This is a genomic window from Brevundimonas sp. A19_0 (assembly GCF_017744255.1).
In the GTDB taxonomy this organism is placed as follows: Bacteria; Pseudomonadota; Alphaproteobacteria; order Caulobacterales; family Caulobacteraceae; genus Brevundimonas.
On the sequence record NZ_JAGHQP010000008.1, the window covers coordinates 1 to 54957 of the forward strand.

The 54957-nt window shown below is 69.6% G+C and carries 55 protein-coding genes and 1 tRNA gene (1 of these 56 only partly in view); 36 read left to right on the forward strand and 20 right to left on the reverse strand.

Features of this window, described 5'->3' with window-relative positions; genetic code table 11:
• The first annotated feature begins 38 nt into the window (after positions 1 to 38).
• Both J7346_RS08890 and J7346_RS08895 read left to right on the forward strand, forming a co-directional pair.
• Positions 39 to 977, forward strand: coding sequence for a methyltransferase (locus J7346_RS08890; protein WP_348521486.1), 939 nt, complete (start codon positions 39 to 41; stop codon positions 975 to 977).
• Positions 974 to 2089, forward strand: coding sequence for an alpha/beta hydrolase (locus tag J7346_RS08895; RefSeq protein WP_209119562.1), 1116 nt, complete (start codon positions 974 to 976; stop codon positions 2087 to 2089). Before J7346_RS08890 ends, J7346_RS08895 begins: the two co-directional genes overlap by 4 nt.
• Here J7346_RS08895 and J7346_RS08900 read toward each other — a convergent pair.
• The 6 genes from J7346_RS08900 to htpX all read right to left on the reverse strand — a co-directional run bounded on the left by J7346_RS08900 (position 2086) and on the right by htpX (position 8882).
• Positions 2086 to 3225, reverse strand: a complete 1140-nt coding sequence (locus J7346_RS08900; RefSeq protein WP_209119563.1) for a serine hydrolase domain-containing protein — start codon at positions 3223 to 3225, stop codon at positions 2086 to 2088. The genes J7346_RS08895 and J7346_RS08900 overlap by 4 nt on opposite strands.
• Positions 3222 to 4481 carry a TIGR03862 family flavoprotein gene (locus J7346_RS08905; RefSeq protein ID WP_209119564.1) on the reverse strand — a complete coding sequence of 420 codons (1260 nt, stop codon included), beginning with the start codon at positions 4479 to 4481 and terminating at the stop codon, positions 3222 to 3224. Before J7346_RS08905 ends, J7346_RS08900 begins: the two co-directional genes overlap by 4 nt.
• Before the next feature lie 956 nt (positions 4482 to 5437).
• Positions 5438 to 5968 (reverse strand): hypothetical protein, encoded by a 531-nt coding sequence (locus J7346_RS08910; RefSeq protein WP_209119565.1) that lies wholly within the window; start codon positions 5966 to 5968, stop codon positions 5438 to 5440.
• Positions 5969 to 6001: 33 nt separating this feature from the next.
• Entirely contained in the window at positions 6002 to 6448 is a 447-nt protein-coding gene (locus J7346_RS08915; protein WP_209119566.1) for a hypothetical protein, read from the reverse strand.
• Positions 6449 to 6581: 133 nt separating this feature from the next.
• A complete protein-coding gene (locus tag J7346_RS08920) occupies positions 6582 to 7817 on the reverse strand; it encodes an argininosuccinate synthase (RefSeq protein ID WP_209119567.1) in 1236 nt (411 codons plus the stop codon).
• A gap of 114 nt (positions 7818 to 7931) precedes the next feature.
• Positions 7932 to 8882, reverse strand: coding sequence for a zinc metalloprotease HtpX (htpX, locus tag J7346_RS08925; RefSeq protein ID WP_209119568.1), 951 nt, complete (start codon positions 8880 to 8882; stop codon positions 7932 to 7934).
• Between the two features lie 107 nt (positions 8883 to 8989).
• On the opposite strand from htpX, the gene J7346_RS08930 reads away from it, so the two are divergent.
• Together J7346_RS08930 and J7346_RS08935 are read left to right on the forward strand one after the other, a co-directional pair.
• The gene (locus J7346_RS08930; RefSeq protein ID WP_348521482.1) at positions 8990 to 9223 is read left to right on the forward strand and encodes a DUF1674 domain-containing protein; all 234 of its coding nucleotides are present in this window, start codon (positions 8990 to 8992) and stop codon (positions 9221 to 9223) included.
• Positions 9224 to 9324: 101 nt separating this feature from the next.
• The gene (locus J7346_RS08935; protein ID WP_209119570.1) at positions 9325 to 9978 is read left to right on the forward strand and encodes a hypothetical protein; all 654 of its coding nucleotides are present in this window, start codon (positions 9325 to 9327) and stop codon (positions 9976 to 9978) included.
• On the opposite strand, the gene pyrF is transcribed toward J7346_RS08935, so the two are convergent.
• Positions 9975 to 10700 (reverse strand): orotidine-5'-phosphate decarboxylase, encoded by a 726-nt coding sequence (gene pyrF / locus J7346_RS08940; protein WP_209119571.1) that lies wholly within the window; start codon positions 10698 to 10700, stop codon positions 9975 to 9977. The two genes, J7346_RS08935 and pyrF, sit on opposite strands and share 4 nt — an antisense overlap.
• Before the next feature lie 95 nt (positions 10701 to 10795).
• Here pyrF and J7346_RS08945 point away from each other — a divergent pair, with 95 nt between their 5' ends.
• Positions 10796 to 11494, forward strand: coding sequence for a MarC family protein (locus J7346_RS08945; RefSeq protein ID WP_209119572.1), 699 nt, complete (start codon positions 10796 to 10798; stop codon positions 11492 to 11494).
• 123 nt (positions 11495 to 11617) lie between these two features.
• Here the strand turns inward: J7346_RS08945 and J7346_RS08950 are convergent, their stop codons facing one another.
• Entirely contained in the window at positions 11618 to 12418 is an 801-nt protein-coding gene (locus tag J7346_RS08950) for an SDR family oxidoreductase (RefSeq protein WP_209119573.1), read from the reverse strand.
• Positions 12415 to 12879, reverse strand: coding sequence for an Rrf2 family transcriptional regulator (locus tag J7346_RS08955; protein ID WP_209119574.1), 465 nt, complete (start codon positions 12877 to 12879; stop codon positions 12415 to 12417). The genes J7346_RS08950 and J7346_RS08955 overlap by 4 nt, the downstream gene beginning before the upstream one ends.
• A 164-nt stretch (positions 12880 to 13043) precedes the next feature.
• Here J7346_RS08955 and J7346_RS08960 point away from each other — a divergent pair, with 164 nt between their 5' ends.
• Positions 13044 to 15026, forward strand: a complete 1983-nt coding sequence (locus tag J7346_RS08960; protein WP_209119575.1) for a potassium transporter Kup — start codon at positions 13044 to 13046, stop codon at positions 15024 to 15026.
• Between the two features lie 3 nt (positions 15027 to 15029).
• The gene (locus tag J7346_RS08965) at positions 15030 to 16313 is read left to right on the forward strand and encodes an RsmB/NOP family class I SAM-dependent RNA methyltransferase (RefSeq protein WP_209119576.1); all 1284 of its coding nucleotides are present in this window, start codon (positions 15030 to 15032) and stop codon (positions 16311 to 16313) included.
• On the opposite strand, the gene J7346_RS08970 is transcribed toward J7346_RS08965, so the two are convergent.
• Entirely contained in the window at positions 16310 to 17329 is a 1020-nt protein-coding gene (locus tag J7346_RS08970; RefSeq protein WP_209119577.1) for an adenosine kinase, read from the reverse strand. The genes J7346_RS08965 and J7346_RS08970 overlap by 4 nt on opposite strands.
• Positions 17330 to 17357: 28 nt before the next feature.
• Between J7346_RS08970 and J7346_RS08975 the strand changes: the two genes are divergently transcribed.
• Positions 17358 to 18296: a transporter gene (locus tag J7346_RS08975; RefSeq protein ID WP_245157758.1), complete on the forward strand. Its 939-nt coding sequence runs from the start codon at positions 17358 to 17360 to the stop codon at positions 18294 to 18296.
• Here J7346_RS08975 and nth read toward each other — a convergent pair.
• Positions 18286 to 19008 (reverse strand): endonuclease III, encoded by a 723-nt coding sequence (nth, locus tag J7346_RS08980; RefSeq protein ID WP_209119578.1) that lies wholly within the window; start codon positions 19006 to 19008, stop codon positions 18286 to 18288. The two genes, J7346_RS08975 and nth, sit on opposite strands and share 11 nt — an antisense overlap.
• Before the next feature lie 165 nt (positions 19009 to 19173).
• Between nth and J7346_RS08985 the strand changes: the two genes are divergently transcribed.
• From J7346_RS08985 to J7346_RS09005, 5 genes are all read left to right on the forward strand, one after another.
• Positions 19174 to 20295: an HlyD family secretion protein gene (locus J7346_RS08985; RefSeq protein ID WP_209119579.1), complete on the forward strand. Its 1122-nt coding sequence runs from the start codon at positions 19174 to 19176 to the stop codon at positions 20293 to 20295.
• Entirely contained in the window at positions 20292 to 21893 is a 1602-nt protein-coding gene (locus J7346_RS08990) for a DHA2 family efflux MFS transporter permease subunit (protein ID WP_209119580.1), read from the forward strand. Before J7346_RS08985 ends, J7346_RS08990 begins: the two co-directional genes overlap by 4 nt.
• Complete coding sequence (locus J7346_RS08995; protein ID WP_209119581.1) at positions 21893 to 22492, forward strand: TetR/AcrR family transcriptional regulator; 600 nt, start codon at positions 21893 to 21895, stop codon at positions 22490 to 22492. The genes J7346_RS08990 and J7346_RS08995 overlap by 1 nt, the downstream gene beginning before the upstream one ends.
• A gap of 89 nt (positions 22493 to 22581) precedes the next feature.
• Positions 22582 to 23334, forward strand: coding sequence for a creatininase family protein (locus J7346_RS09000; RefSeq protein ID WP_209119582.1), 753 nt, complete (start codon positions 22582 to 22584; stop codon positions 23332 to 23334).
• Positions 23335 to 23355: 21 nt separating this feature from the next.
• Positions 23356 to 23859, forward strand: coding sequence for a phasin family protein (locus J7346_RS09005; RefSeq protein ID WP_245157759.1), 504 nt, complete (start codon positions 23356 to 23358; stop codon positions 23857 to 23859).
• On the opposite strand, the gene J7346_RS09010 is transcribed toward J7346_RS09005, so the two are convergent.
• Genes J7346_RS09010 through tsaD form a run of 3 tightly spaced genes read right to left on the reverse strand, consistent with a single transcriptional unit; the run spans position 23856 to position 26415 of the window.
• The gene (locus tag J7346_RS09010) at positions 23856 to 24248 is read right to left on the reverse strand and encodes a Rieske (2Fe-2S) protein (RefSeq protein ID WP_209119583.1); all 393 of its coding nucleotides are present in this window, start codon (positions 24246 to 24248) and stop codon (positions 23856 to 23858) included. The genes J7346_RS09005 and J7346_RS09010 overlap by 4 nt on opposite strands.
• On the reverse strand, positions 24245 to 25246 hold the full coding sequence (locus J7346_RS09015; RefSeq protein WP_209119659.1) for an NAD(P)H-dependent glycerol-3-phosphate dehydrogenase: 1002 nt from the start codon (positions 25244 to 25246) through the stop codon (positions 24245 to 24247). The genes J7346_RS09010 and J7346_RS09015 overlap by 4 nt, the downstream gene beginning before the upstream one ends.
• Before the next feature lie 23 nt (positions 25247 to 25269).
• Positions 25270 to 26415, reverse strand: a complete 1146-nt coding sequence (tsaD, locus tag J7346_RS09020; protein WP_245157767.1) for a tRNA (adenosine(37)-N6)-threonylcarbamoyltransferase complex transferase subunit TsaD — start codon at positions 26413 to 26415, stop codon at positions 25270 to 25272.
• 81 nt (positions 26416 to 26496) lie between these two features.
• Between tsaD and hemC the strand changes: the two genes are divergently transcribed.
• The 6 genes from hemC (at position 26497) to trmB (ending at position 30921) form a co-directional block, all read left to right on the forward strand.
• Complete coding sequence (hemC, locus tag J7346_RS09025) at positions 26497 to 27441, forward strand: hydroxymethylbilane synthase (RefSeq protein ID WP_209119584.1); 945 nt, start codon at positions 26497 to 26499, stop codon at positions 27439 to 27441.
• A 4-nt stretch (positions 27442 to 27445) separates the two neighbouring features.
• Positions 27446 to 28126, forward strand: a complete 681-nt coding sequence (locus J7346_RS09030) for a uroporphyrinogen-III synthase (RefSeq protein ID WP_245157760.1) — start codon at positions 27446 to 27448, stop codon at positions 28124 to 28126.
• 41 nt (positions 28127 to 28167) lie between these two features.
• Positions 28168 to 28243, forward strand: a tRNA-Thr gene (locus J7346_RS09035).
• A gap of 9 nt (positions 28244 to 28252) precedes the next feature.
• On the forward strand, positions 28253 to 28816 hold the full coding sequence (locus tag J7346_RS09040) for a biotin transporter BioY (RefSeq protein WP_209119586.1): 564 nt from the start codon (positions 28253 to 28255) through the stop codon (positions 28814 to 28816).
• Between the two features lie 60 nt (positions 28817 to 28876).
• Positions 28877 to 30067 (forward strand): methionine adenosyltransferase, encoded by a 1191-nt coding sequence (gene metK, locus J7346_RS09045; protein WP_209119587.1) that lies wholly within the window; start codon positions 28877 to 28879, stop codon positions 30065 to 30067.
• A gap of 149 nt (positions 30068 to 30216) precedes the next feature.
• Entirely contained in the window at positions 30217 to 30921 is a 705-nt protein-coding gene (gene trmB / locus J7346_RS09050) for a tRNA (guanosine(46)-N7)-methyltransferase TrmB (RefSeq protein WP_209119588.1), read from the forward strand.
• Here trmB and J7346_RS09055 read toward each other — a convergent pair.
• Positions 30882 to 31427, reverse strand: a complete 546-nt coding sequence (locus J7346_RS09055; RefSeq protein ID WP_209119589.1) for a protein-tyrosine phosphatase family protein — start codon at positions 31425 to 31427, stop codon at positions 30882 to 30884. The genes trmB and J7346_RS09055 overlap by 40 nt on opposite strands.
• A gap of 147 nt (positions 31428 to 31574) precedes the next feature.
• On the opposite strand from J7346_RS09055, the gene rimP reads away from it, so the two are divergent.
• The 14 genes from rimP to J7346_RS15025 all read left to right on the forward strand — a co-directional run bounded on the left by rimP (position 31575) and on the right by J7346_RS15025 (position 47166).
• A complete protein-coding gene (gene rimP, locus J7346_RS09060) occupies positions 31575 to 32132 on the forward strand; it encodes a ribosome maturation factor RimP (RefSeq protein WP_209119590.1) in 558 nt (185 codons plus the stop codon).
• 3 nt (positions 32133 to 32135) lie between these two features.
• Positions 32136 to 33899: a transcription termination factor NusA gene (gene nusA / locus J7346_RS09065; protein ID WP_209119591.1), complete on the forward strand. Its 1764-nt coding sequence runs from the start codon at positions 32136 to 32138 to the stop codon at positions 33897 to 33899.
• 18 nt (positions 33900 to 33917) lie between these two features.
• Positions 33918 to 34634 carry an RNA-binding protein gene (locus tag J7346_RS09070; protein ID WP_209119592.1) on the forward strand — a complete coding sequence of 239 codons (717 nt, stop codon included), beginning with the start codon at positions 33918 to 33920 and terminating at the stop codon, positions 34632 to 34634.
• An 80-nt stretch (positions 34635 to 34714) separates the two neighbouring features.
• Complete coding sequence (infB, locus tag J7346_RS09075; RefSeq protein ID WP_209119593.1) at positions 34715 to 37675, forward strand: translation initiation factor IF-2; 2961 nt, start codon at positions 34715 to 34717, stop codon at positions 37673 to 37675.
• Between the two features lie 35 nt (positions 37676 to 37710).
• Positions 37711 to 38229 carry a hypothetical protein gene (locus tag J7346_RS09080; RefSeq protein ID WP_209119594.1) on the forward strand — a complete coding sequence of 173 codons (519 nt, stop codon included), beginning with the start codon at positions 37711 to 37713 and terminating at the stop codon, positions 38227 to 38229.
• 72 nt (positions 38230 to 38301) lie between these two features.
• Positions 38302 to 38841: a hypothetical protein gene (locus tag J7346_RS09085; protein ID WP_209119595.1), complete on the forward strand. Its 540-nt coding sequence runs from the start codon at positions 38302 to 38304 to the stop codon at positions 38839 to 38841.
• 25 nt (positions 38842 to 38866) lie between these two features.
• Entirely contained in the window at positions 38867 to 39559 is a 693-nt protein-coding gene (locus J7346_RS09090; RefSeq protein ID WP_209119596.1) for a DUF2459 domain-containing protein, read from the forward strand.
• Positions 39560 to 39632: 73 nt separating this feature from the next.
• Positions 39633 to 40076: a 30S ribosome-binding factor RbfA gene (rbfA, locus tag J7346_RS09095; protein WP_209119597.1), complete on the forward strand. Its 444-nt coding sequence runs from the start codon at positions 39633 to 39635 to the stop codon at positions 40074 to 40076.
• On the forward strand, positions 40076 to 41038 hold the full coding sequence (gene truB / locus J7346_RS09100) for a tRNA pseudouridine(55) synthase TruB (RefSeq protein WP_209119598.1): 963 nt from the start codon (positions 40076 to 40078) through the stop codon (positions 41036 to 41038). Before rbfA ends, truB begins: the two co-directional genes overlap by 1 nt.
• Before the next feature lie 19 nt (positions 41039 to 41057).
• A complete protein-coding gene (gene rpsO, locus J7346_RS09105) occupies positions 41058 to 41327 on the forward strand; it encodes a 30S ribosomal protein S15 (protein WP_209119599.1) in 270 nt (89 codons plus the stop codon).
• Positions 41328 to 41546: 219 nt separating this feature from the next.
• Complete coding sequence (gene pnp / locus J7346_RS09110; protein WP_209119600.1) at positions 41547 to 43784, forward strand: polyribonucleotide nucleotidyltransferase; 2238 nt, start codon at positions 41547 to 41549, stop codon at positions 43782 to 43784.
• A gap of 120 nt (positions 43785 to 43904) precedes the next feature.
• Positions 43905 to 45635: a murein biosynthesis integral membrane protein MurJ gene (gene murJ, locus J7346_RS09115; protein ID WP_209119601.1), complete on the forward strand. Its 1731-nt coding sequence runs from the start codon at positions 43905 to 43907 to the stop codon at positions 45633 to 45635.
• A 45-nt stretch (positions 45636 to 45680) separates the two neighbouring features.
• Complete coding sequence (gene trpS, locus J7346_RS09120) at positions 45681 to 46715, forward strand: tryptophan--tRNA ligase (RefSeq protein ID WP_209119602.1); 1035 nt, start codon at positions 45681 to 45683, stop codon at positions 46713 to 46715.
• 1 nt (position 46716) lies between these two features.
• A complete protein-coding gene (locus tag J7346_RS15025; RefSeq protein WP_209119603.1) occupies positions 46717 to 47166 on the forward strand; it encodes an OsmC family protein in 450 nt (149 codons plus the stop codon).
• Here the strand turns inward: J7346_RS15025 and J7346_RS09130 are convergent.
• From J7346_RS09130 to J7346_RS09150, 5 genes are all read right to left on the reverse strand, one after another.
• On the reverse strand, positions 47163 to 47912 hold the full coding sequence (locus J7346_RS09130) for a dienelactone hydrolase family protein (RefSeq protein WP_209119604.1): 750 nt from the start codon (positions 47910 to 47912) through the stop codon (positions 47163 to 47165). The genes J7346_RS15025 and J7346_RS09130 overlap by 4 nt on opposite strands.
• A 6-nt stretch (positions 47913 to 47918) precedes the next feature.
• Positions 47919 to 49520 carry a bifunctional phosphoribosylaminoimidazolecarboxamide formyltransferase/IMP cyclohydrolase gene (purH, locus tag J7346_RS09135; RefSeq protein ID WP_209119605.1) on the reverse strand — a complete coding sequence of 534 codons (1602 nt, stop codon included), beginning with the start codon at positions 49518 to 49520 and terminating at the stop codon, positions 47919 to 47921.
• Between the two features lie 111 nt (positions 49521 to 49631).
• Positions 49632 to 50510: a metallophosphoesterase gene (locus J7346_RS09140; protein WP_209119606.1), complete on the reverse strand. Its 879-nt coding sequence runs from the start codon at positions 50508 to 50510 to the stop codon at positions 49632 to 49634.
• Entirely contained in the window at positions 50510 to 51463 is a 954-nt protein-coding gene (locus J7346_RS09145; protein ID WP_209119607.1) for a diacylglycerol kinase family protein, read from the reverse strand. Before J7346_RS09145 ends, J7346_RS09140 begins: the two co-directional genes overlap by 1 nt.
• A gap of 56 nt (positions 51464 to 51519) precedes the next feature.
• Positions 51520 to 51855 (reverse strand): hypothetical protein, encoded by a 336-nt coding sequence (locus J7346_RS09150; RefSeq protein WP_245157761.1) that lies wholly within the window; start codon positions 51853 to 51855, stop codon positions 51520 to 51522.
• A 186-nt stretch (positions 51856 to 52041) separates the two neighbouring features.
• Between J7346_RS09150 and J7346_RS09155 the strand changes: the two genes are divergently transcribed.
• The 3 genes from J7346_RS09155 to J7346_RS09165 all read left to right on the forward strand — a co-directional run.
• The gene (locus J7346_RS09155) at positions 52042 to 52398 is read left to right on the forward strand and encodes a YMGG-like glycine zipper-containing protein (RefSeq protein ID WP_209119608.1); all 357 of its coding nucleotides are present in this window, start codon (positions 52042 to 52044) and stop codon (positions 52396 to 52398) included.
• A gap of 91 nt (positions 52399 to 52489) precedes the next feature.
• A complete protein-coding gene (locus tag J7346_RS09160) occupies positions 52490 to 52957 on the forward strand; it encodes an OmpA family protein (RefSeq protein WP_209119609.1) in 468 nt (155 codons plus the stop codon).
• Between the two features lie 114 nt (positions 52958 to 53071).
• Positions 53072 to 54957 carry the 5' portion of a thioredoxin family protein gene (locus tag J7346_RS09165; RefSeq protein WP_348521483.1) on the forward strand. It continues 280 nt past the right edge of the window, so only the first 1886 of its 2166 coding nucleotides appear in the window; its start codon is at positions 53072 to 53074; its stop codon lies beyond the right edge, outside the window.

Sequence of the window (54957 nt, forward strand, 5' to 3'; positions counted from 1 at the left end):
CCCGTGACCGCACCCGAGAAGTGTCCCTGGAACGCGACATGTCCGATCCGACCCCGCCCGCCCTCCGGCCTTCTGCCGACGGCCTGACCCGGCCATCGCGCCGCGGCTTGCTCGTGGGCGCCGGTCTGGCGGCTCTGGTTGCGGCCTGCGATCGCGGCAGGAAGGCCCCCGAGCCGACGCCGGAGACCCCGCCCGAGCCCGAAGGCCCCCCGGAGGGCAGCCTGGCCTGGGCGATTGCGGGCAACTGGCGCGGCGAGGAACGGGCGCGCGACGAATGGCGCCATCCGTTCGAGACCCTGCGCTTCTTTGATCTTCAGCCGAAGATGACCGTGGTCGAGTTCTGGCCCGGCAGCGGCTGGTACACCGAGATTCTGGCGCCCTATCTGGCCCGCAACGGCGGGAAATATATAGCGGTGAACTTCCAGGCGGGGCTGGGGAACGATCCGGCCCAGGCCAAGATGGTCACAGCCTATGAGCAGCGCTACCAGGCCAATCCGCGCCTGTACGGCGAGATCACCTATGCCGATTTCGGCCCGACCAGCGGCCCGGTGGCCGAGGCCAATTCGGCGGATCTGGTCCTGTTCATGAGCCGGCTGCACTCGTGGATGGCGGCCGGTATCGCCGAGAAAGCGTTTGCCGACGCCTTTTCCGTGCTGAAGCCCGGCGGGATTCTGGGCATCGAACAGCACCGGCTGTCGCCCGAGAAGGATCAGGATCCGATCGCGGCCAGCGGCTATGTGCAGGAGGCCTATGTCCGCCAGCTGGCGGCCGAGGCCGGCTTCATCTTCGTGGCCTCGTCGGAAATCAACGCGAATGAAAGGGATGATCGCGATCATCCGTTCGGCGTCGACACCCTGGCGCCGGTCCGACTGACGGCCCCGCAGGGCGAACCCCCCAACCCCGATTTCGACCGTACCGAATACGACGAGATCGGCGAGAGCGATCGCATGACGCTCAAATTCAGGAAACCCGAGTGAATCGAGTCGCTGCCTACGCTGCCAATGCCCCGCTGATGGGCGTGCCCGGGGCCTCGGCCCCGCCGCATGGCGAGGGTGAGTGGTTCCGGGGTGCCGGCGGCCTGCGGCTGCGGGCCGCCTTCTGGACGCCGTCCAGTCTGGTCGCGGCCAAACCCCGCGGCACGGTCGTGCTCAGCCCGGGCCGCACCGAGCCGATCGAGAAGTATTTCGAGGTCATCGGCAACATTCTGGCGCGCGGCTTTTGTGTGCTTGCCCACGACTGGCGGGGTCAGGGCCTGTCGGCGCGTCTGCTGCCCGACCGGCTGAAGGGGCATGCCCGCGCGGTCGAGGAGTTCCTCGACGACTATGCCCGCCTGCTCGACGCCTTTGAGGCGCGGGCGCCCAAGCCCTGGATCATGGTCGGCCATTCCATGGGCGGGGCCCTCAATCTGATGAGCCTGGAGCTGGGCGAGAGCCGGTTCTCGGGGGCGGTGCTGAGCGCCCCCATGCTCAAGATCAAGACCGGCAAGCGGTCGATGTGGTCGGTCAAGCTGGCGGTGCGCTGGAACCTGCGCCACGGCAAGGCCGGCGACTATGTGCTGGACGATCCGGACGATCCCTTCGAGCACACCTTCGAGAACGACGCCCTGACCTCGGACGAGACCCGATACGAACTGTGGCGCCAGCAGCTGTACGCCTGCCCGCATCTGGCGGTCGGGGGACCGACCTGGGGCTGGCTGGGCTTCGCGCTGGATCTGGGCGAGCGGGCGCTCAAGCCCAAGGCCCTGAAGTCCGTGCGGATTCCGGTGGCCATCGTCCAGCCGGGCGAGGACGACCGGGTCTGGAAACAGACCAACCGCTGGGCCTCCAAGCGCCTCGGCCGGGGCCGCTATGTCGAGGTGCCGGGCGCGAAGCACGAAGTGCTGATGGAGACCGACCCCCTGCGTGCCGTCTTCCTCGAGGAGTTCGACGCCATGGCCGACTATGTGTCGCCGCTGCAGGACCTGTCGCCCGTCGCGCAGACCGGGACGGAGACCGCGCCGGTTGCCGCAAGCGCCCCGGCGGAAGACCCGCTGGCCGTGCCGGACGCCCCCGATCTGGCGCCGACCGGCACCGAGCCGCGCTCCAGCTAGAGCGCCGCGTAGAGGGCGTTGATCAGGGCCGTGGCGCGGGGATCCCCGATCAGGTGGGGCGACTGACGCGTCATGACATAGGCCGCCGTCACGCCGGTCTCCGGATCGGCCAGCGCACACGACCCGCCCCAGCCGCAGTGGCCGACGGTGTCCGGGTTGGGCCCGAAGATGCCAAGCCCCTGATTGCGCGTGAAGCCCGCCGCCCAGGACATGTCGAACGGCAGCACACGATCCGGTCCGGAGATGCGTTCACGCGTCATGGCCGCGCGGGTCGCCCCGGACAGCGCCTTGCCCGCCACCCCTTCGGGCAGGGCCAGCGCCAGCATCCGCGCCAGCGCCCCGGCGGTCGCATGGATGTTGGCCGAGGGGATTTCCATGCGGCGCCAGTCGGCCGAGCCCCGCCCGGCCGGGGCCGAGCCGCGATCCAGAAAGGCCGCCGTCTTGATGGCGTCGATCGGCCCGAGGTCCGGGGCCGAGGTGGGCTTCTTCATCTGGGCCACGCGGCCGTGCTCGGCATCCGGCAGGCCCAGCCACAGGTCGAGGCCGGCCGGACCGGCAAAGTCCTCCTTGAGCGCCTGGCCCATGCTGCGGCCGTCAGCGCGGCGGAAGACCTCGCCGGCCAGATAGCCGATGGTGATGGGGTGATAGCCCGAGGCCGTACCCGGTTCCCACAGGGGCGCCTGCTGGCACAGGGCCTCCAGCACCTTTTCCGGTTCGAACCAGACGGTCGGGTCGATGGCGGGCGAGAAGCCGGACAGGCCTGCCTGATGGCTCATCAGCTGGCCGAGGGTGATGGCGGACTTGCCGGCCTGACCGAAGTCGGGCCAGACCTCGGCCACCGGCGCCTCGTAGTCCAGCAGGCCGCGCTCGACGGCCCAGCCGATCATCAGCGCCATGACGGCCTTGCCGGTCGAGAACACGGGGACGAGGGTGTCGTCGGCAAAGGGGCGGGTGCGCGCCGTATCGGCATGGCCGGCCCAGAGGTCCAGAAGGACCTCTCCCCCCTGACAGACGGTGAAGCGGGCGCCGATTTCGTCGAGGCCCTCGGGTCCGTCGGTAAAGTTGCGCCGGAAGGCGGCCTTCACCCCGTCAAAGCGGGCGGGGCAGGTGCCGTGGATGTCAGGAGCGTCGGTCATGGTGCCTCCCTAGCGGGCACAGCTCCGGCGATCCAGCCCAGGACGCCGTCCGCGGCGACCACACCCGAGGCCATGACGGCCTGCAGCAGATAGCCGCCGGTCGGGGCCTCCCAATCCAGCAGCTCGCCCGCCACGAACAGGCCCGGGTGGCCCTCGACCATCAGCGCCGGTGTCAGGGCCGCAGGATCGATCCCGCCCGCGCTGGAAATCGCCCGCTCCAGCCCCTGCAGCCGGGTGACGGTCAGGGGGATGGCTTTCAGCCGTGCCGCGAGGGCGAGGTCATCGGCGTCGGGTGGCAGGGGCGGCGCCTCGCGCAGCAGACCCGCCTCGACCGGCCTGAGCCTTGCGGCCCGGCGCAGGCGATTGGCCCGCGACTGGCTGGACGGCACCCGCGCCAGACGGGCCGCGAGGCTCTCGACCGTCTCGGACGGGCGAAGGTCGATGTGGAGCGTGGCGCGACCGTCCCGGTCCAGCGCCCGGCGAAGATCGGGGCCGAGGGCATAGACGGCGCCACCTTCAAGCCCCTCTCGCGTCACCATGGCCTCGCCGCGGACCGTGCGATCCCCGACCGTCAGGGCCACGGCCTTGAGGGGCTGACCGGCATGGCGGGCGGAAAAATCCGGGGACCATTCCAGCACCGTGCCGACATTGGCGGGACGGAACGGGCGGGCGGCGATCCCCTGTCCGGCCAGCAGGTCCAGGGCCTGTCCGTCAGAGCCCAGCCGGGGCCAGCTGGCGCCGCCGGTGGCGACGATAATGGCGCGGGCGGGCACGGGTCGACGTCCGATCTCGCCCTCGAACACCGGCTGGCCGGCCTCGAAGCCGGTCCAACGCGAGCCGGTGTGAAGCGACACGCCCTGATCCCGAAGACGCTGCAACCAGGCCCTGAGCAGGGGCGACGCCTTCATGGCCCGGGGGAAGACGCGACCGCTGGAGCCGACGAAGGTCCCGGCGCCCAGACCGTCGGCCCAGTCGCGCAAGGCCTGCGTATCGAAACGGCCCAGCCAGTCCCTCACCTGGGAGGCCCGGTCGCCGTACCGGGCGGGGAACCGGTCCAGCGGCTCGCTGTGGGTCAGATTGAGGCCGCCACGTCCCGCCATCAGGAATTTGCGCGCCGGCGAGGGCATGCGCTCATGGACCGCGACCGCCAGACCCGCCGCCGACAGGCGCTCGGCCGCCATCAGGCCGGCCGGACCCGCGCCGATGACGACGACGAGGCCCGCGGGGTCAGGCTGGAAAGGCGGCGGTGCGGTCATGAAGGGGTGTCTAGAGCAACCGTCCGGGTCGGGCGAGAATACACCGTCTGAATCGTCTGAATGGTCTGAAATCGACTTGTTCATCACCTCCCCGCTTGCGGGGAGGTGGCGCGGCGCGCCAGCGCCGTGACGGAGGGGGCGGAGGTGCGGGTGAGGATTGTGCGCGCTCCTGTGTTCTGACGGCGGCGCTGCCCCCTCCACCCTGCTTCGCCAAGGCTTCGCAGGGTCCCCCTCCCCCGGTGGGGGAGGAATAGTCGCGGATGTGCGGAAGCGCCCGTCCGTGTTGGCGGCGGGTTGGAGGGCAGGCGGAGCGCCGGGCCTTCGCCCGGATGAGAACAAGAAATACCGTTTCGACGAAGTCTGACGCTCCGCGCGGTGGTTTTCCGGAAGCTTGCGTCGGGTGGCGGTGTTATCGCCTTACCGCAGCGCCTCCGGCGGGCGGGCTGGACCTGCGTTCAGTCCCGGAACGGCCGAGTATCCCCCTCGACCCTTGCCCTCATCACGCACCCGGAGGCGGTGATCGAGGGTGTTTGAAATGGCCTACCGCTCGCGACGCGGTGGCTCGCTGCTTGAGGCCCCTCCAACCCCGCTCCATCGCTCCCGCCGCTCACAAGGTCGCAGGCCTTACGAGCCCTCCGTGCGACAGGACCCGGGGAGGTTCGCACAGGCCCGGGGTGGGGCGAGGAAGTCGGGACGGGAAACGGTGGGAGTTTTGAAAAAACGGGAAAATTTCCGCACGGCCATGATGGCCGAGGCGTTTGACCCAGCGGTCCTTCTCCCCTTGCGGGAGAAGGTGGCAGGCGAAGCCTGACGGATGAGGGGTCTCTCAGTCGGGTGACGAGCGGTCGGCTTCAGTCGGCTCGATGGCCTTCCGATCTCGGCGCGACCCCTCATCCGCCCCCTTCTCAGGGGGCACCTTCTCCCACAAGGGGAGAAGGAGGGAGTATACCGGCGGCTCAGTCGTCGGAGGACGGCTCGTCCGCCTCGTCTTCCATGGAATCCATGGCCTGACCGAGGGCGTAGTCGGCCATCAGGCCATAGGTGGCCTGATGTTCGGGGTCGTCGCTGGCCCAGGCGCCATTGGTCATCATGCCGTTGCCGACGGCGACCGCCTCGGCAATGCCCATGCCGCCGGCCAGATCGGCCTCGGCCAGCGCTTCGGCGACCACCGCCTCGACGTCGACCTCGGCGAGGGCGTCGGCCACGATGTCGGGGATGGCGACCGCGACCGACTGGGTGAAGGCCATCACGTCCGGCTGGTACTCGGCCCACAGCCCCATGATGGCCGCCTCCTTCTGGCGGTCGGTCAGGGTGTCGTCCTCTTCGATGGCCTCGGCCCGCTCGGCGAATTCGTCCATGCGGACCTCGAACGCTTCGGCGGCCGCATCGAGGGCGGCCTCGGCGGCGTCGGGATCAGAAGACTGGGCAAAGGCGGCCGAGACCGGCAGCAGGGCCAGGGCGGCGGCGAGGGACAGGGCGCGGATCATGGTCGATCTCCCGGAAGGAACGGAGGGAGGGGGTTATTCCCCCTCGCCTCCCATTTCGGCGGCGATTTCGCCGGACAGCAGCCCCTGGACCAGCATGTCGGAGAACATGCCCTCGATCATGGCGGCGGCCATTTCAGCGTCTTCGGCCGTGCCGCCCTCGTCCAGGGTCTGCTGGCGAACAAAGCCGCTCAGCAGGGTGACGAACTTGTCGATCTCGGGTTGTTTGCGGTCGATGGCCGCCTGCATGCGGGCCTGACGGTCCTCTTCGCTGAGGCTGCTGTCGGCACGGATCGTCTCGACCTCGGCGACCAGGGCTTCGAGCGTGACTTCAAAGGCCTCTGCCGCGGCCTCGACATCGGCCTCGGTGATCGGGTCCTGGGCGACGACGGCAGCGGCGACCGGCGCGGCCGAGGCCGGCAGGGCGAAAGCAGAAAGCCCGAGGGCGGAGACGGCAACGGCGGACAGGATCAGGCGACGCATGGGGAGAGCCTCTGGGCTTGAAAGAAGGTTGCCCAAACCTCTGCCCAACACCGCGCTCCTTCAAGTGAAATCGCGGTAAGGCTGCGCCCCGCCCCGACTCAAACCCGATTCAGACCGGAATCCAGGCCGGAATTCAGGCCCCGCCCGTCCGGCGATTGCGGCGCTCCAGCACCCGCAGGCGCAGGGCGTTCAGCTTGATGAAGCCCGCCGCGTCGCGGTGATCATAGGCCTGGACGCCCTCCTCGAAGGTCACCAGATCCTGATCGTAAAGGCTGAACGGGCTCTCGCGGCCGATGACGGTGGCATTGCCCTTGTACAGCTTGACCCGGACGGTGCCGGTGACCTGTTCCTGGCTCTTGTCGATGGCCGCCTGCAGCATCTCGCGCTCGGGCGCGAACCAGAAGCCGTTGTAGATCATCTGGGCATAGCGGACGGCCAGCTCGTCCTTCAGATGCATGGCCCCGCGGTCGAGCGTGATGGACTCGATCCCGCGGTGGGCGGCCAGCAGGATGGTGCCGCCCGGCGTTTCATAGATGCCGCGCGACTTCATGCCGACGAACCGGCCCTCGACCAGATCCAGACGGCCGATGCCGTTGTCGCGGCCCAGATCGTTCAGGCGGGCCAGCAGGGTGGCGGGCGACAGGGACTCGCCGTCGATCGAGACTGCGTCGCCGCGTTCGAAGCCGATGGTGATGACGGTCGGCTGATCTGGCGCATCCTCGGGCGAGATGGTGCGCTGATAGACGAATTCGGGCGCCTCGACCGCCGGATCTTCCAGCACCTTGCCCTCGGACGAGCTGTGCAGAAGGTTGGCGTCGACCGAGAAGGGCGCCTCGCCGCGCTTGTCCTTGGCGATCGGGATCTGATGCTTTTCGGCAAAGTCGAGCAGGGCCTCGCGGGACTTGAAGTCCCACTCCCGCCAGGGGGCGATCACGCGGATATCGGGCTCCAGCGCATAATAGCCCAGCTCGAAGCGGACCTGGTCATTGCCCTTGCCGGTGGCGCCGTGACAGACGGCGTCGGCGCCGACCTGACGGGCGATCTCGATCTGGCGCTTGGCGATCAGCGGCCGGGCAATCGAGGTGCCCAGCAGATACTGGCCTTCATAGAGGGCGTTGGCGCGGAACATGGGGAAGACGAAGTCCCGGACGAACTCCTCGCGCAGATCGTCGATGAAGATGTTTTCGGGCTTGATGCCCATGCGCAGGGCCTTCTCCCGCGCGGGCTCGAGTTCCTCGCCCTGGCCCAGGTCGGCGGTGAAGGTGACCACCTCGGCGCCGTATTCGGTCTGCAGCCACTTCAGGATGATCGAGGTGTCGAGCCCGCCGGAATAGGCGAGGACGACCTTTTTGGGCTTGGGCTCGGACATGGGGCTATCTCGAAACAGGGGTCAGGCGGCGGGGGAGGGGCCGCGTGGAAAAACGCTGGCCGCGCTTAAAGAACCAGATGACCGTCAGTGCAAGCCCTGCCGGAATGCCGGCGGTCAGCCCCAGGGGCCGCGGGCCGGTGCGCGGGTCGGCGTGGCAGGCACGGTCGTGCCGGAAGCCGGGGCCGCGAAGACCTCGGCCCGGCGCGGCCTCGCCCCCATGGAGCTCGCCAGCGCCATCAGGGCCTTGACCCGGTTGCCGGTGGCCGGGTGGGTCGAGAACAGGCTGTCGGCGCCCTTGCCCGCCAGCGGGTTGATGATGAACAGCTGACCCGAGGCCGGATTGCGCTCGGCCACCGGATTGTGGATGCGCCGGGCGTGGGCCTCGATCTTCTGCAGGGCCGAGGCCAGGGCGTGGGGATCGCCGGCGATGTCGGCGCCCACGCGGTCGGCCTCATATTCGCGGGCACGGCTGATCGCCATCTGCACCAGACCGGCGGCCAGCGGCGCCAGCAGCATCAGGGCCAGGGTGCCGATCAACCCGCCGGGGCGCTCGCGGTCACCGCCGAAGAACAGGGCGAAATTGGCCAGCGCCGAGATCGCCCCGGCCACGGTGGCGGTGACCGTCATGGTCAGGGTGTCGCGGTTCTTCACATGGGCCAGTTCGTGCGCCATCACGCCGCGCACCTCGTCGCGCGTCAGCAGGTCGAGCAGGCCCGAGGTGGCACAGACGGCGGCATTCTCCGGATTGCGGCCGGTGGCAAAGGCATTGGGCTGGTCGTTCGGAATGATGGCCACCACCGGCCGGGGCAGGCCGGCGGCCTCGGCCATGGCCAGAACATCCGCCACATAGGCGCGCACCACCGCATTGGGATGATGCTCGTCGACCGGCTGGGCCCGGTACATGCGCATGACGATCTTGTCGGCGTTCCAGTAGCTGAACAGGTTGAGCGCCGCCGCGAGGACCAGGGCGATGACCATGCCGGTCACGCCGCCGATCAGATAGCCGATGCCGACGAACAGGGCGGCGAGGGCCGCCAGCAGGATGAAGGTCTTGGCGTGGTTCATCACCGGAGGAAGACTCTGACAGTTGCCGGACGAGGAGGCGGGCTGGTCGGGTCGCGACCGTCTTCCTATGTGTCTCCGGGCCCGAGATGCCTCAAGAGGACACGCCTGTGACCGAATCGCCCACCCCGCCGGCCGAAGCCCCGCAGCACAACGCCGACGTGCCGGGTGCGACACCGGACCGCCCCCTGAGCGAGGTCGAACGGCGCGCCCTCAAGGAAGCCGCCGCCCGCCGCGCGGCCAGCGAGGCCGCCGAGGCCACGGAGGAGATCGGCGGACCGCGCGGGCCCGAGCCGACCCGCTATGGTGACTGGGAGCGCAAGGGTCTGGCCGTCGACTTCTGAGGGAATCCGTCGCCTCGCGGGGGAATACCGAACGATCCGGCCCATATGGCGTTAACCTTTTCAGCGAAACCCGCCGCTCCGGCGATCTCGAGGACAAGGCGATGTCGATTTCCCCTTCCCGCCCCGGCCTGCGTCTGGCCTGTGGCCTCGCGGCCCTGACGGCGTGTGCGACGCTGGCCGCCCCGACCGTGGCCCAGACCTGGGGCGGTGACGCCTATGGCCAGAGCTACAGCCGCAGCTATTCGCAGAACAGCTACTCCCAGAGCCGCTATTCACAGGGTTACGCCCGCAGCGAGGGCCGGGTGGTGATCGCCTATGATGCCCCCTCGCCTTACGACTACGGCTACAGCTATGGCCGGTCCGGGGTCAGCGGGCCCGTCTATGAGGGCGAGACGCGCGTCTATGCCGCGACGGGTGCCGCCGCGACCGGGCGTTCCGGCTACGGCTATGACGACCGCTATGGCTATGACCACGGCGGACGCGGTGAGGTCTGGTACCAGCCGCCGCGCCAGCATGACCGCTATGCCTGGCGCGATCGCAGGCGCCATGACGGATACGGCGACCGCCATGACCGCGGCTACGACCGGGGCGGGCGCTATGGCTACAGCGTCTATCAGGGCTACCGCGACGAATACGGCTATCAGGACGACCGGCCGCGCTCGGCCCGGCACCGGGGTTATGAGCGCCGCGACCACCGGTACGATCGCCGCCGTCACGATTGCGGCTGTGCGGACGTCTATCTCTACGACCGCTAGGCGATCTCGAGCATCTCGGAGGCGATCCGGGCGGCGGCCATGGCCGGACTGTCGGCTGCGACCACCGGACGGGCCACCACAAGATGGCTGGCCCCGGCCCTGAGGGCCTCGGCAGGCGTGGCGACGCGCTGCTGATCGCCCTTGTCCGCGCCTGCGGGGCGCACACCGGGGGTCACCACCAAGAATTCATCCCGGCCCGCCGCGCGGGCCAGTTCGCGGACGCGCGCCGCTTCCAGCGGGCTGGCAACCACGCCGTCCATGCCGATGTCGAGCGCCTGCTGCACCCGCTGTTCGACCAGTTCCGAGGCCGTGCGGCCATAGCCGATCTCGACCAGATCGGCGTCCGACAGGCTGGTCATGACGGTCACGGCCAGCAGGCGGGTGTCGGACCCTGCGGAATCGCGGCCCCGGATCGCCGCCTTCATCACCTGCGGCTCGGCATGGACGGTCAGCAGGTCGCAGCCGCCCTCGGCCACCGCGCGGGCCGCGCCCTCCACCTGGGCGCCGATGTCGTGCAGTTTCCAGTCCTGAAAGACCATCTTGCCCCGGGCGCGCAGTTTGTGGGCGAAGGCCACGCCGCCCGGCCGGGCCAGCAGGGTCAGGCCGACCTTGTAGGCCAGAACCCCGTCGGCGATCCGCTCCACCAGCGCCTCGGCCGCCTCGATCGAGGGCAGATCCAGGCCGACGATCAGGCGCGGATCAGCCAGAACAGGAGAGGTCATCGACGGCATCCTTGCAAGCGGCTATGGGTGGTCGCGGACGCGCCGGGGCGCGCGGCACCATCACCATACGGGTCTGAAACAGGGGGCATTCAGTCATGGGCGCGGTCGATCTTGGCGTCAACCTGTTCGTGGCCCTGTTCGCCCTGGTCGATCCGATCGGCAACATCCCGATTTTCGCCGCCGCCACGGCGGGCGCGACGCTCAGCCAGCGGATGTCGGTGTCGGCCCTCATCTGCCTGTTCATCGTCGCCTTTCTGGTCTTCTTCTTCTTCACCGGTTTGGCGCTGCTGGAGTTCTTCGGCATTTCGCTGGCCGCCTTCCGCATCGCGGGCGGCATCCTGCTGCTGCTGCTGGGTCTGGACATGGCCCGCGAGGACTTCCTCAAGATCTTTGCCGACGCCGACGCCCAGTCGGATCTGGCCGATGTGCGGGGCTATGCGCGGCGGCGCTTCCAGCGGCTGATCGTGCCGTTCGCCATGCCGCTGCTGATCGGGCCGGGTGCCATCTCGACCATCATCATCCAGGCGGGCGAAGCGACCAAGATCGGACCCGCCGGCCAGGCCGCAGGCCTTGTCGCCATCGCCGGCGCCGGCATCGCGACCTTCGTCTGCTTTGCCATGACGGGACCCATCAGCCGCCTGCTGGGCGAGGTGGGCATGGCGATCGTGGTGCGGGTGCTGGGCCTGATCCTGTGCGCTCTGGCCATCCAGTTCATTCTGGCGGGCCTCGGCGAGGCCATCCCCGGCATGTTCTCGGGCGATGTCACCACGCCCTATCCGTCAGGCGGCCACTAGACCGAAATCGGTTGGGTTGGACGCATGTCCGACCGGGCTCAGATTTCGGTCCAGTATTACTCTGGAGCCTGATTCACGGCATCGGCGGAACCGCGAGGCGGTTCCGCCTCAACCGATCAGGCTCTAGATCCGTTTCAGCCGTTTCGCGTGGCCGCCGACCATGGACAGGGCCATGCGGTCGGGCAGATGTTTGGCCAGGCCGGCCATGAGGTTGTTCATGATCCCCGGCGTGACCTGCGGGCGGTTGGCCTCGCAGGCCTGCCAGCCGACGCGGGCCACATGGTCGGCCGTCTGCCACATCCAGGCGGGATAGGCCGAGGAGACCTCCTCGCGGGTGCCGTTCACATCGTGGAATTCGGTCAGGGTGTAGCCAGGACAGAGGGCGGTCACGTGCACGCCCGTGCCCTGCATCTCCAGCCACAGCCCCTGTGAGGCCTTGATCAGGAAGCTCTTGATCGGCCCGTAGAGGGTGTCGCCGCCGGTCGCGGGCATCCGCCCGGCCAGCGAGGCGACGTTCAGCACCCGGCCAAAGCCACGCTCGACCATGCCCGGCACCAGCGCGCGGCTGAGCGCCACCGGCGCGGTCAGCATCACCCGGATCATGGCCTGCTGGGCGTCGGGATCGGTATGCAGAAACCCCTCGGTGCGGCTGAAGCCGGCATTGTTGATCAGGCCATCGACCGTGAGCCCCAGGTCCGCGATCCGGTCGACGAGATCGGTCACCGCGCCGTCCCCGGCCAGATCGGCGAGGAGCACCCGGGCGTCGCAGCCGGTTGCCGCCGCCAGATCGGCCGCCAGCGCATCCATGGGGGCCTGTCGCCGTGCGGTCAGGATCAGGTCCCAGCCCTCACGCGCATAGACGGTGGCGAGCGCCCGGCCGATGCCGGCCGAGGCGCCGGTGACCAGCACCCGCCGCCGGGTCATGCGCCGGTCGCGGCCGGCAGGGCGAAACCGGCCAGCGAGGGCGGATTGTCCGCCAGCAGGTCAGCGATGGTGATGCGCGACAGGGCGGCGCCCGCCGCCTGATCCGCCGCGATCAGTGCCCGGGCCACCTGACGGGGAATGTGTTCGCCGACCGGGCATCCCTTGGCCCCGGCGGGCGGTGAGCCGAGATGGGCGCAGCCATGGACGGCCTTCAGCACCTCGTCCAGCCGGATGGTTTCGGGCTTGCGCACCAGCCAGGCGCCGCCACTGGCGCCCGAGCGGGTTTCGATCAGGCCGGCCCGGGCGAGCATGCCGGTGACGCGGCGGATCACCACCGGATTGGTCGGCACCGAGGCGGCCAGGATCGCGCTGGGCACCGCCTGGGCAGGACCATAGGCGCCCTTGTGGGCCAGATAGGCCAGGGCGTGGGCCGCGACGGGGAATCTTTGACTGTCGGACATGAGGTTCGGGTTCCGTATCCGGATTTAGGCGTTTGTCGGAGGAATCACAAACCATGGCGGCAGGGGCCGTCCCGGGAGGCACGATTGAACCGTCCGTCGAAAGGGTCTAAAGCCCCGCGGCTTCACGGAAGGGACCGTCCTCCCACGGCTCCCGGAGACCTGGCATGATCGGGGATACCCCCAGGGCCGATGCCGCCGCGTCCAGCGAGGCAGCAGGCTCCACAGCGTCAGACGCCTGCCCGCCCGGAACCTCGCCGGGCGACGGGCACGCAGGTCACGGACTCTCGGGCAAGGGCAAGCTGGGCCTTATGATCGGCGCCATCGGCGTCGTGTTCGGCGATATCGGCACCAGCCCGCTCTACGCCATGCGTGAGGCCCTGCATCACAGCCGCTCGGGCGGTGCCGCCGAGCTGGCGGTGCTGGGCGTCGTCTCGCTGGTCTTCTGGGCCCTGATCCTGGTCGTGACGTTGAAGTACGTCGTCTTCCTGATGCGGGCGGACAACAAGGGCGAAGGCGGGACCCTGTCGCTGATGGCGCTGGCCCAGCATGCCATCGGCAAGCGCTCGGCCGTGGTCTTCCTGCTGGGCGTCTGCGGCGCCGCGCTCTTCTATGGCGACGGGGTGATCACCCCGGCGATTTCGGTGGTGTCCGCCATCGAGGGCCTGCGCGACGCGCCGGGCATGGGCGATACCTTTGCGCCGTTCGTGGTGCCGATCGCGGCCGGCATCCTGATTGCCCTGTTCATGATCCAGTCGCGCGGCACGGCCAGCGTGGCAAAGTTCTTCGGACCGCTGACTCTGGTCTGGTTCCTGATCCTGGCGGGGCTGGGCCTCTATCACATCTTCGACGACCTTTCGATCCTGCGGGCCCTGTCGCCGCACTATGGCGTGATCTTCCTGATCGATAACGGCTTTCTGGGCTTTGTCATCCTCGGCAGCGTCTTCCTGGCCGTGACCGGGGCCGAGGCCCTCTATGCCGACATGGGCCATTTCGGAAAGTCGCCCATCCGGGCGGGCTGGCTGTGGGTGGTGCTGCCGTGCCTGACGCTCAACTATCTGGGCCAGGGCGGACTGGTACTGTCGAACCGGGCGGCCGCCGAGAACCCGTTCTGGATGATGGTACCGGAAATGGCCTACTGGCCCGTGCTGGTCATGGCGACCATCGCCACCATCATCGCCAGTCAGGCGGTAATCACCGGCGCCTTCTCGGTCACCCAACAGGCGGTCCAGCTGGGCCTGCTGCCGCGCATCGACATCCGCAACACCTCCGAGAGCCAGGCCGGCCAGATCTATGTGCCGGCGATCAACATGCTTCTGATGGTGGGGGTTCTGGCCCTGCTGGTGACCTTCCAGACCTCGACCAGTCTGGCCGCGGCCTACGGGATCGCGGTGACCGGCTCGATGTTCGTCGACAGCCTGCTGGCCTGGTTCGTCGTGCGCCACCTGTGGAAGTGGAAGCTGCCGCTCAGCCTCCTGGTCATCACGCCCTTCCTGGCGCTGGATGTGATCTTCCTGACCTCGAACATGCTGAAAATCCCGCAGGGGGCGTGGTTCCCGCTGGTGCTGGGCGGTGGTCTGCTGCTGCTGATGTGGACCTGGGTGCGCGGCACCCAGATCCTGACGGCCAAGACGCGCCGCGACAGCCTGCCGCTGTCGGACCTGATCGACATGTTGTCGGCCCGTCCGCCGCATCGCACGCCCGGCACGGCCATCTTCCTGACCTCGGACCCCGAGGTCGCGCCCGTAGCCCTGATGCACAATCTCAAGCACAACAAGGTGCTGCACGAGAAGAACATCATCCTGACCGTACGCACGGCCCAGCGCCCCCGCGTACCGACGGCCGACCGGGTGACGATCGAGCCGATCAACGGCGACTTCAAGCGGGTCATCCTGTCGTTCGGCTTCATGGAGCGGCCCAATGTGCCCAAGGCGCTCGGCCTGTGCCGCAAGCAGGGGCTGAAGTTCGACATCATGTCGACCAGCTTCTTCCTCGGCCGTCGCTCGGTGGTCGCCTCGGCCACCCAGGGCATGCCCCTGTGGCAGGATCGGCTGTTCATCTTCCTGCTGCGGAATGCGGCCAACCCGACCGACTTCTTCCACATCCCGCCCGGCCGCGTGGTCGAGCTGGGCACCCAGGTGTCGGTCTGACGCATGACGGATGATCCCGGAATTCAGGCCCGCCATGCGGCCGGGGTGTTGCTCAATGCGGCGCTGGAGCGGCGGAACGGCCTCGACGAGACCCTGGGCAAGCCGCCCGTCTCGACCCTGGCCCCGCAGGACCGGGCCTTTGCGCGGGCGGTGGCCATGGCGGCCCTGCGACGACTGGGCGAGATCGATGCCGTCCTCGACGGGCGGCTGAAGCGACCGCCTCCGCCGGCGGTGCGCACCCTGATGCGGATCGCGCTGGCCCAGACGCTCAGCCTCGGCACCCCGGCCTTTGCCGCCGTGTCCAGCGCGGTCAAGCTGGCCGAGCGCGATCCGGCCACCCGGCCGTACAAGGCGCTGGTCAATGCGGTGCTGCGCGGCGTCGGACGGGACGGCTTCAGTGCGCCCGATCCGGTGGCCAACTTCCCCGACTGGCTGGCCGCCCGCTGGCGCCAGACCTGGGGCGAAGCCGCGCTTCAGGCCATGGCCCGGGCGGCGATTGCCGAACCGCCCACCGACCTCAGCCTCAAGCCCTCGGCCGACGGCCCGGCCCTGGCCGAGGCGCTGGAAGGCGAGCTGATGTCAGGCGACACGGTCCGCACCCGCCGGCGGGGTGACCTGCGCGACTGGCCGGCCTTCGAGGCGGGGGACTGGTGGGTGCAGGACGCCGCCGCCGCTGTGCCCGCCCGCCTGCTGGCGGCCGGCCCAGACCATACGGTCCTCGATCTGTGTGCCGCCCCGGGCGGCAAGACCTTGCAGCTGGCGGCGACCGGCGCCCGTGTCACGGCGCTGGACCGCTCCGACAAGCGCCTCGACCGGCTGCGCGCCAATCTGGAGCGGACGGGCCTGTCCGCCGAGGTCATCGCCACGCCGGCCGAAGCCTGGGACGACCCGCGGACCTTCGACCGGGTTCTGCTGGATGCGCCGTGCTCGGCGACCGGGACCTTCCGGCGCAATCCCGAAGCCCTGCGCGCTACCCGGCCGGCGGATATCGGCAATCTGGCCGATGTGCAGCACAGGCTGCTGGATGCCGCCGCTGCCCGCGTCGCGCCCGGGGGTCGGCTGGTCTATTGCACCTGTTCGCTGGAGCGCGAGGAGGGCGAGACCCAGATCACGGCCTTCCTGCGTCGCAACGACGCCTTCCGCACCGTGCCCGCCGATCCGGCGGCCGTGGGCGCTCCGGCCGAGGCGCTGACACCCGAGGGCTGGCTGCGCATCGTGCCCGGCCAGTGGGAAGATCGGGGCGGTCTGGACGGCTTCTTCGTCGCCGCCCTGGAGCGCGTGGACTAGAGGCGGATCCCCGCGGCCCCGGCCAAATCCTTGAGCGAGGTCATCGGGCGCGGGCCCCAGTGGGCGATCACCTCGGCCGCAGCAATGGCGCCCAGACGCCCGCAGGTTTCCAGCGGCAGGCCGCGCGCCAGACCGAACAGCACGCCCGCAGCGTATTGATCGCCGGCACCGGTCGTATCGATGACCTTCTCGACCGGCTCGGCGGCGATGTCGGCGCGCTCGCCGCCGCGCACCAGCACCGAGCCCTTCGGCCCGTGGGTCACGGCGACCACCTCGACCTTTTCAGCCAGCGCGCGGGTGGCAGCCTCGACATCGTCGGTCTCGAACAGGGCGCAGGCCTCGGCCTCATTGGCGAACACGATGTCGGTCGAGCTGTCGAGGAAGGCCAGCAGTTCGGTGCGCCAGCGCGCGACGACGAAGGTGTCCGACAGGGTGATGGCGACCTTGCGTCCGGCCTTGTGGGCGGCGTCGGCCGCGGCCTCGAAGGCCGCGCGGGCCGGGGCCGGATCGAACAGATAGCCTTCCAGATAGACGATGGCGCTGTCGGCCACCCGGGCCAGGTCGACGTCTTCGGGGGCCAGCTGGTTGGCGGCGCCGAGGAAGGTGCACATGGTGCGCTGGCCGTCCGGCGTGACATTGATCAGGCAGCGGCCCGTGCCCGCGCCGTCCTTCAGCACCGGGGTATCGAAGGCCACGCCCGCCGCGCGGATGTCGTGGCTGAAGACCTGACCCAGCTGGTCGTCGGCCACCTTGCCGATATAGGCCGGGCGCCCGCCCAGGCTGCCGATGCCGGCCACCGTATTGCCGGCCGACCCGCCCGAGGCCTCGACCCCGGCGGCCATGGCCGCGTACAGGGTGGCGCTCTGGTCCTCGTCGACCAGTTGCATGGAGCCGGGCGCCAGACCCTTTTCGGTCAGGAATTCCGGGGTGCAGGGGCTGAGCACATCAACGATGGCATTGCCGACGGCGCAGACGTCGTGAGCGGGGGCGTCATGGGTGGGGGCATTTGAGTTCATGAAGGCCGCTTAGCCCGCCTGTCCGCGCATGACCAGTGCGGGGCGACGGGTCGAGGCTTTGCCGTGGACCAATTTCCGCTATGACCCGCCCATGTCCGACATCGTGATCCTGACCCCGAACCCCGAAGATCCCTCGTTTGCCGGCCAGTGGCCGCAGGTGCGCGACCGGCTGGTCGCCGCCTTTGCCGCCGGGGGTCTCGACGCCCGGTCGGAGGCCTGGACCGACCATATCGAGGCGGCAGACGGGCTGGCCTCGGCCGATCTGGTCATGCCGCTGGTGGCCTGGGGCTATCACCGCGACCACGTCCGCTGGATGAAGGCCTGCGCGACCTGGCAGGCGGCCGGACTGCCGATGATGAACCCGGCCTCCGTGCTGGCCTGGAATTCCGACAAGTCCTATCTGAAGCGGCTGGGCGAGGCGGGCCTGCCGGTGCCGCCCACGCTCTGGAGCGACCGCGTCACGGCGGATCAGGTCGCCGACGCCTTTGACGCACTGGGCGCTGACGAGCTGGTGATCAAGCCGCGCGTCTCGGGCGGCGGATGGCAGACGACGCGGCTGGCGCGGGGGGCGACCCTGACCGAGGCGCCGGAGGGCCCCGCCCTGATCCAGCCCTTCATCGCGGCGCTGGAGACCGAGGGCGAGCTGTCGCTGCTGTTCTTTGGCGGGCGCTTCAGCCACGCGGTGCGCAAACGCCCCCGTGCCGGAGAGTTCCGCATCCAGCAACAGTTCGGCGGCCTGTATGCCCCCGAGCCGCATCCCGATCCTGTGGCGCTGGAGCTGGCCCGCCAGGTGCTGGCCACGGTCGAGGAAGAGCTGCTGTACGCCCGCATCGACCTGGCGCGCGGAGCCGACGGCCAGTGGCTGCTGATGGAGGCGGAGCTGATCGAGCCGGACTTCTACCTCAACCACGCCCCCGACGGCGGGCAGGCCTTCGTCGCCGCCGTCGCCGACCACCTCAATCGTTGAGACCGAGCGCGACCGACGGGCACAGGTCGCGGATCACGCAGGCCTCGCACTTCGGCTTTCGCGCCACGCAGGTATAGCGGCCGTGCAGGATCAGCCAGTGATGGGCCTTGGGCAGCCAGGCCTCCGGCACGACCTGATGCAGCTGGGCCTCGACCTTGTCCGGCGTTCCGGCATTGGCCAGACCCAGCCGGTGCGACACGCGAAACACGTGGGTGTCGACGGCGATGGCCGGTTCGATCTCCAGCTCGTTCAGCACCACGCTGGCGGTCTTGCGCCCCACGCCGGGCAGGGCCTGTAGCGCGTCGCGCGTCAGAGGCACCTCGCCGCCGTGCTGCTCAAGCACGATGCGGCTGAGGGCGATGACGTTCTTCGCCTTGTTCCGGTAGAGGCCGATCGAGGCGATGTAGGGGATCAGGCCTTCTTCCCCCAGCGCCAGCATTTTTTCCGGCGTGTCGGCCACCGTGAACAGCCGGTCGGTGGCCTTGTTGACCGAGACGTCGGTGGCCTGGGCCGACAGGGCGACGGCCACCACCAGTGTGTAGGGGCTGCTGAAGTTCAGCTCGGTCTTCGGCTCGGGCATGACCGCCGCCAGGCGGGCGAAGATGGCCTCGACCCGGTCGGAATCCGGCGGCCAGACGACCGCACCGGTGGCCCGACGCGCGGCGGGCGCCTTGCGCGGTGAGGCGGCGGTCTTTCGGGGAGCACGGGCCATGGCCAAGGGCATCGCCGCCCCGGCGGGCCGGGTCAAGAGTGGGCCAGTCGTCGGGCGAGTCAGGGTCTGAAACAGAGCGTGTTTGTTGCGCCGCAACATGGGTTCTTGATTTCTGGACGCTTCGGTCCATTTTATGACGCACCTCCCCCTCCCGAGTACTGCGATATGGCTCTTTCTCCCTCCCTCAAGGCCCGACTGCCCCTGATCGTCGGGGTGATCGCCGGTCTGGTCGTCCTGGCCGGCGGCACCCTGTGGTGGCTGGACAAGCAGCACTGGGAAACCACCGACAACGCCTTCGTCCAGGCGGACACCACCCTCGTCAGCCCGCAGGTCAGCGGCTATGTCGTCGAGGTGCTGGTGGCTGACAACCAGGCGGTCGAGGCCGGTCAGGTGCTGGTGCGGCTGGATGACGCCGATGCGCGGGCCAAGCTGGCCGAGGCGGAAGCCAATCTTCAGGCGCTGGTCGCCGCCGTCGGCAATGTCGATGCCCGCGCGGCCCAGGAACAGGCCCTGATCGCCTCACGCGCCGCGGGCGTGGCCCAGGCCCGCGCCCAGGCCGATCTGGCCCGGGCCGAGGTGGACCGCTATGGCCGACTGGCCGAACAGGGCTGGGTCTCCCAGCAGCGGATGCAGACCGAGCAGGCCGGGGCCCAGACCGCCCAGGCCGCCGTCGAACAGGCCCAGGCCGCCCTTGTCGCCGAACAACGCACCGCCGCCGTGCTCGGCTCGACCCGCGAACAGAGTCTGGCGGCCGTCGAACAGGCCCGTGCCGCGGTCGAACAGGCCCGCACGGCGCTGGACCGGACCGTGATCCGCGCCCCCGTCGCCGGGGTCGTCGGCGCCCGCAGCGTGCGCGCCGGCCAGTACGTCAGCCCCGGATCGCAACTGCTGTCGATCGTGCCGCTGGGCGAAACCTATGTGGTCGCCAACTTCAAGGAGACCCAGCTGGATCACCTGCGGCTGGGCCAGGCGGTCGAGATCACCGCCGATGCCTTCCCCGGCCAGACCCTGCACGGCCGGATCGACAGCTTTGCCCCCGCGACGGGGTCGGAATTCGCCCTGATCCCGGTCGAGAATGCGACCGGCAACTTCACCAAGATCACCCAGCGGGTGCCCGTGCGGATCGTGGTCGACCGCGCCGGGGGACAGCCGGTGTCGCTGCGCCCCGGCCTGTCGGTCGAGGTCAAGGTTGATCTGAGGAGCCCGGGCGGGGCCAGCTTTGCCGAGGTCGGCAATGAGGCGCCGCAGATGGCGGGCGCGCCGGTTCTGGCGGTCGCCCGCCCATGACCGCCACCGCCCTCGGCGGTGCGACCCCGGCGCCCGCCGCCGCCCCGAAGTCCGCGCCCGAGGTCAACTGGACCTATCTGCTGCTCGGCTTTGCCGGGATGGTGATCGGCCAGTTCATGGCCATTCTGGATATCCAGATCGTCGCCGCCTCCCTGCCCCAGATCCAGGCCGGCATCGGCGCCTCGGCCGACGAGATCAGCTGGATCCAGACGGCCTATCTGATCCCCGAGGTCGTGATGATCCCGCTGTCAGGATACCTGTCGCGGCTGTGGGGCACCCAGAAGGTCTTCCTGATTTCCTGCACCGGCTTCCTCGTGATGAGCGTGGCCACCGGCCTGTCCAGCTCCATCGACATGATGATCCTGTTCCGGGCGCTTCAGGGCTTTCTGGGCGGGGCCATGATCCCGACCGTGTTCGCCGTGGCCTTTACCGCCTTTCCGCCCGAGCGGCGCGTGACCGCCAGCGTGGTCATGGGCCTGATCGTCACCCTGGCCCCCACGGTCGGGCCGACGCTGGGCGGGCACCTGACCGAATGGCTCAGCTGGCGCTGGCTGTTCTTCATCAATGTCCTGCCGGGAATGCTGGTGCTGTTTCTGGTGGGCCGGTTTGCGCGCTTCGACACCGGCGATGCCTCGCTGTCCAAGGGCTTTGACTGGGCCGGTCTCGGCCTGATGGCTGTCTTTCTGATGAGCCTGCAGTTCGTGCTGGAGGAAGGCGCCAGGAATGACTGGTTTGCGGATACCGCCATTCTGGGCCTGGCGGTGGTCGCGGCCCTGACCGGACCGGCCTTTGTCTGGAGGTCGCTGACCTATCGTAACCCGATCGTCGAGCTGCGCGCCTTTGCCAACCGCAACTTCACCGTCGGCGTGATCATGACCTTCATCGTCGGCGCGGCCCTGTTTGGCGGGACCTTCCTGCTGCCGCTGTTCCTCGGGCGGGTGCTGGCCTATTCGCCGTCCGAAGTCGGGACCACCATGGTCGTCTCGGGCCTCGCCATGTTCGCGACCGCGCCGCTGGCCGGGCGACTGGTGCGCAAGCTGGATGTGCGCGTCCTGATGTTCGTCGGCTTCATCCTGTGCGCCTGGGGCATGTGGGATGCCCGGGCCCTGACCGAGGAATGGGGCTTCTGGCAGTTCGCCGGCGTGCAGGCGATGCGCGGCGCCGGGGTCATGCTGGCCATGATCGCCGCGCAGCAGGTCACCATGTCGACCCTGCCCCCGCACATGGTCAAGAACGCCTCGGGTCTGGTCAATCTGGCCCGCAATGTGGGGGGCGCCTTCGGCCTCGCCTTCCTCAACACCTCCCTGACCACCAATACGGCGGTCCATATGGGCGAGCTGACCAGCCGGATCAGCCAGTCGGACAGCCAGATGCAGGGTCTGCTGGCCGGGATGGCGCAGCGGTTTTCCGACTCGGTCGATCCTCATGCCTCGGCGCTCAAGGCCGTCTGGGGCATGCTGCAGAAACAGGCGACCACCCTGGCGTTCGGCGATGCCTTTGCCCTCCTGGCACTGGCCTGTGCGGTCGCGGCCTTCGTCACCCTGTTCGCCCGGCCGGTGAAGGGGCCGACCGGCGCCCCCCCGGCGGAGGCCCACTGATGGCGCGCGCCCTCGGACAGGTGGATGAGCGCAAGGGCGAGGCCATTCTGGACGCCGCCCGCGATGTGTTCGCCGAAAAGGGCCCCGCGGCCACGATGGAGGAGATCGCCCGCCGCGCCGGGGTGTCGAAACAGACCCTCTACAACCGCTTCGGCTCCAAGCTGGAGATTGGGCGGGCGCTGGCCGCCCGGCGGTCCGAGGCCGTGACCGCGCCGCTGCGCACCGCAGGCGATCCCGAGACCGTGCTCACGGCGCTGGCCACCGCCCTGCTCGAAAAGATCCTGTGCGGCGATGCGGGATCGTCCATGCGGGGGCTGGCCCTGATGTCGCCCGAGGCGCCGGACATCGGGCGAGTCATCTATGACAGCGGACCGGGCGAGAGCCTGCGCCGACTGTCCGCCTGGCTGGCCGAACAGGACCGGCGGGGCCTGATGCGGGTGCCCGACCCCGACCATGCGGCCGAGATGTTCTCGGGCATGGTGCTGGGCCATGGCCATCTGCGTCTGGTGCTGGGGGCCGCACCGCCCCAGGTCGCCGATATCCCTGCGCGGGCGCGCGAGACGGCCCGGCGGTTTCTCAGGGCCTTTGCCCCCGACTGAGCCCCCGATTGAGGCCACTGCCATTGGCCCCTCCGGCGGATCGGCGTAGGAAGGCGGCCCTGTTGCGTCCCCATCCGGAGTTTGTCCCCATGCTGATCCACCTGTCGTCCTGGCCCGAGATCGAGGCCCGGCTGAAGACCACCAGGACGGTGGTGGTGCCGATCGGCTCGAACGAACAGCACGGCCCCACGGGCCTGCTCGGCACCGACTGGCTGTGCCCGGAGATCATCGCCCACGCCGCCGAGGCCCAGGACGAGGATCTGGTCGTCGCCCCGACCTTCAACATCGGCATGGCCCAGCACCACCTGGCCTTTCCGGGGACCATCTCGCTGCGGCCCTCGACCTTCATGGCGGCCATTTCCGACTGGGTGAGCTCGCTGACGCGCCACGGCTTCGAGCGGATCTATTTCCTGAACGGCCACGGCGGCAATGTCTCAACCATTGATGCGACCTTCGCCGAAATCTATGCCGAGTGGAGCTTCCTCGAGGAGCGGGCGCCGTTTGCCCTCAAGCTGGTGAACTGGTGGGACCTGCCGGGGGTCCACGCCCTGTGCAGCTCGATCTTCCCGACCGGCCACGGCATGCATGCCACCCCGTCCGAGATCGCCGTGACCCAGGCCGCCTATCCGGACCACATCAAGACCGCCGACTATTCGCCGAAGATCGCCCCCGTAGGCCCGATCCGCGATGCGCTTGACTACCGCGCCCGCTTCCCCGACGGCCGCATCGGCTCGGACCCGGCCCAGGCCAGCCCCGAAAAGGGCCAGCGCATCATCGATGCCGCCGTGCCGGCCCTGCTGAAGGATGTCGCGGCCTTTACGAATGAAGTCGCCCCTGACTGAGCAAATGGTCTAGGCTGGCCCATGACCTCCCCCAGATCGATGACCCGCGACGGCAAGCGCATGGCCCGCAATGCACGAACCGCACTGACCACGGCCAGCGACAGCCAGGACATGCTGACGGCCTCGTCCGACGTCATCGCGGCGCGCATGGAAATCATGGCGCGCGCCATGGCCGACCCCCTGCGGGCCGACATCGGTGAACTGTCCCTGATGGGCACCGAAAAGCTGGAGGCGCTCAGCGCCTCGGCCGCCTCGCTCACCGGCAATATGGGCACCCTGGCCGCCCGGGCGTCAAAGTCGGCGCTGGCCGAGGTGGACCATGCCCGCCGGGCGGCGGTCGCCGTGTCCTCGGCGCCTACCCCGGCCGCCGCGGCCACGGCCCAATTCAACTATGCACTGGGATGGTGGGGCCGCGCCGCCAGCCAGATGATGGCGTTCAACTCAGGCCTGCTGAAGACCCAGGCCGAGGCGCTCAAACCCCTGCACGACAAGGCCACGGCCAACGCCCGACGTCTGAAGCGTTAGGCCGTCCGGATCACCCCGCCCGAGGCCTCGACCGGCCAGGGCGTGAGGCGCGCCCCCGCACAGGGCCCGCCGACGCAGGCGCCGTCCAGCGGCTCGAACACCGCGCCGTGCCAGCCGCACAGGATCAGGGACCCGTCCGGCGTCAGATAGCGGTCAAGCTCAAGCGCCATGGGAAAGCCCTGATGCGGGCAGCGGTCGACCCAGCCGGCGACCTCGCCGTCCTTCCGCACCACAAAGCCGTGGAAATACGCCTCGCCGATCTGGAGGACGAAGCCGCGCGAGCCGGGTTCGGCAATGTCGTCCAGCGCGCACAGGGCGACGCCGGGCGGGGTCTTCCAGACGCGTTTGCGCTCAGGGTCCGGCGCTTCGGGGGCCGCGCCGTCGGTCATCCGTCGGTTTCGGCGCGCAGCGGCCGCGACAGCAGGCCCTCGATGATCTGGTCAACCGTTGCCTCGCCCGCCAGCAGGGCAGCGACCCCATAGGCGATCGGCATGTCCAGACCCAGCTTCAGGCCCAGATCGCGGACGGCGGGCGCGCTCTGATAGCCCTCGGCGACCGAGCGCTTGCCGGCCAGGGCCCGTTCGACCGTCTGGCCTTCACCCAGGGCCAGACCCAGGCTCATATTGCGCGACTGCGGGCTGGAGCAGGTCAGCACCAGATCCCCCAGACCGCACAGGCCCGCGACCGTCTCGGCGCGGCCGCCCAGGGCGACACACAGGCGGGTCATTTCGGCAAAGCCCCGGGTGATCAGGGCGGCGTGGGCGCTGCGGCCCAGCTGACGCCCCTCGACGATGCCGCAGGCGATGGCCAGAACATTCTTGAGCGCGCCGCCGGCCTCGGCCCCGATCAGGTCGTCGGTCAGGTACAGGCGGAAGCCCGGGGGCGAGAGGCGCGCCATCAGGGCCTCGCCCAGACCGGCGTCGGCGACCGCCAGCGTTACCGCCGTCGGCAGGCCGCGCGCCACCTCACCCGCGAAACTGGGGCCCGACAGGACCGCCGGGGTGGCCTCGGGCAGGGTCTCGTGCAGCACATCGGTCATCAGCTTGAGCGTGCCGCGCTCGATGCCCTTGGAGCACAGGATCATGGGGGTGCCGGCCCGATAGTGCGGCCGGAAGGCCTCCAGCGTCGCGCGCAGGTGCTGGGCCGGGGGCACCGCCAGCACCAGATCGCAGCCCGCCAGGTCCGCCAGATCGGTCGTGGCCGTGATCGCGGGATCCAGCGGCACATCGGGCAGGAAGGCCGCATTGATCCGGTCGCGGGTGATGCTGTCGACCACCTCGGTCTCGCGCGCCTGCAGCGTGACCGAAAGGCCCGCGCGCGCCACCACCTGGGCCAGGGCCGTGCCCCAGGCGCCGCCGCCGATCACGCCCGCCGTCTTCATCTGCATCGGTTCACTCCCGTCCTGGCGGCTCATGCCTTGGCCCCCTTGCGCCCGGGTGGGTGAGCCGGATCGGACAGGGCGCGCGCCTCGTCCAGTGGCCAGCGCGGGCGGGCCGCGACCGCAAGGTCACTGGTCAAACCCAGACGCAGCCGTTCGGCTCCCGCCAGGGCGATCATGGCGGCATTGTCGGTGCAATAGGCCATCGGCGGCGCGACAAAATCAAACCCCTTGGCCACGGCGATCCCGGTCAGCCGCGCCCGGACGGTGGCATTGGCCGCCACCCCGCCCGCCACGACAAAGGCCGGGCGGTCCAGTTTAGGGTGATGCTCGCGGAACAGGTCCAGCGCCCGCGTCGAGCGTTCGGCCAGCTGGCGGGCGATGGCGGTCTGCACCGCACGGGCCAGATCCGCCTTGTCGGCGTCGGACTCCAGCCCCTGCGACAGCCGGGCCGCGGCCGTCTTCAACCCCGAGAAGGAAAAGTCGCAGTCCCGCCGACCCAGCAGCGACCGGGGCAGGTCGAACCGTTCGGCGCCCTCATCGGTGCCGGTCGCGGCCAGCCGTTCCAGCGCCGGGCCGCCCGGATAGCCCAGCCCCATGGCCTTGGCGATCTTGTCAAAGGCCTCGCCCGCGGCATCGTCCAGAGTCGTGCCCAGCCGGGTCATGTCGCCGATGCCGCGCACCTCCAGCAGCTGGCAGTGACCGCCCGAGACCAGCAGCAGCAAAAAGGGGTAGGCCACCGGCCGGCCCAGCCGCGCCGAGACCGCATGACCCTCCAGATGGTTGACCGCCACCAGCGGAAGGCCGCGACCCATGGCCACGCCCTTGGCATAGCTGAGGCCCACCATGACGCCACCGACCAGTCCGGGCCCGGCGGTCGCCGCCACGCCGTCCAGCGCGGTCCAGTCACAGCCGGCGTCGGTCAGGGCGCGCCGCACAATGCCGTCTATGGTCTCGACATGGCTGCGCGCGGCGATCTCGGGCACCACCCCGCCATAGGCCGCGTGATCGTCGATCTGGCTGTGCACCACCGAGGACAGGACCTCGACCGTGCCGTCGGCCTGCTGGCGCACGACCGAGGCCGCCGTCTCGTCGCAACTGGTCTCGATGCCCAGCAGGATGAGCGGGCCGGTTGCCGTCTCCGGCCCCGTGCTATAGGGCGCGGCCCTGGTGTCCATGCTCATCGGTGTGGCCACAGTCCTGTTCACCGGGTCGAGGTAGCGGCCCGCACCCCGCGACGCAACGGCCACGGTCCGACCATGACGCACCTCCTTCGTATCGGCACCCGCCGCTCGACCCTGGCCATGACCCAGACCGGCCATGTGCGTCAGGCGCTGGCCGACGCCCTGGGCGTGACCTCCGCCGACATGGAGGCCCGCCTGCCGCTGGTGCCGATCGTCACCACCGGCGACCGGATCCAGGACCGGCGCCTGCTCGAGGTCGGCGGCAAGGCCCTGTTCACCAAGGAAATCGAGGCCGCCCTGTTCGACGGCCGCTGCGATCTGGCTGTCCATTCGCTGAAGGATGTGCCGGTCGAGCCGCCGCCCGGTCTGGCGCTGGCCGCCATTCCGGTCCGCGAGGACCCGCGCGATGCCTTCGTCAGCGAGCGTTTCGACAGCGTCACCGACCTGCCCGAAGGCGCGCGCGTCGGCACCGCGAGCCTGAGACGACAGGCCCAGCTGCTGGCCCTCCGGCCAGACCTGCGGATCGAACTGTTGCGCGGCAATGTCGACAGCCGGCTCAAGCGCGTGGCCGACGGCGAGTTCGAGGCCATCCTGCTGGCCGCCTCGGGCCTCAACCGGCTGGGCTACAGCGATCGCATCCGCGCCCTTTTGCCGGTCGAGGATTTCGTGCCCGCGCCCGGTCAGGGCGCCCTGGCCCTGCAGACCCGCGAGGGCGATGCCCCGGCGATCGAGGTCTGGGGGCCGGTCCTCAATCACGCCGCGACCGCCCTGGCCGTCCGGGCCGAGCGGGCCGCCATGCGGGCACTCGAGGGGTCCTGCCGCACGGCCGTCGGCGCCCATGCCTGGCACGACGGCGACGATCTGGTGCTGGTCGCCGAGCGGCTGCGCCCCGATGGCACGCGTCGCTGGCGCGAGACGGCCCGGATTCCGCTCACCGCCGATGTCGAGGCCGCCGCCGAGGCAATGGGCCACACGGTCCAGAACCGCGCCCTCGCCGACGGCGAACCGGTCGAAAACTAGGGCCATGCGCCTCTGGGTCACCCGCACCGCGCCGGCCGCCCACGAGACCGCCGCGCGCCTCGCCGCCCTAGGCCACTCGCCGCTGGTCGCCCCCCTGCTGGTCGTGCGCCCGCTGCCGCTGACAGGCCCGGTGCCCGACCACACCGCCCTCGCCTTCACCAGCCGCAATGCCGTGGTCCTCTGGAGCGCACAGGACCCGGACCGCACCCGTCCGGCCTATTGCGTGGGCGATGCGACGGCTGATGCCGCGCGCGCGGCCGGTTACACCGATGTGCACTCGGCCTCAGGCGATGTGCGCGATCTGGCCGCCCTGATCCGCCCGGACGCCGCCGGCCCCGTCCTCGCCCCCGGCCCGGCCCGCCCGGCCGCCGATCTGGCGGCTCTGGTCGGCGGCGAGACGCCGGTGCACACCCTGGCCATCTACGACACGGTCGAGGCGGACGATCCGGCCCCGGCCGCCTTCGACGGCGTGCTGTTCCATTCGCCGCGTGCCGCCGCCGCCTTTGCCGACCGCCATGCCGACACGACCCCCGGACGCCTCGCCTTCGCAATGTCCCCCGCCGTCGCCGCGCCGCTGGAGGCGCTGGGCTTTTCCGGGGTGCGCATCGCCGCCCGTCCGGACGAACAGGCCCTGATCGACACGCTCGATGCACAGACGCTTGGCAAGCCGCCCCGCCCCGTATAAACACCGCCCTCGCGCCGGGTCGGTCAGGCCCGCCGATCAGGGCCGCTTTAGCTCAGCTGGTAGAGCATCGCATTCGTAATGCGGGGGTCAGGTGTTCGAGTCACCTAAGCGGCACCACCTTTTCCCATGATCCTTACCCCTTTCCGACACGCGCTGCCGTGTGCCCTTGCCTGTTTCGGCTTCGTCCTGCTGATCGCGCTGGGGGCGCGGGTGGATGTGGCGGTGCCGGGGTCGCCGGTGCCGCAGTCGTTGCAGACCCTGGTGGTGCTGGCCGCCGGGCTGGCGCTGGGGCCCCGCTGGGGACTGGCGGCGGCAGCCCTCTATGTCCTGGCGGGAGCGCTGGGCCTTCCGGTATTTGCGGACGGCGCCTCGGGGCTGTCGGTGCTGGCGGGACCGACGGCCGGCTATCTGGCCGGCTTTGTGCTGGCCGCCGGTTTTGTGGGCGCGCTGAGCGACGATCTGGCCAGGGGGCGCCGGGGGCGACAGATCGTCACCGCCCTCGGTCTGGGGCTGGTCGGCCATGTCCTCATTCTTGCGCCCGGCTGGGCCGGGCTGGCCCTGCGGCTGGGCCCGGCAGCAGCCCTGTCGGCGGGCGTTGTGCCCTTCCTGTGGGGCATGGTGGTCAAGTCGGCGATCGTCGCCTTGGCCGCCCCCCTTCTTCTGGGCCTGCGACAGCGCTTGAACATATAAGCATATCTTTATATCTCTTGCGGCCTACAGTTGGCGCCCACGCCAGATCGGAGCCTGCCCGTGTCCCGTACCTCCTTCCATTTCACCTCGGAAAGCGTTTCCGAGGGCCACCCCGACAAGGTCTCGGACCGGATCTCGGACACCATCGTCGACCTGTTCCTGTCCAGGGATCCCGAGGCGCGCGTGGCCTGCGAGACCCTGACCACCACCAATCGCGTGGTTCTGGCCGGCGAAATCCGCGGCAAGGGCATCTGGGAGAACGGGGCCTGGGCCCCCGGTATCGAGGCCGAGATCGAACAGGTGGTCCGCGCCGCCGTGCGCGACATCGGGTATGAGCAGGACGGCTTCCACTGGGAGACGCTCACGTTTTCCAACTATCTGCACGGCCAGTCGGCCGACATCGCCGTCGGCGTCGACGCCACCGAGTCGAAGGACGAGGGCGCCGGCGACCAGGGCATCATGTTCGGCTATGCCTCGAACGAAACGCCCGAGCTGATGCCCGCCACCCTGGCCTACAGCCACCGCATCCTGCGCCGCCTGTCGGAGCTGCGTCACGGCGGCGAGAAGCGGCTCGAGCCCGACGCCAAGAGCCAGGTCACCCTGTTCTACGAGGACGGCAAGCCGGTCCGCGCCACCTCGATCGTGGTCTCGACCCAGCATGCCCCCGGTCTGTCGCAGGTCGATGTCGCCGCGCTGGTAAAGCCGGTGGTCGAGGACGTCCTGCCCGAAGGCTTCATCACCAATGAGACGGTCTGGCACATCAATCCGACCGGCGTGTTCGAGATCGGCGGCCCGGACGGCGATTCCGGCCTGACCGGACGCAAGATCATCGTCGACACCTATGGCGGGGCGGCCCCCCACGGCGGCGGCGCCTTCTCGGGCAAGGACCCGACCAAGGTCGACCGCTCGGCGGCCTATGCCTGTCGCTATCTGGCCAAGAATGTCGTGGCGGCGGGTCTGGCCGACCGGTGCACCATCCAGCTCAGCTATGCCATCGGCGTCGCCAAGCCCCAGTCGATCCACGTCGATCTGCACGGCACGGGCAAGATTTCCGAGACGGTGCTGGAGGAGAAGCTGCTGGGCCTGATCGGCGGCGGCACTCCGCGCGCCATCCGCGAGCATCTGGGCCTCAACAAGCCCATCTATGCGCGCACCGCCGCCTATGGCCATTTCGGGCGCGAGCCCGATGCCGACGGCGGCTTCTCGTGGGAACGGACCGATCTGGTCGACCGGCTGAAGGCGCTGGCCTGAAGAGAGTGACGAGTAGCGAGTGACGTGTGGCGAGACCCTTTCAACTCGCTCGGTGTCGCCTTAAGGCTGGGAGGTTGCTGGATCGTCGGCTGGTTCGACCCCCAACGCTTTCCTCGCCACTCGCCACGCGTCACTCGCCACTCAAAGTCATGTCCGACCCCTCTTCCCATGGCCCGATCCGCAGCTTCGGCCGTATCAAGTCGCGTGCCCTGAAGCCGCGTCAGGCGGCCCTGTTCGAGACTCTGCTGCCGCGGGTGGCCTTGCCCGATCCGGCCGCGGGACCGCTGGACCCCGGGGCGCTGATGCCGGGGGCGAAACAGGTGTGGCTTGAGATCGGCTTCGGCGGCGGCGAGCATCTGGCCGGTCAGGCCGCCCGCCACCCCGACACCCTGATGATCGGCTGCGAGCCCTTCCTGAACGGCGTCGGTTCAGCCCTGCGCCATATCGAGGAAGGCGGGCTGTCGAACGTCCGCATCCATGCCGACGACGCGCGCGCCGTGATCGCCGCCCTGCCGGACGCCTCGATCGACCATGTTCTGATCCTGTTCCCCGACCCCTGGCCCAAGGCCCGCCATGCCAAGCGGCGGCTGGTCCAGAGCGATGTGGCGGCGGAGCTGGCCCGCATCCTGAAGCCGGGCGGCCGCCTGCGCTTCGTCACCGACTGGAAGGCCTATGCCGACTGGGCGCTGGAGCGGTTTCTGGAGACGCCGGGCCTCGTCTGGACGGCTGAAAGCGCCGACGACTGGCGCGTCGCCCCGCCCGACCACATCCGCACCCGCTATGAGGAAAAGCGGCTGGGCGATACGGAGCCGGTCTATTTGCTCTTCGAACGCCGCGCGGCCGCCGCGGCCTGACGTTCGGCAAAGGCGTGGATGAAGGCATACTGGCTGTCCATTTCGGGCACGGTGCGCCCGCGCGCCGCGCCCACGCGCAAGACGGCCTCGTCCGGGTGCAGGCCTCCGGCCACCAGCAGGCAGCAGGCCAGGGTCGGCGCGCGACCGAGGCCGGCATTGCAGTGGATGACCATCCGCTCGCCCGCCTCCAGACGCTTGCGCAGTCGCTTCACCAGACGGTCGAAGGCCGCCACGTCCGGCGGCACGTCATGGTCGGGTACCGGCAGATTGTCGAAGGCCACGCCGTGCGCCTTGCAGACGGCGGCCTCGCCCGCGATGCCGAGCCGCTCGGCCTCCTCGGCCTCCAGCAGGGTGATGACCCGGTCGACATAGCCGAGATTGGACACCAGCACGGCCTCCATCTCCTCGCCGCCGGGCGGGCGGCGCGACACGCCGAGGCTGCCGGGCGTGTCCTGGGGTATCCAGTGAATCTCCATGGCCGGGGCTGTAGGCGAGGAAACGGGCATTGCAAAGGCCGATCCTTTCCCGGGGGGCTGACAAGGCGGCGCGAGGGCGCTATAGGGCAGGCCACATCGTTAGACCGGCGTCGAACGGCGTCGTGATCAAGCGGCGGCCGTACGGGCCAGCCGCTTTTTTGTTGGAGCAGACCCCGCGTGCGCGCCAGGACCGCAGAAGACCGCGCCCTGATCGAGATGATCGACCCCATTGCCGAGACCCTCGGCCTGGCGGTGGTGCGCGTGCGCCTGATGGGGGGCAGCCAGCGGCGCCGTCTGCAGGTCATGGCCGAGCGCCCCTCCGACAATGACATTTCGGTCGAGGAATGCGCCCGGCTGAGCCGCGCCATTTCCGAAGTGTTCGACGCCGCCGATCCGATCTCGGGCGAATATCTGCTGGAGGTCTCATCGCCCGGTATCGACCGGCCCCTGACGCGGCTGTCCGACTTCGAGCTGTTCGAGGGTCTGGAGGCACGGCTGGAAACCGATCGCATGGTCGAGGGCCGCAAGCGCTTCAAGGGCACCCTGGCCGGCACCGAGGACGGCCATGTCTGCATCGACCTCGAGGGCGAGGAAGACACCGCCCTGATCCCCTTTGACTGGCTGGTGGATGCCAAGCTGGTCCTGACTGATGAGCTGATGAAGGCGGGCGCCGAAAAGCGCGCCGCCCGATCGGCTTCCGACACCGAAACCAACCCCGACGATTCCGAGGACTGATCCATGGCCGTGACCGGCGTTTCCGCGAACCGACTCGAACTGCTCCAGATCGCCAATGCCGTGGCGCAGGAGAAGAATATCGACCGCGAGATCGTCATCGAGGCGATCGAGGAGGCGATCCAGAAGGGCGCCAAGTCGCGCTATGGCGCCCACCACGACATCCGTGCCAGCCTGGACGGCAAGACCGGCGAGCTGTCGCTGACCCGCCATGTGACCATCGTCGAGGACGACTGGCAGCCCGAGGACGAGCTGGAAGAGTTCAACGACAGCGCCATGGTGCGCCTGAAGGACGCGCTGAAGCGCGATCCCGAGGCCGTCGTCGGCAAGGAATATGTCGAGGAGCTGCCGCCGTTCGAGTTCGGCCGCGTCCAGACCCAGATGGCCCGTCAGGTCGTGACCGGAAAGGTCCGAGAGGCCGAGCGCGCCAACCAGTACGAAGAGTTCAAGGATCGCGTCGGCGAGATCGTCAACGGCACCGTCAAGCGCGTGGAATACGGCAACACCATCGTCGATCTGGGTCGCGGCGAGGGCATCATGCGCCGCAATGACTCGATCCCGCGCGAGCTGTTCAACATCGGCGACCGCATTCGCACCTACATCTATGACGTCCGCCCCGAGGCCAAGGGTCCGCAAGTCATGCTGAGCCGCGCCCACCCGGGCTTCATGGCCAAGCTGTTCGCCCAGGAAGTGCCCGAGGTCTATGACGGCGTGATCGAGATCCGCGCCGCCGCCCGCGACGCCGGCTCGCGCGCCAAGATGGCCGTGCTCTCGAACGACAGTTCGATCGACCCGGTCGGCGCCTGCGTCGGCATGCGCGGCTCGCGGGTGCAGGCGGTCGTGGCCGAGCTGCAGGGCGAGAAGATCGACATCATCCAGTGGAACCCGGACGAGCCCACCTTCATCGTCAACGCCCTGGCCCCGGCCGAGGTGTCCAAGGTGGTGCTGGACGAGGAAGCCGACCGCGTCGAGGTGGTCGTGCCCGACGAACAACTGTCGCTGGCCATCGGCCGTCGCGGCCAGAACGTGCGTCTGGCCTCGCAGCTGACCGGCTGGCAGATCGACATCATCACCGAGACCCAGGACTCGGAGCGTCGCCAGCGCGAGTTCGCCGAGCGCACCACCCTGTTCCAGGAAGCCCTGGACGTCGACGAGGTGATCGCCCAGCTGCTGGTCACCGAAGGCTTTGCCACGGTCGAGGACCTGGCCTTTGTCGAGACCTATGAGATCTCGGACATCGAGGGCTTTGACGAGGAAACGGCCGAGGAACTGCAGGCCCGCGCCCGTGACTTCCTGGACCGTCAGGCCGCCGAGCAGGACGCCAAGCGCAAGGAACTGGGCGTCGAGGACGGCGTGCTGGACGTGCCGGGCGTGACCCTGCCGATGGCGGTCGCCCTGGGCGAGAACGGCGTCAAGACGGTCGAGGATCTGGCCGATCTGGCCACCGACGAAATCCGGGGCGGCTACGAGATGAAGAACGGCGAGCGGGTCAAGCTGGCCGGCGTGCTGGAGAGCTTCAACCTGGCGCAGGAAGAGGCCGAAATGCTGATCCTGCAGGCCCGCGTGGCGGCCGGCTGGATCGACGCCTCGGAGCTGCCGCAGCCCGAGCCGGAGCCCGAATATGAAGCCGAGGACGGCGAGTATGGCGAGGAGTCCTTCGACGCCGACGCCGTGTTCGCGGCCCCGGCCGGCGACGACGAGGCCGTAGAGAATGTCGAGGGTGAGACCCCCGACACCGTCGACGCCGACCTCGACGACCGCGACGCGTGATGGGAGACCGGACCGTCCATGGGGCTCGCCGAAGCACAGGCTGAACGGGAACGCCGCGATCTGGTCACGCGCCAGGTCATGGACGAGTCTGCCCTGATCCGCTTCGTCGTGGCCCCGGACGGTCAGGTCGTGCCCGATCTGGCGCGCCGCCTGCCGGGCCGGGGCATGTGGGTGGCCGCCGACCGCGCGTCGGTCACGGCCGCCGCCAAAGGTCTGTTCTCGCGGGCCGCAAAGGCCCAGGTGCAGGCGCCCGCCGACCTTGCCGACCAGGTGGAGCGGCTGCTGGTCCGGCGCTGTCTTGAGCAACTGGGGCTTGCCCGGCGCGAAGGCGTGCTTATCTCCGGTTTCGAGAAATCTGCCGCGGCGATCCGGGGCGGGAAGGCCGGCTGGCTGATCGAGGCGTCGGACGGCGCCCGCGACGGCCGCCAGCGTCTGACGGCCCTGTTGCGACACGCACCGCGCCCTGTGGGGCTGTGCGGGGCGTTTGACGCCGAAGAATTGAGTTTGGCCCTGGGGCTGGAAAATGCGATACACAGCGTCCTGCTTGCAGGTGGACGCGCGGATCGCTGGACCCTTGAGGTCAACCGACTTGCGGGGTTTCGGCCTCTTCATCCACCGGAGTGGGATCGGGCCGGACCCGGGCGACCCTCCGGGGACGGACCGGACGACCCTCGCAAGGAAGGGCCCGACGACGGGCCCGGGCAGGCTGTGGACGGGCAGGGTTCCGACTCCTGAAAGGGAGGCGGGGCGCGCTCGCCCTTTTGTGTTTGATACGTGGCGTCGGGATTGTCCCGGCGTCCAGACGAAGCGACCGGATGACCGACGAGAACGACAAGACCCAGGACGGCAAGACGACCGAAACCCCGAGCGCCAAGGCCTCTGGTGCCGCGACCCCGCAGACGGGTCCGCGCGCACCGCTGAGCCTCAAGCCGCGCTCGACGGGGTCCGTGTCGACCGGCACGGTCCGCCAGAGCTTCAGCCACGGTCGCACCAAGACGGTTGTGGTCGAGACGAAGCGTCGCGCCGGAGCGCCCGTGCAGCCGCGCACCCAGGGCTTTGACGTCGCCGGACGCCGCCCGGCGCCGCCGCGCCCGGCCGCGCCCGCTTCGGCTCCGACCGAAGCCGGTGGCCTGTCGTCCGAGGAACAGGAAGCCCGCCGCCGCGCCATTGAGGCCGCCCAGGCCGAACGCGCCGCCCGCGAGAAGGCCGAAGCCGCCGAGCGCGCCGCCCGCGAGGAAGCCACGCGCAAACAGGCCGAAGCCGCGCAGTCGGAAGCCGCTGCCGCCCGCGCCGCTGCCGAAGCGGCCCGCGCCGAAGCCGCCAAACTGGGGGCTGCTGCACCCAAGGCCGAGGCAAAGCCCGTCAAGCCGGCCGCCAAGGCTGAACCGACCCAGGCCCCCGCACCGGCCGCCGAGGAGAAGCCGGCGGCTCCGACCGAGGCCAGGCCCGCCGAGGCCCCGGCCCGTCCGGCCCGCCCGGCGGTCAATTTCGGCCAGCGCGTGCCCAAGCCGGGCCAGCAGCGCCGCGATCCGCCCGAGCGCCCCGCCTTTGGCGGTCGTTCGGCCCGTGAAGTCGCCCTGAGCGGTCCCGCCGGCGGTGCCGCCGGTCGCCCGCGCGTGCCCAGCGAGCCCGTTCGGTATTCGGCCAATGCGCCGCGCCCGGCCCCCGGCGCCGCACGCCCCGGCCCCGGTGGTCGTGGAGCGCCCGCCGGTCGCGGGGCTCCCGCTGCCGCGCCCGCCACGCCGGAAGTGTCGCGTCCCAGCCGTTCGGCCGGAGGATTTTCGGGCCGTGGCGGTCGTGAGGACGATCGCGATCGGCGCTTCTCGGACGCCGGGCCGGGCAAGGCCATCAGCCGCACGCGCGGCGAGCCCAAGCGTCGCGAAGGCCGCCTGACCATCCAGGCCCTGGCCGGTGGAGACGAGGACGCCGCCGAGCGGATGCGCTCGCTGGCCTCGGTGCGCCGCGCCCGCGAACGCGAGAAGGAAAAACGCAAGGGCGGCACGTCGGAAGTGCCGAACCGTCCGCGCGAAGTGGTCATCCCCGATGTCATCACCGTCGGCGATCTGGCCAACCGGATGGCCGTGCGCGGCGTCGACGTCGTCAAGTTCCTGATGCGTCAGGGCATGATGATGAAGATCAATGACGTGATCGATTCCGACACCGCCGAGCTGGTGGCCGACGAATACGGCATGACCGTCAAGCGCGTGTCGGACTCCGACATCGAGGAAGGCTTCCTGGCCGAGGCGGATGACGCCGACGCCACCACGCCCCGCTATCCGGTCGTGGCCGTCATGGGCCACGTCGACCACGGCAAGACCAGCCTGCTGGACGCACTGCGCACCACCGATGTGGCGACGGGCGAGGCCGGGGGCATCACCCAGCACATCGGCGCCTATCAGGTGCGTCTGAAGGACGACCAGCGCGTCACCTTCCTCGACACGCCGGGCCACGCGGCCTTCTCGGCCATGCGGGCGCGCGGTGCCAATGTCACCGACATCGTCATCCTGGTGGTGGCGGCCGACGACGGCGTCATGCCCCAGACGATCGAGGCCATCCAGCACGCCAGGGCGGCCGAGGCCCCCCTGATCGTGGCGGTCAACAAGATCGACAAGCCCGGTGCCAATCCGCAGAAGGTCGTCAACGAGCTGCTGCAGCACGAGGTGATCGCCGAGAGCCTGGGCGGTGACACCCAGGTGATCGAGGTGTCGGCCAAGGAACGCACCAATCTGGATGGACTGCTGGACGCTGTCCTGCTGCAGGCCGAGGTCATGGACCTGCGGGCCAATCCGGACCGGTCGGCCGAAGGCGTGGTCATCGAATCCAAGCTGGACAAGGGCCGTGGCCCGGTCGGTACCGTGCTGGTCAAGCGCGGCACCCTGCGTCGCGGCGACATCGTCGTGGCCGGCTCGGCCTGGGGCAAGGTTCGCGCCCTGCTGGACGAACGCAACGCCCAGCTGGAAGAGGCCGGACCCTCGACGCCCGTCGAGATCCTCGGCCTGGACGAGCCGCCCTCGCCCGGCGAAGTGTTTGCCGTGGTCGAGACCGAGGCCCGCGCCCGCGAGCTGACCGACTTCCGCGAGCGCAAGCAGCGCGAGAAGGCAACCGCCTCCAACCCCGTCTCGCTGGCCGACATGATGGCCAAGCTGGGCACCCAGAAGATCAGCGAGCTGCCGGTGGTCATCAAGGCCGACGTGCAGGGCTCGGCCGAGGCGATCTCCGGATCGCTGCAGGCCATGGGCAACGACGAGGTCCGTGCCCGGGTGGTCTTCCAGGGCGCCGGCGGCATCACCGAGAGCGACGTCAACCTGGCCAAGACGGCCGGGGCCCCGATCCTGGGCTTCAACGTCCGCGCCTCGAAACAGGCGCGCGAGCTGGCCGACCGGGAAGGCGTGGAAATCCGCTACTACTCGGTGATCTACGACCTGCTGGACGACATGAAGGGCGTGCTGTCGGGCATGCTGGCCCCGATCCAGCGCGAAACCTGGCTGGGCAATGCCAAGGTCCTTCAGGTGTTCGACATCTCGAAGATCGGCAAGATCGCCGGTTGCCGGGTGGCCGAGGGCGTGGTCCGCAAGGGCGCGCGGGTCCGGATCGTGCGCGACGACATCGTCGTGCTGGAACTGGGCACGCTCAATACGCTCAAGCGCTTCAAGGATGAGGTCAACGAAGTGCCCTCGGGCCAGGAATGCGGCATGCAGTTCCAGGGCTTCCAGGACATCAAGGAAGGCGACCTCATCGAATGCTTCACCGTCGAGGAGATCAAGCGCGAGCTGTAGGTCGCGCCTGATCGCCCGCTGTCCGGAGACCGCCCATGATCCGTCTTGCCACAGGCCTTCTGTTGCTGGCGCTCACGGCGGGCCCGGCGGCGGCGGAGACCCGCTACTGGGCCTATGATGCGGCCGACCGCGTCACCCAGGCCCTGACCAAGGGCATCACCATCGAGATCCACCGGAACTTCTTTGGCGCCGTCAGCGTGCAGAGACTGTTCTCGACCTCGGCCCGCGGCTCGGCCGAGATCCGCCGGGGCGGCCCCGCCGCCACACGGTCGGTGCTGCCGGACGGCGTCCGGGCCAATGACGTCTATCAGATCGTCAAGGAAGGCGACGGCCGCGGTCTGGTGCGGGCCCTGTGCCCGGGAGCCGACGATGCCTGGCTGCTGACCGGCCGTATCCGCCAGGGCGATCCGATCGCCATGCACGCCGTGGGCCGCTGGGCCGACGGCACCTATCGCCACTGTGTGACGCTCAGCTATGCCTATCGCGGCGAATGGAGCCTGCCCGACGGCGCCGCGGCGCCCCGGGCCGACGAAACCTCGCCCTCCGCGCGATAGGGCTTCCGAAGCCTCGGCGATCGCTGTTAGCGTGGGAGAAATGACTCCCGCCCGCCTCACCTTTCCTGACGCATGAAGCGCCTGCTCGACCTGTTCGGGGTGCTGGTGCTGGTCCTGCTGCTGTCGGCCTTCGACGAGCGTGGGGCCGAGCAGACGGTCGTGCGCGCCCGCGCCGGGCTGGATGACGTCTGGACGCGCCTGTCGCCCCGGGCGGAGACTCCCTCCTCGAGCCTGCCGACCGAGGCGGTCGACAATGGTCTGCGCGGACAGTTTGCGGCGGTGGACGAGCGGTCGCCGTGGACCCTGCTGATGGCGGACGGGGCCGAACTGGACATCGCGGGTCTCGGCCGGATGCAGACCCGGCCGCTGCGGATCGCCGATGCGTCCGAGCCGCCGCTGGCCGCCCTGCGCCTTCCGGCCGGGCATCAGGTCGAGTTGCGCGAGATCGTGGCGCTGGACCCGGCCCCCGGCGGGCAGGCCCTGTGCCCCGAATATCCGGCCCGCTATCTGGCGCTGGCCTCGCGCGGGGACCGGCTGGAACTGGCCGCCTTTGCCGACCGGCCGGAGGGCGAGGCGCGGCCTTGTTCGCGCCTGAGTTTCCGTCTTCCCTGAGCCGACATTCGTGGGGAGAGACTGAATGGGCGGGGCTATCCGTATCCTGATCGCGGGCCTGATCGGCGCGATCCTGGGCCTGGTCAGCTGGACCGAGCAGGGTCCGGCCCTTCCTCCGCCGGGCCCGGATGCCGTCACGGTCAGTATCGAGAGCAACGGCTTTCACACCGATCTGGTGATGGATCGCGCGCCGCTTCTGGCGCGGGGCGGGCCGCTGGCCGAGCGGGTCGCGGCGCTGGCGCCGGGCGAGGCGGTGCGGATCGGCTGGGGTGATGCGCGCTTCTATGTCGACCAGACGCCGATCATGGGGCGCCTGCCCGACGGGGCGCGGGCCCTGTTCGCGCGCGGCAATGCCTCGGTGCTCATGCTCAGCCCTGTCGCGCGGATGCGGCCGGTGCGGGATCCGGAGCGGCAGGTGCGCATCCGCCTTTCCCCGGAGGCCTTCGAGGCTTTGGCCGCACGAATCGAGGCCTCTCTGGATGTTTCGGAGGGCGGCCCCCGGCTGGTCGCCACGGCGCCGGACGGGCGGACCCGCTTCTATGCCTCGCACGAGACCTTCTGGATCGGGCGGATGTGCAATCGCTGGACGGCCGAGGTGCTGTCGGCCGCCGGCCTGACGGTTCACCCGGGGCGGGCGCCTGTGGCCGCCTCGGTGCTGGCGGATGCGCGAGCGGAGGCCCGGGCCGCTACGCTGGACACGGGCGCACCGGGCGACTAAACCGCGCCCCCTTGCCGTCCGCCCCTTGCCGTCAGGTCCGGGGCCGGGCGTCGCTGAACGGGAAGGACCCGCCATGAGCCGACGCAAACACAGCGACACGGCCGGTCACGGCCCCAGCCAGCGCCAGCTGCGCGCCGGCGAACTGGTGCGCCACGCCCTGGTCGACATCCTGCGCGAGGAAGACATCCACGACGAAGCCCTGTCCGGGGTGTCGGTGACGGTGACCGAGGTACGCCTGTCGCCGGACCTGAAGCACGCCACCTGTTTCGTCGAACCGCTGGGGGCCGGGATCGACACCGCGCCGGTCGCCGGCCACGAGAGCGAAGTGGTCAAGGCCCTGAATGCCCACGCCAAATTCCTGCGCGGCCTGCTGGGCCGGCGGATCGACATGAAGTTCACGCCCGACCTGCGCTTCCGTCACGACGAGAGCTTCGAGGTCGCGGCCCGCATGGACGCCCTGCTGGCCGACCCGCGCGTGCAGGCCGACCTGCAGGACGACGGGGACGAGGCCGACTGATGGGCCGCCGCAAGCGCGGGCAGCCGGTCGACGGCTGGGTCTGTCTGGACAAGCCACTGGAGATGGGCTCGACCCAGGCCGTGTCGATCGTCCGGCGCCTGTTCGATGCGCAGAAGGCCGGTCATGCCGGGACGCTGGACCCGCTGGCCACCGGCATCCTGCCGATCGCCCTGGGCGAGGCGACCAAGACCGTGCCCTTCATGATGGACGCCGAAAAGGTCTATCGCTTCACCGTCACCTGGGGCGTGTCGACCGACAGCGTGGACGCCGAGGGTGTCGAGATCGCGCGCTCGGACGTGCGGCCGTCGCGCGAGGCGGTCGAGGCCGCCCTGCCCGCCTTCGTCGGCGATATCGAACAGGTGCCGCCGCGCTTTTCCGCCATCAAGGTCGACGGCCAGCGCGCCTATGACCTGGCGCGGGATGGCGAGGAATTCGAGCTGAAAGCCCGCCCCGTGACCATCCATGAAGCGGCGATCACGATGTCGGACACCGACAGCGTCGAGATCACCGTGCGCACGGGCAAGGGCGTCTATATCCGCTCGCTGGCGCGGGATCTGGCGGCGATGCTGGGGGCCGAGGGCCATGTCACGGCGCTGCGGCGGGAGCGGGTCGGGCCGTTTTCGACCGAATCGGCGGTCACACTGGATATTCTGCGGGAAATGGTGCATAGGGGCGCCGCCTCGGAAGGTCTCCTTCCGGTCGCGACCGCTCTGGACGACATCCCGGACCTGGCCGTGACCGAGACGGATGCCTTCTCGCTTCGGCAGGGACGGCCGATCGTTCTGCTTCCCCGACACGTCGAAACGCTGAAAGCCCGGCTCCGGCCCGGCTCGCGGACCGTTTCGGTATTCGGGAACGGAACCCTGGTCGCCCTCTGTTCGATGCGGGCCGGTCGGCTTGAACCCGACCGCGTTTTCAACCTCCAGCCCTCAAGCAGCGAGGCCCCGCGGGCCGAGCGATAGGGCAAGAAAGGACTGCCCGATGTCGATTACGCCTCAACGCAAGGCCGAAGTCATCACCGATAACGCTCGCGGCGCCGCCGATACCGGTTCCGCCGAAGTGCAGGTGGCCATCCTGACCGAACGGATCGCCAACCTGACCGAGCACTTCAAGACCCACAAGAAGGACAACCACAGCCGTCGCGGCCTGCTCAAGCTGGTGTCGCAACGCCGGGGCCTTCTGGACCACCTCAAGAAAAAAGATGCGGCCCGTTATCAGGCCATCATCGAAAAGCTGGGCCTGCGCCGCTAGGGCCAGGTGACGGGAAGGGCCCGCTTGACGGGCCCTTTCTCTTATCCGCCATCGGCGGACCGGAGGCAGACGCCTCCACGACGCGAGGGCCACGCCGGTCCTCTTCCACCCCCGCCCGGATGCGACGGCGTATCCGGGTTCCTGGGCCCGAAGGACTGAGAATAGCCCTGACTGTCCGCCCCCATCGGCAATCCGGCCATGGGATACGAAAGAGAAAATATGTTCGATATCAAACGCAAGACCATTGAGTGGGCCGGTCGCCCGCTGACGCTGGAAACGGGCCGCATCGCCCGTCAGGCGGACGGCGCGGTTCTGGCCACCTATGGCGAGACCGTGGTGCTGGCCACCGTCGTCTATGGCCGCGCGCCCAAGCCCGGCCTCGATTTCTTCCCCCTGACGGTCAACTATCAGGAAAAGACCTTTGCCGCGGGTCGCATCCCCGGCGGCTACTTCAAGCGTGAAGGTCGTCCGACCGAAAAGGAAACCCTGGTTTCCCGCCTGATCGACCGTCCGATCCGCCCGCTGTTCGTCAAGGGCTTCAAGAACGAGACCCAGGTCATCGTCACCGTGCTGCAGCACGATCTGGAAAATGATCCGGACGTCGTCGGCATGGTCGCGGCCTCGGCGGCCCTGACCCTGTCGGGCGTGCCCTTCATGGGCCCGATCGGCGGCGCCCGCGTCGGCTACATCGACGGCGAGCTGGTGCTGAACCCGACGCTGGACCAGATGCCGAACTCCGATCTGGACCTGTTCGTCGCCGGCACCCAGGACGCCCTGATGATGGTCGAATCCGAAGCCAGGGAGCTGTCGGAAGAGACCTTCCTCGAAGCCCTGATGTTCGCCCACCGCGGCATGCAGCCGGTCATCGATGCGATCATCGACCTGGCCGAACACGCCGCCAAGGAGCCGTTCGACTTCACCGCCGAGGATCACTCGGACGTGGTCGCCTCGATCAAGAAGCTGGTCGGCGACGACATCAAGGCCGCCTATACCCACCAGGCCAAGCACGCCCGCCACGAAGCGGTCGGCGCCGCCAAGAAGAAGGCCGCCGAGGCCCTGGTGAAGACGGACGAGAACCCGGACGGCGTCGAGCCGGCCAGGTTCGCCGCCGCCTTCAAGGAATGCGAGGCCGAGGTCCTGCGTCGCGACATCATCGAGAACAGCCACCGCGTTGATGGTCGCGCCCTCGACAAGGTCCGTCCGATCGTTTCGGAAGTCGGCGTCTTCCCGCGCACCCACGGTTCGGCCCTGTTCACCCGCGGTGAAACCCAGGCGATCGTGGTCGCCACCCTGGGCACCGGCGAGGACGAGCAGTACATCGACGCCCTGACCGGGACGTACAAGGAGAAGTTCCTCCTGCACTACAACTTCCCCCCCTATTCGGTCGGGGAAACGGGCCGCATGGGCGGCGCCGGTCGTCGCGAAATCGGTCACGGCAAGCTGGCCTGGCGCGCCATTCGCCCGATGCTGCCGACCTCGGAAGAATTCCCCTACACCATCCGTCTGGTGTCGGAGATCACCGAGTCGAACGGGTCGTCCTCGATGGCCACGGTCTGCGGATCGTCGCTGGCCCTGATGGACGCCGGTGTGCCGCTCAAGAAGCCGGTCTCGGGCATCGCCATGGGCCTGATCCTGGAGCCCTCGGGCGAGTTCGCCATCCTGTCGGACATCCTGGGTGACGAGGATCACCTGGGCGACATGGACTTCAAGGTGGCCGGCACCCGTGACGGCATCACCAGCCTGCAGATGGACATCAAGGTCGCCGGTATCACCGAGGAGATCATGAAGAAGGCCATCGCCCAGGCGTCGGCCGGCCGTCTGCACATCCTCGACGAGATGGACAAGGCCATCGACGGTGCCCGCACCGAGCTCGGCGAGTACGCGCCCAAGATCGAGCAGATCAAGATCCCGGTCGACAAGATCCGCGACGTGATCGGCACCGGCGGCAAGATCATCCGCGAGATCGTCGAAAAGACGGGCGCCAAGGTGAACATCGAGGACGACGGCACGGTCAAGATCGCCGCCTCGGAACAGGACAAGATCGACGCCGCCCGCGAGTGGATCAAGTCGATCACCTCCGAGCCCGAGCCCGGCATGATCTATTCCGGCAAGGTCGTGAAGGTCGTCGACTTCGGCGCCTTCGTGAACTTCTTCGGCGCCAAGGACGGTCTGGTCCACGTGTCGCAGATCTCGCTGGAGCGCGTCGCCAACCCGGCCGACGTCCTGTCCGAAGGCCAGGAGGTCAAGGTCAAGTTCCTGGGCTTCGACGACCGCGGCAAGACCAAGCTGTCGATGAAGGTCGTCGATCAGGAAACCGGTGAGGACATCACCGACAAGATCAACGCCGAGCGCGCCGAACGGGGCGAGCCGCCCCTGTCGGAAGACACCGGCGGCCGTCCGAAGCGGGACGGTGACGGCGGTGGCCGCGACCGCAGCCGTGGCCGTCGTCGCGACTGATCGCAATCTCTGTGAGGAAGAGGCCCCGTCGGAAACGCCGGGGCCTTTTTCGTGCGCCCTCGTCGCCCCGGCCCATTCACGCGCCGTTATCGATGAGTGCGCCATCGTCGAAATCGGCCTATGGCTGACATTTCCTCCGATCCTGATCCGAGCCTGCCGGTGAGCCTGCCCCCCGAGACCGTTCCGACGCCCGAGGCCACGGCCACCACCACCCCCGGCGGGACCACCCCCGCGAGCCCGCCAGCCCGGCGGGGCGGCGGGATGATGCGATCCTCGGCCATCTTCAGCGGTCTGACCCTGATCAGCCGGGGCGCGGGGTTTGCGCGCGATGTGGTGATCTCGGCGGCGCTGGGCGCCTCGGCCGGACCCGCCGCCGACGCCTACAATACGGCTCTCAGCTTCCCCAATCTGTTCCGGCGCATCTTTGCCGAGGGGGCGTTCGCCGCCGCCTTCGTGCCCGCCTATTCGCGGACACTGGAAACGGACGGGCCGGAGAAGGCCGACCGGGTGGCGACCCAGGCCCTGGCCATGATCGCCATGGTCACCGTAGTGCTGACGATCCTCGCCCAGCTGGCCATGCCGTGGCTGATGATGGTCATCAACATCGGCTTCCTCGAGGACCCGGCACGCTACAGGCTGGCCGTGTTCCTGACCCAGATCACCATGCCCTATCTGCCCTGTATGGCGGTCGCGGCCCTGTTGTCGGGGGTGCTGAATGCTCGCGGGCGGTTCATCGTCTCGGGCGCCTATCCCATCTTGCTGAACGTGATCATGCTGGCCGCCGTCCTGCCGGCCAAGGGCAGCCAGATCGAGGCCGCCTATGCCGCCTCCTGGGCAGTGCTGGCGGCGGGCGTGGCCCAGGCCGGCCTGTGCTGGTGGGCGGTGCGCAAGGCCGGGGCCAACATCCATCTGGCGCTCCCGCGGCTGACGCCCGAGGTCAAGGCGATCATCATCACGGCCATCCCCGCGGCCGTGGGCAATTCCGCGACCCAGCTGAACGTCTTCATCTCGGGTAATCTGGCCAGTTTCGTGGACGGGGGCCGGACCTGGCTGGCGACCGCCGACCGCCTGTACCAGCTACCGCTGGGTCTGGTGGGGGTCGCCGTGGGGATCGCCCTTCTGCCGCGCCTGTCGGCGGCCGTGGCCTCCAATGACCATGCCCGGCAGAAGGCCTCGATGGATCAGGCCGTGTTGCTGTCCATGGCCCTGACCCTGCCCGCCGCCGCCGCCCTGATGGGCATGCCCTATTTCCTGATCGACGCCCTGTTCACGCGCGGCGCCTTCCTCGATGTCGATGCCGAGGCCACCGCCCGGGCCCTGTTCCAGTTCGGCTGGGGCGTGCCGGCCTTTGTGCTGATCCGCATCCTGGCCCCGGCCTTCTTCGCGCGCACCGATACGAAGAGCCCCATGCGGTTCGCCCTGGTGTCGGTGGCGGTCAATGCGGTGCTGGCCATCGGCCTGTTCTATGCCGGCATGGGCGTGCCGGGCATCGCCGCCGCCGTCAGCGCCGCGGCCTGGTCCAACGCGGGCCTGCTGGCCCTGACCCTGTGGCGGCGCGACCATTACCGCCCGGGGCCCGCCCTCGTCTCGCGCCTGATCCGGATCACCCTGGCCGCCGCCGGCATGGGGGCGCTGGTCGCCTTCGCCAGCTGGGCCCGGCCGTACTATCAGCCCGAGATCCAGGACGTGCTGGCTGCTGCCGGCCTGTCGGTGGGGGCCAAGGAGATCGCCGTGGGGCTGGTCTCGGCGCTGGGCGGACTGGCCTATGCCGGGCTGGCGCTGGCGACCCGGGCCGTGACGATTGCCGAGCTCAGGGCGCTGGTCCAGCGCGGCAACGGCGGCAAGGGCTGATGCCCGCTCTTGCCACCCCGCCCCGGCTGGGGCATGGCCCTGACCATGACTGATACGCCTCCCGTCTATTCCGGTCCGCGCCGCATTCTGAGCGGCATCCAGGCCTCGGGTGCCCTGCACCTCGGCAACTATCTCGGCGCGCTCAAGCGCTTCACCCAGCTGCAGGACGCGGGCGCCCCGTGCTTCCTGTTCGTCGCCGACCTGCACGCCATCACCGTCTGGCAGGAGCCGGACAAGCTGACCGCCCAGACGCGCGAGATCGCCGCCGCCTATCTGGCCTCGGGTCTCGACCCGGCCCGCTCCGTGATCTTTCCGCAGTCGGCGGTGCGCGCCCATGCGGAGCTGGCCTGGGTGTTCAACTGCGTCGCCCGCCTCGGCTGGCTGGACCGGATGACCCAGTTCAAGGAGAAGTCGGGCAAGCACAAGGAGCGGGCCTCGGTCGGCCTCTATACCTATCCGGTGCTGCAGGCCGCCGACATCCTCGTCTACAAGGCGACCGAGGTGCCGACGGGCGAGGACCAGAAACAGCACCTCGAGCTGACCCGCGACATCGCCCAGAAGTTCAACAATGACTTTGGCGTGCCGGGCTTCTTCCCCCAGCCCGAGCCGGTCATTCAGGGCCCCGCGCCGCGCGTCATGAGCCTGCGCGACGGTCAGGCCAAGATGTCCAAGTCCGACCCCTCGGACCTGTCGCGCATCAATCTGACCGACGATGCCGACACCATCGCCGCCAAGGTGCGGAAGGCCAAGACCGACCCCGAGCCCCTGCCCGAGACGATGGACGGGCTGGAGGGGCGGCCGGAAGCCAAGAACCTTGTGACAATCTATGCCGCCCTGTCGGACCAGACGAAGGAGGCCGTGCTGGCCGAATTCGCGGGGCAGGGCTTTGGCGCCTTCAAGCCGAAGCTGGCCGAGGTGGCGGTCGCCGCCATGGCCCCGGTGACGGCCGAGATGCGCCGCCTGATGGCCGATCCGGCCGAGATCGACCGGGTGCTGAAGGACGGGGCCGAGCGCGCCTCGGCCGTCGCCGATCCGGTCGTCGACGAGGTCAAGAAGATCGTGGGTTTCTGGAGGCCCTGAGGTGAGCACCTATACCGCCACGGTCGACTGGTCGCGCGGCGATCAACCGTTCACCGACGGGGCCTATTCGCGGGCGCACGACTGGCGGTTTGACGGGGGCGCCGTGGTGCGGGGCTCGTCCGCCCCGCCGGTGCCGGGCTCTGACCCCGCGGCTGTCGATCCGGAAGAGGCGCTGGTGGCGGCGGTCTCGGCCTGCCACATGCTGTTCTTTCTGGCCTTTGCGGCCAGGGCCGGCCTGACGGTCGACCGCTATACCGACGCCGCGGTGGCCGACATGGGCCGGGACGATCGGGGCAAGGTCTCGATCACCCGCGTGACCCTGCGCCCCGACATCCGCTGGGTCGGCGAGACCCCTTCGGCCGAGGTGCTGGACGACCTGCACCACCGCGCGCACGAGGCCTGCTATCTGGCCAACTCGATCCGCGGCGAGGTCGTCGTCGAGCCCGTCTAGAGAGCGGGCGCCAGATCGGTCAGCAGGGCGCTGAAGCGCCGGATCGCCTCCTTCGTCAGCTCGGGGTCGTGGCGCATGGGCGGGGCGCTCATCGGTTCGTCGAAGGCATGGGTGCCCTCGGCGATCCAGGTCTCGACGTCAGCCCCGCAGTTGCGGACCATGGCATGGACCCGCTCGGCATTGCGGACCGTCGTCAGGTGGTCGGTGCGGGCGATGACGCCGATGGTCTTCGGACAATGGCGCCAGGGCTTCATCCGGTTGGCCGCGAGGAAGCCGACGTAGGGATAGGCCAGCCAGGCGCCCTTCACCCCTGCGAGGTCGCAGGCAGCCGGGTCCGACAAGCCGAGCGCCCCGGGGCGGGGATCGGCGCTCATGGCTTCCATGATGCCCCAGCCGCCGTGGCTCCAGCCGGCGAGGCACAGGCGTCCGGCATCGACCTCGGGCCGGCGCGACAGGCCGTCGATGGTGGCCAGCACATCCCCGCCGCGGGCGTGTCCCCGAAAATGCAGACCGGTACAGACGGTGGCCATGGCGAACGTGCGGTTCCAGCCCCGGGCCGCGTAGGAATCAATGATGTATGCCCGCCAGCCCGCCGCCTTCGCCGCCTCGGCATAGAGGGGCAGGTGGTCGCGGACGCCCCCGCAGCCGTGGAACAGCAGGACCGCCGGGCGCGGCCGGTCGTCGTCCGGTCCCACCACCGTCACATGCGGCTCCAGCCGGGCCCAGCGTTGCGCTAGCGTGTCCATTGACTATCAGTGCCGGAAGACCCGGGTGCCCGTAAAGGCCATGGCGATGCCCTTGTCGTCGGCGGCGGCGATCACCTCGGCGTCGCGGATCGACCCGCCCGGCTGGATGACCGAGGTGGCCCCGGCGGCGACCGCTTCCAGCAGGCCGTCGGCGAAGGGGAAGAAGGCCTCGGAGGCACAGGCCGAGCCTTCGGCCAGAGACGGCAGGCCCTGGGCCTCTCCGGCCTCGCGGGCGCGGATGGCGGCGATGCGGGCGCTGTCGCGGCGGTTCATCTGGCCCGCGCCGATGCCGGCGGTCTGGCCGTCCTTCGCATAGACGATGGCGTTGGACTTGACGTGCTTGGCCACGGTGAAGGCGAACAGCATATCGCGCACCTCGGCGTCGGTGGGCTGGCGTCTGGTGACAATGGTCAGGTCGGCGGGCGTGATCCGCGCCAGATCCCGCGACTGCACGAGGAAGCCCCCGGCGACCGAGCGGAACACCGAGCCGGCCTGCATCGGATCGGGCAGGCCGTCGGTCAGCAGCAGGCGAAGGTTCTTCTTCGCCGCAAAGACCGCCATCGCCTCCTCATCGGCGCCGGGGGCGATGACCACCTCGGTGAAGATGTCGGTGATCAGCCGGGCGTCGGCGGCCGTCAGCGGCCGGTTGACCGCGACCACGCCGCCGAAGGCCGAGACGGAATCGCAGGCCAGCGCCCGTTGATAGGCCGCCGACAGGTCGGTCCCGATGGCTACGCCACAGGGATTGGCGTGCTTGACGATCACACAGGCCGGCTCGCTGAACTCGGCGACCAGTTCATAGGCGGCGTCGGCGTCGGCGATGTTGTTGTAGCCCAGCTCCTTGCCCTGCAGCTGGCGGGCATTGGCGACGCCGGGACGGCGATCGGCGGTGCGGTAGAAGGCGCCCGACTGGTGCGGGTTCTCGCCATAGCGCAGGGTCTGGGCGAGGGTGCCGGCGATCGATTTGCGGACCGGGGCCGCATCCTCGACCCGGTCGGCGAACCAGCCGCTGACGGCGGCGTCATAGGCGGCGGTGCGGGCAAAGGCGCGCGCGGCCAGCTGCTTGCGCAGGCCCAGCGAGGTCGCGCCGTCGGCCTTGAGCGCGGCAATCACCTGATCCATGGCCTCGCGATCGACGCAGACGGCGACGTGGCCGTGGTTCTTGGCCGCCGAGCGGATCATGGCCGGGCCGCCGATGTCGATGTTTTCGATACAGGCCTCGAAGCCCGCGCCCGATTCAACGGTGGATTCGAAGGGGTAGAGATCGATCCAGGCGATATCAATCGGGCCGATGCCGTGCTGCTCCATCGCCGCGGCATGGGCGGGGGCATTGCGGACCCCCAGCAGGCCGCCGTGCACCACCGGATGGAGCGTCTTCACCCGGCCGTCCATCATCTCCGGAAATCCGGTCAGGTCGGCGACATCGCGCACCGGCAGGCCGGCCTTGTCGATCGCGGCCCGCGTGCCGCCGGTCGAGACCAGTTCCACGCCCAGATCGTTCAGCGCCTGCGCGACCTCGACCAGCCCGGCCTTGTCGGACAGGGAGATCAGCGCCCGGACGGGGCGAACGGCATCGGGGGCGGGCGGAAAGTCGGGAGCAGCAGGCATGACGGGGCTCGGTCTGGAGGGGCGCGGGGAGGGCGGCGGAAGGACCGCGCGTCTAGCATTCCCCTCGGCAATGGTCACGCCCGCCGTGCACCCGGCCAGCCGGAAGGCAGATCAGCGCGCCTCGCTGTCGGCCATCTGCTGCATGTCGGCGGCCACCGCCTCGGGGCGGGGGGCGGTCTCGGCATGGCGGGTGTCCTGACGGCGGGCCAGGGTCCAGACCTTGTCCTCGACGAAGGCCGTTCCGTCGAAGGCCAGCACGGTCACGGTGATGGAGCGGTCGTCCCACTCGATGCGGTTGATGCTGGGCGGCACGCCGCGCAGCCGTCGCGACAGGGTCCCGCAGCCGACCGCATAGGATTTGTGGTCTCCCAGCTGGATGGGCAGGGCAAAGGGGACATGGACATGGCCGCTGAGCACCAGATCGACGCCGGCGTCGGCGAACAGCTGGGCGGCGCGGCGGCCGCGCTTCACATCGCCGGTGACGGGCGCACCCTCCATTTCGATCAGGGGATGGTGGACGGCGACGATGCGGAGTGCCCCCACGGGTGCGCGCGACAGGGCCTCGGCGGCCCGCGACGTCTGGTCCAGATCGATCACGCCCTTTGACCAGTTGAGGCGGGCCTGCCAGCCACGGGCGGTGGTGATGCCGCGCACCATCAGGGCGGTGTCGGTGAAGCGGGCGCTGAACTGGTGGTCATGCGCCGGGTGGCCGACCGCGTCCTCGAACGCCCCCCAGGGATTGAAGACCCGCGCCATCACATCCCAGTAGGGGACGTCGTGGTTGCCTACCGTGACGAACACCGGCGTCGGCAGGCTGTCGATCCAGCGGGCGGCGTCAAGGAATTCGGAGCGCGCGCCGACCTGGGTGATGTCGCCGGTGATCAGGGTCAGGTCCGGCCGGACGTCGTGCAGCAGGTCGTGAACGGCGGTCACCGCCTCGGGGATCTCGCAGCCGAAATGCACGTCCGAAACCTGGATGATCCGCCCCACTAGACCCCTTCCTCCCCCGACGGCTCCGCATCGGCGGCAGGGGCGAGAGCGCGGAAGGCCACGGCGTCGAAGACGACCTCGGCCTCGGCGTCGAGCAGGGTCGGTTCTCCATCGATCACCGCTGGAATGCGCGAGCGGGCCGACACGGTGACGTAGCGGGTCGGACGGGTCCGGACCGAGGAATCCCGGCGCCAGTCGTCAAACAGGGCATGCGCCGCCAGACGGAAGGCGTCGACCGCCCCGCGGGTGTTCATGGCGGCGGCCTCCAGCCCCGTCGGGGCCTCCATGGCGCGCGAAATGGTGGGGCTGATGAGCACCAGGGCCTCGGCGCGGCCGGGGCCTTCCCCGACCAGGGTGTAGCGCAGGCGCCCGGTGAAGGCGCGTTTCAGGGCGCGCTGGCCATGCAGCCAGGCGAGACGCAGGCGACCCACGCGGACCGCCTCTCGCGCCGGTGCCCACAGGGCGGGCGCCCCCAGAATGGCGGCGCAGTAGAAGGGCCGGGATTCGATGCGGTCGACGACGCGCCCTCCGGCAACCGGCACCTCGGTGCCGGACTCCAGCGCGCTCCGGAGCGCCTTCTTCCAGTCTGCAGTGCCGTAAAGCGCCTTGGGCAGCATGTTCATCGTGCCGCCGGGCAGGGGCGCGATGAGCGGGCCGTCCGGTCCCGCCCGGGCCGCGATGGTCCCGGCCGTGCCGTCACCCGCCAGCACGAACAGGGCATCGGCCTTTGCGTCGAAGGCTTCGTCGATCCGGGCGTCAAAATTATCGGCGTCCAGCGCGATCAGGGTGGCCTGGATGTCGTAGTCGGCGAGGATGGCCTCGACTGCCTCGAGCGCGCCGTCGCCCACGCCGCCGGACAGCGGATTGACCAGCACCACGATCGAGCGCAGGGGCACGGCAGACGTCAGCGGCCGCGCGGTCGACGTCTCTTCAATGGTCAAGGTTTCCGCCATGGCGGCTGAACGTGCCGAAGGTCCGGGTGTTCCAGCCGCCAGGGACGAAGACCCGATCAGGGGTTCTTGAGTTCCTCGGCCGTGCGCTCGGCACCGGCTTCGAGGGCGTCGCCGGTCTTTTCGGCCAGATCCCCGGCATCGTCGGCCACGGCTTCGGCCGCTTCGGGCGCCTGACCAACCAGACCCCTGGCGCCGTTCACGCCGCTGGTGAGCCAGCGGTCGATCGTGGCACCGCCTTCGGCGACAGACCCTTCCTTGATGCCCAGCGCCACCGTCAGGGCCCCGAACACGGCCAAGAGGACGATGATGAGTCCGATGATGCCCGACAGGCCGGCGCCCGAGCGGCGCTTCTTGCGGGCCCACACGGGGCTGGCATGCCCGTCGTCGGCCATCCGAGTGATCTGGTTGAAACGCATACGCAAATACCCCCTGGTTCTTGAAGGGGCCCCGGCTGGTATGCCCCCCGGCCCCGTCTCCCGGACCTTAATACAGTCTTAATGCGAGATATAGTCGAGGAACCGGGGCCATAATCCAGCGTTCTCACCCCGGGGGCGAACTGAAGGGAAAAGGGATTGACGATGAAGAGAGCGATTTTCGCCATTGCGGCCGCCGGCCTGTTGACCACGGCCTGCGCCAGCGACCCGTACGGCTACGGCGGGACCAACGAGACCGTCCGTCAGGGCGCGGCCGGTGCGGCCATCGGCGCAGTCGCCGGTGCCATCATCGGGAACAATGTGGGTGACGGCAGTGCCGGCACCGGTGCGGCCATCGGTGCCGCCGTGGGCGGTGCCGCCGGCGCCATCCGCGGCTCGAACCAGGACCGCGCCAACCAGCGCCGCAACTACGACCAGCAGCGCGGCGCCTACTACTACTGCTACCCCGAAGGGGACTGCTATTGGGAAGACGGTACGCGTCGGAACCCGCCGCGGTACTGATCGGACCCGAATCTGAAGGAGAAGGCGGCCTTTCCGTGCGGAGGGGCCGCCTTTTTCTGTTAGGGTGAGGGCCAGGTTGGGGAGATATGGCATGGCATCGGTATCGATTTCGCGTTTTGCGGCACTGGCGGCGGTCGCCGGTGTCGGGCTGGCGAGCTGTTCGGGATACGGGCCGTTCCGCGACCGGAGCGACCTGGTGGTCGAGCCCGCGACCTGCACCGCCAAGCGGTTCGACATCTATTTCGCCGAGGGTCAGGCGCGCCTGACGGACCCGGCGATGCAGGCCATCCGCATGACGGCCGACCAGCTGCGCGGGTGTGACATCCGCAAGGTCGTGGTCATCGGTCTGGCCTCGTCGACCGGATCGTCGGCCGCCAACCAGACCCTGTCGGAGCGCCGGGCCATTGTGGTGACCGAGGCCCTGGAGGCCGAGGGCTGGCCCCTGCCGGTGTTCGAGATCGCTGTGGCGGGCGATACGGGCGCGACGTCGGGCGACGGGACGGCCGTACCGCTGCGCCGCCGGACCGAAGTGCTGATCGAGGCCGCGCCCCCGCGCTAGGCCGTGCGTCCCGCCGTCGCAGATCAGGCATGAGCGTCCCCGAGGGAGGTGACCCGGCGCGCGCGCGCGCCTAGGGTCGCGCCGTCCTCATTGCTTCGGGAGCCCAGAGCGCCGGTGCCGACCCTGTTCCTGTTCCTGCGACGGCTGCTGCCGGTGGCGCTGCTGGCGCTGTCGGCCGTCGCCCCGGCCCATGCGCAAAGCTCAATCGCGGCCAGGACCGGCCCGGCCTCGACCGAGCGGATCACGGCGGAACTGGTGTCGATGACGGCCAGCGCCACGCCGGGATCGACCCTGATCCTGGCGGTCCGACAGGACATCCGGCCCGACTGGCACACCTATTGGCGCAATCCCGGGGATTCCGGCGGGGCCACCACCCTCAGCTGGCACCTTCCCGAGGGGCTGGAAGCCGGGGAGATCGTCTGGCCGACACCGGAGCGCCTGCCGCTCTCCGGGCTGATGAACTACGGCTATGAGGGCGTCGTCTATCTGCCGGTGCCGGTCGCCGTGCCCGCCGATGCGGTGCCGGGCGAGAGGCTGGATCTGTCGGTGACCGCCCTGTTTCTGGTATGCAGCGCCGAAATGTGCGTACCGGACCAGCTGGAGCTGGCCCTGAGGCTGCCAGTCGGGGCGGCCGACCAACGCGCGCTCGAGACCCCCCATGCCGACGCGATCCAGGCCGTGCTGGACAGCGCGCCCCGCCCCGCAGGTCTGGAGGCCCGCATCGAGCGAGACAATGACGGCACCCTGACGCTGGCGGTGACCGGGGATGCGCTCAAGGGCGAGGGCGGTCCGGGGCCGGTCTATTTCTATCCGTTCGCGACGGATGTGATCGACCATGCCGCGCCCCAGACCGGGACCTGGGGGCCGGAGGGGCTGGCCCTGAAGCTCCGCCCGGGCAGCCGGCCTGCGGACGGGCCGCCAGAGCCGATCGCCGGGGTGCTGACCACCGCGCGCGGGGCCTATGAGATCATTGCCCGACCCGGCCCCCTGCCGGAGGGCACGAGCGGCTCGGGGGCGCTCGACAGCGACGCACAGGCCCGGGGCGGGTTCGATTTGTCGGCCCTGCTGCAGGCGGCCCTGCTGGCGCTGGCGGGCGGGCTGATCCTCAATCTGATGCCTTGCGTCTTCCCCATTCTGGCGATGAAGGCGGCGGCGCTGGCCCGCGCGGCCCATGATCCGCGCGAGGCGCGACGCGACGGTCTGGCCTTTATGGCGGGTGTGCTGGTCACCTTCCTGTTGCTGGCCGGGCTGATGCTGGGCCTGAGGGCAACGGGAGAGGCGATCGGCTGGGGCTTTCAGCTGCAAAACCCGGTCGTGGTGCTGTCGCTGGCGCTGTTGACGCTGGCGGTGGGGCTGAACCTGTCGGGGGTCTATCATATCGGCCAGTCGCTTCAGGGGCTGGGCGAGGCCCGGCTGGCGCGCCTGCCGGGCGGCACCGGGGCCTTTTTCACGGGCGTGCTGGCGGTGGCGGTGGCGGCGCCCTGTACTGCCCCCTTCATGGCGGCGGCGCTGGGCGCGGCTCTGGTCATGCCCTGGGCGGCCGCGCTGATCGTGTTCCTGATGCTGGGGCTGGGTCTGGCCCTGCCGTTCGTGGCCATCAGCCTGAGCCCGCCGCTGCTGGCACGCCTGCCGCGGCCGGGACCGTGGATGGACCGGATGAAGGGCCTGCTGGCCTTTCCCATGTATGCGACGACGCTGTGGCTGATGTGGGTAGCGGCACGGCAAGCGGGCAGCGAGGTGCTGGCGCTGGGCCTGCTGGCGGGTCTGATGCTGGCCTTTGCCCTGTGGCTGTGGGGCACGCGACAGGCAGGCGCCGGGCGGTGGGCGGTGGTCCTTGGCCTGATCTCGCTGCTGGCCGCAGGGGCCGCCCTGGCCGTGGCCGCCCGGATGGAGCCGGAGGTGTCGGCCGCGTCCGCAGACGGGGCCGAAGCGCTGGTCGCCGGGGTCTGGTCATCCGCAGCGGTCGAGGCCGCGCGGGCCGAGGGGCGCCCCGTGCTGGT

What these genes read in the sequence shown, in the direction of transcription:
- J7346_RS08890 (WP_348521486.1), top strand. Translation starts at nt 39, where the DNA reads ATGTCCGATCCGACCCCGCCCGCCCTCCGGCCTTCTGCCGACGGCCTG.
- J7346_RS08900 (WP_209119563.1), bottom strand. Translation starts at nt 3,225, where the DNA reads ATGACCGACGCTCCTGACATCCACGGCACCTGCCCCGCCCGCTTTGAC.
- J7346_RS08905 (WP_209119564.1), bottom strand. Translation starts at nt 4,481, where the DNA reads ATGACCGCACCGCCGCCTTTCCAGCCTGACCCCGCGGGCCTCGTCGTC.
- J7346_RS08910 (WP_209119565.1), bottom strand. Translation starts at nt 5,968, where the DNA reads ATGATCCGCGCCCTGTCCCTCGCCGCCGCCCTGGCCCTGCTGCCGGTC.
- J7346_RS08915 (WP_209119566.1), bottom strand. Translation starts at nt 6,448, where the DNA reads ATGCGTCGCCTGATCCTGTCCGCCGTTGCCGTCTCCGCCCTCGGGCTT.
- J7346_RS08920 (WP_209119567.1), bottom strand. Translation starts at nt 7,817, where the DNA reads ATGTCCGAGCCCAAGCCCAAAAAGGTCGTCCTCGCCTATTCCGGCGGG.
- htpX (WP_209119568.1), bottom strand. Translation starts at nt 8,882, where the DNA reads ATGAACCACGCCAAGACCTTCATCCTGCTGGCGGCCCTCGCCGCCCTG.
- J7346_RS08935 (WP_209119570.1), top strand. Translation starts at nt 9,325, where the DNA reads ATGTCGATTTCCCCTTCCCGCCCCGGCCTGCGTCTGGCCTGTGGCCTC.
- pyrF (WP_209119571.1), bottom strand. Translation starts at nt 10,700, where the DNA reads ATGACCTCTCCTGTTCTGGCTGATCCGCGCCTGATCGTCGGCCTGGAT.
- J7346_RS08945 (WP_209119572.1), top strand. Translation starts at nt 10,796, where the DNA reads ATGGGCGCGGTCGATCTTGGCGTCAACCTGTTCGTGGCCCTGTTCGCC.
- J7346_RS08950 (WP_209119573.1), bottom strand. Translation starts at nt 12,418, where the DNA reads ATGACCCGGCGGCGGGTGCTGGTCACCGGCGCCTCGGCCGGCATCGGC.
- J7346_RS08955 (WP_209119574.1), bottom strand. Translation starts at nt 12,879, where the DNA reads ATGTCCGACAGTCAAAGATTCCCCGTCGCGGCCCACGCCCTGGCCTAT.
- J7346_RS08960 (WP_209119575.1), top strand. Translation starts at nt 13,044, where the DNA reads ATGATCGGGGATACCCCCAGGGCCGATGCCGCCGCGTCCAGCGAGGCA.
- J7346_RS08965 (WP_209119576.1), top strand. Translation starts at nt 15,030, where the DNA reads ATGACGGATGATCCCGGAATTCAGGCCCGCCATGCGGCCGGGGTGTTG.
- J7346_RS08970 (WP_209119577.1), bottom strand. Translation starts at nt 17,329, where the DNA reads ATGAACTCAAATGCCCCCACCCATGACGCCCCCGCTCACGACGTCTGC.
- J7346_RS08975 (WP_245157758.1), top strand. Translation starts at nt 17,358, where the DNA reads ATGACCAGTGCGGGGCGACGGGTCGAGGCTTTGCCGTGGACCAATTTC.
- nth (WP_209119578.1), bottom strand. Translation starts at nt 19,008, where the DNA reads ATGGCCCGTGCTCCCCGAAAGACCGCCGCCTCACCGCGCAAGGCGCCC.
- J7346_RS08985 (WP_209119579.1), top strand. Translation starts at nt 19,174, where the DNA reads ATGGCTCTTTCTCCCTCCCTCAAGGCCCGACTGCCCCTGATCGTCGGG.
- J7346_RS08990 (WP_209119580.1), top strand. Translation starts at nt 20,292, where the DNA reads ATGACCGCCACCGCCCTCGGCGGTGCGACCCCGGCGCCCGCCGCCGCC.
- J7346_RS08995 (WP_209119581.1), top strand. Translation starts at nt 21,893, where the DNA reads ATGGCGCGCGCCCTCGGACAGGTGGATGAGCGCAAGGGCGAGGCCATT.
- J7346_RS09000 (WP_209119582.1), top strand. Translation starts at nt 22,582, where the DNA reads ATGCTGATCCACCTGTCGTCCTGGCCCGAGATCGAGGCCCGGCTGAAG.
- J7346_RS09005 (WP_245157759.1), top strand. Translation starts at nt 23,356, where the DNA reads ATGACCTCCCCCAGATCGATGACCCGCGACGGCAAGCGCATGGCCCGC.
- J7346_RS09010 (WP_209119583.1), bottom strand. Translation starts at nt 24,248, where the DNA reads ATGACCGACGGCGCGGCCCCCGAAGCGCCGGACCCTGAGCGCAAACGC.
- J7346_RS09015 (WP_209119659.1), bottom strand. Translation starts at nt 25,246, where the DNA reads ATGCAGATGAAGACGGCGGGCGTGATCGGCGGCGGCGCCTGGGGCACG.
- tsaD (WP_245157767.1), bottom strand. Translation starts at nt 26,415, where the DNA reads ATGGACACCAGGGCCGCGCCCTATAGCACGGGGCCGGAGACGGCAACC.
- hemC (WP_209119584.1), top strand. Translation starts at nt 26,497, where the DNA reads ATGACGCACCTCCTTCGTATCGGCACCCGCCGCTCGACCCTGGCCATG.
- J7346_RS09030 (WP_245157760.1), top strand. Translation starts at nt 27,446, where the DNA reads ATGCGCCTCTGGGTCACCCGCACCGCGCCGGCCGCCCACGAGACCGCC.
- J7346_RS09040 (WP_209119586.1), top strand. Translation starts at nt 28,253, where the DNA reads ATGATCCTTACCCCTTTCCGACACGCGCTGCCGTGTGCCCTTGCCTGT.
- trmB (WP_209119588.1), top strand. Translation starts at nt 30,217, where the DNA reads ATGTCCGACCCCTCTTCCCATGGCCCGATCCGCAGCTTCGGCCGTATC.
- J7346_RS09055 (WP_209119589.1), bottom strand. Translation starts at nt 31,427, where the DNA reads ATGCCCGTTTCCTCGCCTACAGCCCCGGCCATGGAGATTCACTGGATA.
- nusA (WP_209119591.1), top strand. Translation starts at nt 32,136, where the DNA reads ATGGCCGTGACCGGCGTTTCCGCGAACCGACTCGAACTGCTCCAGATC.
- J7346_RS09070 (WP_209119592.1), top strand. Translation starts at nt 33,918, where the DNA reads ATGGGGCTCGCCGAAGCACAGGCTGAACGGGAACGCCGCGATCTGGTC.
- infB (WP_209119593.1), top strand. Translation starts at nt 34,715, where the DNA reads ATGACCGACGAGAACGACAAGACCCAGGACGGCAAGACGACCGAAACC.
- J7346_RS09080 (WP_209119594.1), top strand. Translation starts at nt 37,711, where the DNA reads ATGATCCGTCTTGCCACAGGCCTTCTGTTGCTGGCGCTCACGGCGGGC.
- J7346_RS09085 (WP_209119595.1), top strand. Translation starts at nt 38,302, where the DNA reads ATGAAGCGCCTGCTCGACCTGTTCGGGGTGCTGGTGCTGGTCCTGCTG.
- J7346_RS09090 (WP_209119596.1), top strand. Translation starts at nt 38,867, where the DNA reads ATGGGCGGGGCTATCCGTATCCTGATCGCGGGCCTGATCGGCGCGATC.
- rbfA (WP_209119597.1), top strand. Translation starts at nt 39,633, where the DNA reads ATGAGCCGACGCAAACACAGCGACACGGCCGGTCACGGCCCCAGCCAG.
- truB (WP_209119598.1), top strand. Translation starts at nt 40,076, where the DNA reads ATGGGCCGCCGCAAGCGCGGGCAGCCGGTCGACGGCTGGGTCTGTCTG.
- rpsO (WP_209119599.1), top strand. Translation starts at nt 41,058, where the DNA reads ATGTCGATTACGCCTCAACGCAAGGCCGAAGTCATCACCGATAACGCT.
- pnp (WP_209119600.1), top strand. Translation starts at nt 41,547, where the DNA reads ATGTTCGATATCAAACGCAAGACCATTGAGTGGGCCGGTCGCCCGCTG.
- murJ (WP_209119601.1), top strand. Translation starts at nt 43,905, where the DNA reads ATGGCTGACATTTCCTCCGATCCTGATCCGAGCCTGCCGGTGAGCCTG.
- trpS (WP_209119602.1), top strand. Translation starts at nt 45,681, where the DNA reads ATGACTGATACGCCTCCCGTCTATTCCGGTCCGCGCCGCATTCTGAGC.
- J7346_RS09130 (WP_209119604.1), bottom strand. Translation starts at nt 47,912, where the DNA reads ATGGACACGCTAGCGCAACGCTGGGCCCGGCTGGAGCCGCATGTGACG.
- purH (WP_209119605.1), bottom strand. Translation starts at nt 49,520, where the DNA reads ATGCCTGCTGCTCCCGACTTTCCGCCCGCCCCCGATGCCGTTCGCCCC.
- J7346_RS09145 (WP_209119607.1), bottom strand. Translation starts at nt 51,463, where the DNA reads ATGGCGGAAACCTTGACCATTGAAGAGACGTCGACCGCGCGGCCGCTG.
- J7346_RS09150 (WP_245157761.1), bottom strand. Translation starts at nt 51,855, where the DNA reads ATGGCCGACGACGGGCATGCCAGCCCCGTGTGGGCCCGCAAGAAGCGC.
- J7346_RS09155 (WP_209119608.1), top strand. Translation starts at nt 52,042, where the DNA reads ATGAAGAGAGCGATTTTCGCCATTGCGGCCGCCGGCCTGTTGACCACG.
- J7346_RS09160 (WP_209119609.1), top strand. Translation starts at nt 52,490, where the DNA reads ATGGCATCGGTATCGATTTCGCGTTTTGCGGCACTGGCGGCGGTCGCC.